The sequence below is a fragment of the Sphingopyxis sp. SCN 67-31 genome, from assembly GCF_001725095.1.
Genome location: NZ_MEFH01000013.1, coordinates 1 through 57236, shown reverse-complemented (window position 1 = coordinate 57236; position 57236 = coordinate 1). Strand labels below are relative to the sequence as shown.

Genomic DNA, 57236 nt, shown 5'->3' with positions numbered 1-57236 from the left:
ACGTTCGAAAGCCTGCAATCGGCACGCCTCCGGCTGCTGATCGTGGTCCCGATCTGCTTCCTCGCCATCTACGGCCTGCTCTACATGGCGCTCGGCGGCCTCCGGCCGGCGGGGATCGTGTTCAGCGCGGTGCCGATGGCGCTGGCGGGCGGGGTGTTCGCGCTCCTCCTTCGCGGCATTCCCTTCTCGATCACCGCTGCGGTGGGCTTCATCGCCCTCTCCGGCGTCGCCGTGCTGAACGGGCTCGTGATGATGAGCGCGATCCGCCAGCGGCGCGAGAATGGCATGAGCGATGACGAGGCGATCGTCGGCGGCGCGATGGAGCGCGTCCGGCCGGTGCTGATGACCGCGCTCGTCGCAAGCCTCGGCTTCGTGCCGATGGCGCTCGCGACGGGCACCGGCGCGGAGGTCCAGAGACCGCTCGCGACCGTGGTCATCGGCGGGCTGATCACCTGTACGGTGCTCACCTTGCTCGTCCTGCCGGCGATCACGGCGTGGATGTACCGCCGCGACACCCGTCCCCGCCCGCAGCACGATCCGGTGCCGCTCGCGCCCGCGACCTGACCGACGAGTCCGGCGGCGCGTGACGCCGCCGGACCTGCCTTTCGTACAGATATGGAGAGACAGATCATGACAAAGCTACAATATGCGCAATTGCGCATCTTCACCGACGAACTGGCACCCAGCGGCGACGTGCCGCTCTGGGAAGACATCCTCGACCATGCGAAATCGCACGGTCTTCTCGGCTTTACGATCGTCCGTGGTTGGGTAGGTTACGGTCCGCGCAAGCTCAATCACGAGCTGCATCTGCCCGATCCCAAATATCCGCTGATCATCGAGATCATCGACGAGGAGAGCCTGCTGCGCGCCTTCGCCGAAGAGATCGGGCCGAAGCACGGTATCGGCCTCGTGACGCTGGGACCGGTCGAAGTGCTGCACGGCATGCGGCGGGCCGAGGGCTGACGGGCCTGCCGGTCTTTTCGGGAGAGGAACATGCTTACGGTCACCAACGAATCCCTGCTGAAGGAGCCTCCGGCACGGGTCTGGACTGCGCTGACCCGCTTCGCCGACTATTCTCGCTGGCATCCCTTTGTGCGGCTCAGCGGCGAGGCTCGGGCCGGCGAGGAAATTCGGGTTCGTTTCATCGGACAAGACGGGAAGCAGATCTTGCGGCCGATGGCGGCGCATATTCTCGTGGCCGAGATGCATTTGCAGCTCGGCATCCGCTTCGGGTTCGGCCGGCTCATATCGTTCGATGAGTGCTATGAACTGGTTCCGCAACCCGCCGGAACTTTCCTCATCCACAGCCTGACCTGCCGCGGCTTTCTGTCGCCGTTCGTACCGAGCCGGGTGCTGCGCGGAAACTTCACGAAGTTTCTCGAGGCGAGTGATCGCAACCTGGCACAGCATCTGTCGGTGGAGCGCCGTGGCGGCGTTCATCCGCCGCAGGCCCGGCGCCCGCGAACGCGGCGCTGAACTTCGAGCTTTGGCGGGGACGTCCCTGGGCCCCGTCACGCCGCGGGCGCAACATCCCCCCGTGCCCGCGGCGACAAATAATGGACGGGCCGCCGATCTCGGCGACCGGACTGAGCAATTCAAGAAGGATTTCGCGATGTTCGCGCCAGAACGGAAATTATCGCTATCCCGGGCCGTCTTCGGCGTTCCGGTCTTCGCCCTGTTTCTGCTGGGTGGCTGCTCGCAGGGGCCGGAGGAAGAGACCTATCGTGACATCAACCGCAAGTCCGAGGTCGTCCGGCGCATCTATGCCTGTCCCGATGACCTGCGCCTGTCCGCCGAATTCTCCGATGGCGGCACGCGCGCGCGCATTCTCTATCGCGACCGGGCGCACGAGATGTCGGCCCCGGCCCCTCAGCTGACCTTCGTGGGCGACAATATCAATGTGCTTTTCAACGAGGATTGGGCAAGTATCGAGGAAGTAGGGCAGCCGGCGCGCCGCTGCCGGCGCCTTTGATCTGCCCCGCTCTGAGCGTTGCGTCTCGATGGGGCGACCATCGAGGTGCACGGCCTGTCCAATAGTCTTGTCCCGCCGACCGCTTCCCAATTGCCGCTCTTCCTCATGCGTCGGCCGGCGACAGCCTGCCGATCATCGTACATCGCGGCCATCCCGGGCATGCCAAAGGAAGCGAAAAGTTCGAACCTGCCCGGACATAACAATTTTATGTCCGGGCAGGTCGCTCCATGGGGTCCTGGGGACGATGCGTCAGAGCATGCGTTTGACGTCGCTATATTCGCCCTTGATGCGCAGCGTAATCGTCACTGGCCCCTCCGAACGATTGCGCCAGAACCAGCCATGCTTGCCGTCGAAGGCGGCGACGAGTTCGCCCTTGTCGCCGGTAGACTCCTTGCCCTTGCCATAGCCATGATAGGATATGCCAGGTGCGTCGGCGTGGGTGTCGAAATTGACGTGGCCGCCCTCGACCGACCAGTCGAACGACAGTTTCGCCCCGCTTGTCATCGTCGCCTTGATCTCGGTGGATTCGCCGGGGGCAAGGGTAAGCTTCATCGTGTCGGATCGCTGACTGGGGGCTGCCGGCGGTGTGGCGGTTTTGGCAACCGCTGCCACCACAGGGGCCGGTGCGGTCGTTTCGGCCGCGACCTCCTTCACGGCTTCCTCGACCGGGGGAGCGACCACGGGCGGCGCAGCGGTATCGGTGGCCGCCACCGCGGCGGGCGCCGGGACGGCCGCTTCGGCGGCGGCGTCGCGTGCAGCCTCCTCGGCAAGCTGCGCCTTGATCTCGCCCATATCGGTGAGGCCGAGCTGGCGGCCGATGCCCGTCGGGTCGATCGCATATTCGCTGGGGAGGACAACCGTGACGAGGATCGCACCGGCGGCGGCGATCGCGAGCGCGGTCGCGCGGAGGAGCTGGCCGGTCGTCGGCAGATCTTCGATTTGGGGACGCTGGGAATTGAACATGATAATTATCCTTTGGATTAGCTGATGGCGAGGCCGGCGAGCTGGTAGCCGACGAGCACGAAGCCCGCGGTCATCAGCAGCACATTGGCGGCGAAGGCGTGGCGCATGAAACTTGGCGTGCGGCGCCAATATCCCATGAGGATGAGGATGGCGCCGAGCGCGAGCAGCTGCCCGATCTCGACCCCAAGATTGAACGCAAGAAGGTTCGGGATCAGCCCCTCATTGGCGATCTCGAACTCGATGATCTTGGTCGCGAGCCCGAAGCCGTGAAAGAAACCGAAGATCAATGTCGCGGCCTTGGTATTCGGCTGGAACCCGAACCAGCGCTGATAGGCGCCGAGATTGTCGAGCGCCTTGTAGACGACCGAGAGGCCGATGATCGCGTCGATGACATAGGCGTTGGCGCTGATGCCGGTGAGCACCCCGAAGAGCATCGTGGTCGAATGGCCGATCGCGAACAATGTCACATAAAGGCCGATGTCCTTCATCCGGTAGAGGAAGAAGATGACGCCGAAGAGGAAGAGCAGATGGTCGTAACCGGTGACCATATGCTTGGCGCCGAGATAGACGAAGGGCCAGAAGAGGATGCCGCTGCTTTCCTGGATATAGCCCTTGTCGCCCTCGGCGACATTATGCGCCCAGGCTTCGGTGCCGGCCGTGAGCAGGACAAGAAGAACGAGGCTTGCGGCGAGCAGCAGCTTTCGACTGGTCGCCCCGGGTGGAGCGATCGTGCGGATAAACATAGGGAGCATCTCCTGAAAACGAAGAAAAGTAGGACGCCCGCACAGCTCGCTGCGTGCGGGGAATGGCAGTCAGGCCGGGGACGGTTCGGGCGTCGCGGCGCGCGGGGGGGTGGGGGCGCGTTCGGACCCGGAATCTGGCCCCGGACAGGCCGCGCGTTGGCAACCGGCCAAGGTGCGCGCTGGATGGGATGCATGGGACAAAGGCCCCGCTGAAAGGTGGAAAACACCCCGCGCGCCGGTAGCCGGCTCAGGCGATCAGCGAGAAACGTCTGGGCGGTCTTTCGGGGCCGACGGGTCGGAGGCCCGTGATCGATCGCTCTTTGCCAACGCCGTAAAGGTCGTCCGCGAGCAAGAGGGAGGAGGGCATAGGGGTTTCGCAAACGAGCATATTGGGGCCGGCATCGCCATGATGATGATGTCCGTCCGCCATCTCGCCGTCCGTCGGCTCGCCGGTATCCGCCCCATCGCCATGATGCGCGGATTGGTGATCGTGGTCGTCATGCACCGCATCGACCGAAAAACCGCCAAGACCATCGTGCGCATGCGAGACCATTAGCGCCGAGGAATGCTGGAGTTGGTCGGCCGCCTTGGCCGGCATCGTTGCCGCATAGAACAGCATCAATGCACCGCATATCGCAGCATGAATTCTTTCACGAGCCGAGAAGATGGTCCGGAGCACAGCCAATTCCTATCGGGCGCGCGGCGACTTGACAACGAACGTCGCGATCTTCCGGCCCCGACTGCGGCCAGGGACCGTCAGCCGCCGGTTCATGCGCGCAGCGCTCTCCTGAATGGCTGCGAAGGACGGTCTCATGCCGATACCCCCTGCCGCTGGCCTTGCGTGAGGCCCGGCAAGCCATGGTCGGGCCGCGCGCCGAACGGCGAGGCGGAATCCGGCGTCGGGGCGACATACTGACGACAGCGAGCAGGCACCTGCTTCAGAACGTCGCAACCTGCGGACGCCCGGCCTGCCCCCGGGGAGAGGGCCGGCCGAACGCCCGCATAGTCACTGCGGCTCTCCGGGGGACTGCTCCGCAGAAGCCGGACGGCGGATACAAATCCGCTTACCAATTGGGATCCATGCTCGACTGGCCCGGGAAGTGGACGACCTTGTCGCCATAGAGCGGGTCATAATAATGCCCGCCGTCCTTATAGTCGGGGTTCCATTTCTTGCTTCCGTCGCTGCCGAGCACATAGAGGAAGGGCGACATGCGCAGCCGCTCGAGGTGCCAGCGTCCTGCGGCGCCCGACGGAATGTCTTCGCCCGAACCGTAGAGCATCAGGCCGCCGTCCGCGAAAATTTCGTGGGCTGGGCTGGTCTCCTTATATTCGTGGCTGACATTCATCACCTTGTGACCGAGTTCGTGCGCGATCGTCCGCCGCTGGCGGCTCGGCGTCGACAGGTTGGTGATGGTGATGACGCCCCGAAACTGGTCGGGGAGGCTCGTGTAGTACGAATAGGTCGGGAAGGAGAGGCCGCCCGTCCGCACCATCTTGACCGTCCAGTTGCGCTTGTCCGACGGATCGAGGAAGGGCATGACCACATCCTGGAGCGCAACGAGGTAGATCGTCCGTTTGTTATTCTTGTCCGGCTCGATGATCGACCCGAAGGCGTCGCGGGCCTGGGCCGTCAGTTCGGTCGGATGCCGCTTCGATGCCTCGTAGGAGTTCACATATTCGGTGTCGGGAATGCGCGGAATCTCGTTTGCCTGGAGTGCCAGGAAACGCGGATCGATCGCGCCCGTCTTGACCCAGAGCAGATTGATCTGGACGCCCGCCGGGCGGTAGATTTCCTTCGCAGCCCGAAGCCCTTCGAGCATTTTCGGCAGGTTCAGCTTGTTGAAGGAAGGGTCGAAGTTGGACGGCATGTAGATGGCGACGTCCATCGTCAGCTTGCCGGGCACGATATCCTTGTTGAACTCGGCAAGATCGACTGACGAAACCTTCTGCCAGGCGACGGGCTTCGGCTTCGCAGGGGCGGCGGGCGCCCCTGCGGATGCCGGAATGGCCTGGTAAAGCGGCAGCGCGAGAAGCGCTGCCGCCAGGGCGAATTTACGGTACATGGGCGGTCCCCCGGTTCAATATTTGATGTTCTTCAGCACCGTGTCGAAGTTGGGGTTGACGCTGCGCGCGAAAACGATCGCAGGGTGATTGGGCGCCAGCGCATTGTAATAGAATGCCGTGCCTTCCTTGCGCTCTTTGTCGACCGCCGCCTGCATCGACAGGATGCCCTTGTTGAAGGTCTCATAGCCGTCGTTGGGCGCCTTGCCCTTGACGACCAGGAGCAGCGCGCCTTCGCCGAATGGGGCTTCCCATCCCGTCGGCATCTGGTCGCCGAAGCGGAAGAGCGAGCCGGCTTCCATGACCTGGCGCTTGCCTTCGCTGGCGAGCACCCACTTGCCGCGCACCGTATAGATAATGCTGCCTGTCGGGTGGGGATGCTCGGCGAGGAACATGCCCGGCTTGAGCTCGATGAAGAAGGCGCGGTTCTGCTCGGCGAACAGGAGCGGCCCGAACAGGCCTTCGTGCGTCAGGAGCGCCGAGGGCGAGGCGACCGCCTTTTCGATGTCGGGGATAATCTCGATGTTCGTCGCGAACTGGACATATTCGGGCGAAATCGATGTGGCGGGGACCGTTTTCTTCGGAAGGACAGGGGCATTTGCTTGCGCATGATTATCGTTTTCGTCGTGCGAATGATCACCATGATGGGCCTGTGCGAACGCGGTTGCCGGCAGCAGCGCGGCGGCCAGAATAATGGCAAGCTTCATCGTCGTCTTCCTTTCAGTTCAGTTGCAGTCGAAATCCTCACAATCGGTAATCGGTCGATGATGGCGGGCGCCAGCCAGCGGTCCGGCTTTCGCCAGCGGACGGGATAGGCAGATGCCGCCTGAGGAGCGGAGGGCGAAGGCATGAAGGCCCGGCAATTCGGCGTGGCAGATCATCATTCGCGCCCCCTGTTGGTCCGAGTCATCGCCCGGATATGACACTACATGTCTATACAAGCAGAAGGCTGTCAATAGGCAAATCGCTTCCTCCATGCGGCGACGGCGTCAAATATGCATAAACGTATATACAGGTATTGACGTTTGCGCGAATCATGTCACAAAAACGCTGCACATGGCCGGGCGCCGCCGAGGCTCTCCGGCCGCAACTACAAATGAAAAGGTGCGCAGGAGCGAGACAGTCCTATCGAGCCGCAACAAGGGGGCCATTATGAAACCGTCGAATTTCATCAATCTTTTCGCTGGCACGGCTATGCTGAGCCTTATGAGCACGACGGCGTTCGCGCAGTCAGCCGAAGAGAGCGCTAGCGCGCCGAAAGATGGTGGCGATATCATCGTCACCGGCAGCCGCATCCCCCGCGCGAACGTCGCCGCCGCCAACCCGATCTCGGTCGTTGGCGCCGAGGAAATCGAGAACACCGGCGCGGTTAACCTCGACTCCATTCTTCAGCGCCTTCCCGCTTCGGCCGGTTTCGCCGGGAACCAGGGCAATGCCTACTGGACCGGCCGGGGTTGGGGCACGTCGCAGGTCAACCTTCGCGGGCTCGGGATCAATCGCACCCTGACCCTTCTCAATGGCCGCCGGCTCGTTTCGGGCGGCACGGGCGCGAACACGTCGCCCGACCTCAACATGATCCCGACGCAGGCGCTCGAAAGGGTCGACGTGCTCAAGGATGGCGCATCGGCCATCTACGGGACCGATGCGGTCGCAGGCGTCGTCAATCTCATCACCAAGCGCAATTTCGAAGGACTCGGACTCGCGGCCCGGCAGGGGATTACCGAGCGCGGAGACGGGCGTAGCACGACGATCGACCTGTCGCTCGGGCTCCGCAACGATCGCGGCGGGATATCCTTCTACGCGACCTTCCAGGACACCTCGCCGATCAACATGGCGAGCCGGGCGCCCTGCGGGCTCGGCGAAGTGGGCGGCGCGCTCGTTTGCGTGGACAGCGCATCGACGGCGGGCGGACGCGCGGCGCTGCCCGACGGTAGCCAGATCAACTTCAACAATGATCCGAACGGCAACGGAAATTTCTACGAGCCCTATGTGGCGTCGAAGCATAACTTCAACGGCAATCCCTATATCAACGCGGTGAGCCCGATCCAGAGGATCAGCACGGCGATGTTCGCCGACTATGAAATCAGCGACGACATCGATTTCTTCGCTGAATTTCTCTACACGCACCGCGAGTCGAAGCAGATTGCGACGCCAGGCACCATCCGCAACCTAGCGGTCTCGGCTGCGAATCCGACCAATCCCACCGGCCAGAACATCACGCTCATCCAGCGCCGTCTTGCCGAAGCGGGGCCCCGCGTCGCCTTCCAGGATACCAATACGCTCCAGGCGACGGCAGGGTTCAAGGGCGGCATCGCCGGCGACTGGCGCTATGAAGTGTCGGCCGGCTACGGCCGCAACACCGGCATCGACGGTTTCACGAATATCGCAAACCTCGAGCGGGTGCGCAATTCGCTGAACCCCGCCGTTTGCAGCTTCGCGACGGGCGCGGCGATCCCGTGCGGCGACTATCTCGGCGCCAATCTCACGCCCGAGGTGCTCAAATATATCCTCTTCACGTCGCGCGACACTGGCGGCAATGAATTGCTGACGGCGAGCGCCGATGTTCACGGCTCGCTGTTCGAATTGCCCGGCGGGCCGCTCGGAATCGCCGCCGGCGTCACCTACCGGCAGGACAAGGGCTGGCGCGATCCCGATCCGCTGACCGTGCTTGGCATTGCCAACACCAACCAGCAGGATCCCATTTCCGGCAAGCTCGTCAGCCGCGAGGCCTATCTGGAAGTCTCGGCTCCCATTCTGGCCGACCTTCCGTTCATCGAGGAGCTGACGCTCAACGGCGCAGTTCGCTACTCCAAATATGACCTGTTCGGCGGAAGCTGGAACTACAAGTTCGGCGGCGACTGGCTCTTCGGCGCAGGTCTGCGCATTCGCGGCACCTACGGCACGGCCTTCCGCGCGCCGACCGTGCCGGAGCTCTTCGCCGGCGTCGTCCAGGGCAACCTCACGACCACCGACCCGTGCAGCAATTATTCGACCAGCAGCAATGCGGTGCTCGTCGCCAATTGCCGCGCAGCCGGCGTCCCGGCTGGCTATGTCCAGCTTGGCAACTCGATCCTCACCAACACCGGTGGCAATCGGAACCTGAAGCCCGAAACCGCGAAGACGCTGACAGCCGGTGTCGTTTACGAGCCGACCTTCGCGCCGGGCCTGACGCTCACCGCAGACTATTATGACATCAAGATCCGCGGCGGAATCCGGTCGCTCGCGGGCTCGACCAAGCTCGCGCTCTGCTATAACACGCCGGGCCTCGGCCTGTCTTTCTGCGGGCCTTCGGATATCGCGCGCAGCACGGTCACCGGCGAGGTTTCGCTCTTGTCGTCGCAACTGATCAATGTCGGCCGTGAGGATATGCGCGGTATCGACTTCGGCGCGCTTTACGCGGGCCGGATCGGGTCGCTCGATGCATCGCTCAATATGAATATCACCTATCTCGATAAATATGAGATCACGCCTTATGAAAGCGCTCCGCCGATCATCTACGATGGTCGTATTGGCGGCGGCAACGGAGGCTTTCCGCATTGGCGCGGCTATGGTGTCTTGAGCCTCGGCAAGGGAGGCTTCACCGGCACCTATTCGGTCCAGTGGACGGGCAAGGCGCAGGACTTCAACGCCGCTCCGGCCAACATCGGCTACAAGACCAAGGATATTCTCTACAATAATCTTCAGCTGGCCTATGAATTCGACAACGAAGCGCGGATCGCATTCGGTGTCGATAATCTGTTCGACACAAAGGCGCCGTACATTCGCAGCTATACCGACGGTAATACCGATACGATGACATATGATCTGTCGTATCGGCGCTACTATGTAAGCATGAGCTACAAGTTCAAATGATCCTGTGAACACGTCGCATTTCTTTCGACCCGGTTTGCAGATATGCAGGCCGGGCCTTTCTTCTCTGAGGCCGGAAACCTTGTGCCCTATTGCCGCCCCGCGGCCAGCCACTATCTATGGTGCAGGGAGAGCATCACGCTATGAACATGACGTTTGATCTGAAACCGCGCGCCTCAATGCGAGATGGCAGGCCGGGCCTTGGGGCCGATCCGCTCTATGCGGTGATTAAACAGTCGGTGACTGAAGGAATACAGAGTGGGGCGCTCAAGCCCGGCGACCGGCTTCCCTCGGAAGCCGAACTCGTCGACCGGTTCGGTGTCTCGAGAATGACTGCCAACCGCGCATTGCGCGAGTTGCAGAAGGAAGGCGTGATCATTCGCCACGCGGGCGTCGGATCCTTCATCGCCGAGCAACAGCCGATCGGCCACATGATCGAGATCCGCAATATCGCCGACGAAATCCGTGGGCGCGGTCATGAATATCACGCCGAGGTGGTCGAGAATGCAGCGCTCAAGAGCGATGCCGATTCGGCGCCGCTTCTGGGCGTAGCGATCGGAACCTCGGTCTTTCATTCGATCATCGTTCATTATGAGGCTGGCGAGCCGCTCCAGCTCGAAGACCGCTATGTTTTGGCCGCGATCGCGCCCGGCTACTGCAATCTGGACTTCTCCGAACATACGCCCAACGAATATCTGACGCAGGTCGCACCGATCGAACGCTTCGAGCATCGGGTACGTTCGGTCATGCCTGAGCCGCGTGTTCGCAAGCTCCTTCATATGCGCGCGGGAGAGCCCGCGCTCGTCATGACACGCCGAACCTGGAGCCAGGGAAGAGTCGCTTCCTTTGCGACGCTGACGCATCCGGGGAACCGCTTCGAGCTTACCGCCGCCTTGTAGGACGTATTTCCAGATCCGCTGCTTGCGACGGCGGCCTGCATTTCCTTGACGAGTTCGGTCTTGGGTTTGCGCGGATCGGGCCAGTCCTTGCGGTCCTTCCGCTTGCCGGTCACGACATCCGGGCCACGATATGATTCCGGATGTAGCTTTCTCGCGGATATCTTTTTATTTGCCGTGCGACAAGCGAAGCGTTCACGGTCCGGCATCGGTTCGCTCGCCTTGGTCGCGGCTCCCCGGCATTTGCCGATTCCTGCCCCAAACTGGATTGCGCGGATCGCCTGCCGGACAAGTGCAGGCATGTTGTCGAACACGGCTTTGGACTGCTCCGCCCGCAACCATTGCAAGCAGAGCGATCACATCGCCGAGAAGGCGGGCGGCAAGGGTATGCGGCGTCAGTTGGCCCGTTCGAGTTCCATCTCGACAGCCTGGTGCCATCTCTGCATTGGCTTTTCCGGGACCGGCATACAGGAGAGCGAGCCGACCTGGACGCTCCTCAATGCAGAATCTGGCTAAGAAAGGCTCTCGTGCGCTCGTGCTCCGGATCGGCAAAGAATTTCTCTGGCGTCGCGGACTCCAGAATACGGCCCTCGTCCATGAAGATGATTCGATCCGCCGCCTGACGGGCGAATCCCATTTCATGGGTCACCACGAGCATGGTCATTCCATCCTCGGCGAGGCCCAGCATCACGTCCAGAACTTCCTTGACCATTTCGGGATCGAGCGCGGAAGTGGGCTCGTCGAACAACATGATGCTCGGTTCCATGCACAGGGCGCGTGCGATCGCAACGCGTTGCTGCTGGCCACCGGAAAGCTGGCCCGGCTTCTTGTGGGCCTGATCGGGTATACGAACGCGCTCCAGCAGCGCCATCGCCTTTTCGTCGGCCTCTCTCTTGGAAAGCTTTCTGACCCATATCGGTGCCAATGTGCAATTCTCGAGAATGGTCAGATGGGGGAAAAGGTTGAAGCTCTGAAAGACCATCCCGACTTCCCGGCGGATGGCTTCAAGCTGCTTGGGTTCGGAGCCCACCTTGCGCCCGTTGACCAAAATGTCCCCGGCTTCATGCCGTTCGAGCTGGTTGATGCAACGGATCAGCGTTGATTTGCCAGATCCCGACGGGCCGCAGATCACGATCCGTTCGCCGCGTGCAACCTCGAGATTCACCGAACGGAGAGCCTGAAAGGCTCCAAAATGCTTTTCCACATTCGACAGGGTGACGACGGGAACCTGATTGGACTCATTCATTTTGTGGGGACTTTCGTTCGTCGCTCGAGCCGGTCAGCAAAGCGGCTGAATCCGAAACAGAGCAGGAAATAGATCAGCGTGATGAACAGATAGGTTTCGATCGACGGCGAACTCCACGCCGGATCGGCGAGGGCGGCCTTGCCCGAACTGATCAGGTCGAACAGGCCAACGACCAGCACGAGACTCGTATTTTTGATCATCACGATGACGGTATTGGTCAGCGCCGGAATCACGACGACGATCGCCTGGGGCAGGATGATTTTGAGATGCAGCTGCCAATAGGGGAGCCCGAGCGCTTCGCCCGCTTCATATTGCCCCCTCGGGATAGCCTGCAGGCCGCCTCTGACCACTTCGGCGAGATAAGCCGATGCAAAGAGGTATAGCGCAATGAGCGCCCGAAAGAATTTGTCCGGGAGAATTTCTTCGGGGAGCAGCAGAGGAAGCATGATCGATGCGATGAAGAGAATGCTCAACAGGGGGAGCGCGCGCGTCGTCTCGATGAACAAGGTCGCTAGTAGCCTTATAACCGGCAGGGTCGATCGCCGCGCAAGCGCGAGAAGGACGCCGGTCGGGAAGCCGAGGCCGATCGCGACGACAGTGAGGATGAGGGTCACGGGCAAACCGCCCCAGAGATCCGATCCGACGGGAACCAGGCCCGCGCCTCCAGCCATCAACCACCACGAGAGGCCCAGGGCGGCGAACCACGCAATGGCTAGCCGGGGTTGCCAGGCGCGAGGCCTCACCGAAAAGACCAGCAGGCCGAGAAGGATGACGCAAACGACAAGCGGACGCCACCGCTGTGCATCGGGATAGATGCCGAACAGAATCTGGCTGTGCTTGGCGACGATGAAGCTCCAGCATGCGCCGGAAACGGCCCGGCAACTTTCCGGCACCGCCGGAAAAAGCGCGGCGTCGGTGATCGCCCAGCGAACGAGCGGAGGCAGTATCACGACCATCGATGCCGCGAGCAACAGTGTGATGAGAGCGTTGCCGGGAGACCCGACCAGACGCCGCGCGAGGGATGGCGTTCCGGCCATCGTTACGATGCGTGCCCTGGCCATCATCGTTCCGCCACCTGTACGAGACGATTGACCCGGCTCATCAGCGCTGACAGCGACAGGTTGATCAGCAGATAGGTCGCGATGATGATCAGCGTCCCCTCGATCGCATGGCTCGTCTTGTTGATCATCGTTCCCATCACCACCATGAAGTCGGCGTAGCCGATAGCAATGACCAGCGTGCTGTTCTTGACGATGTTGATATACTGGCTCGTCATTGGCGGAATGATCACGCGCAACATTTGCGGAATGACCACCAGCCGGAGTGTGCGCCACCGCGAGAGTCCAATCGAATATCCCGCTTCCCACTGGCCTCGGGGAACGGAGAGAAGCCCCGTGCGGATGATTTCCGCGACAAAACCGGTGGTGTAAAATGTCAGGCCGACAATCAGGGAAAAGAACTCCGGCGACACCACGATCCCGCCGCTGATGTCCGGACCGTTCGCAACGGGCAGATCCGCTTTGATATCCTGCCATGTGAACAGTACCAGCGCCAGGAAGATGCTACCAAGCGCAAGCGAAACGAATTTCAGCCAGGGAGGCCTCCGCCCGGTTCGCTGCTGGGCCCGCGTTACGGCCCGGTTCGTCCAAAGGAGCAGTGCGATAGCCGCCGCGGCACCGAGTGCCATCGACAGAGCGGATCCCGGATGTGAAAACCAGGGGAGCGCGAACCCGCGCTGCGAAACGAGGATATGCGGCATTAATGTTACCGCGTCGACGATGGGAAGCACCTTACCGATCGCGCTGTAGAGGAAGAGCAGGATCAGGATCGGCGGAGAATTGCGCGCGACTTCGACCCATGCCTTCGACAGGCCGGCGGCAAGCGGGTTGTCACTGATCCTGGCGATGCCGAGAAACAGGCCAAGGATCGTCGAGTAGAGCGAGACGAGACCCGCGACCACCAGCGTGTTGCCGATACCGACGAGAATAGCCCACAGATTGCTGTCGTCAGGCGAATAGGGAAGCGAGGTCTCGGAAAGGCTGAATCCTGCCCGATCACCAAGAAATTCCGTTCCCGCCTCGATTCCGCGCTCGGCGAGATTATTCGACGCGGTCGCAACGATGAGCGTCGCGAAACCGAATACCGCCAGCAGCGACAATGTCTGATAGGCGAGGTCGCGCCGACGCCGCGTCCAAAAGACGCTGCTCGCCCTTTCCACTGCGGTCACGCTCCTCACTCCCAAGGCAAGGGAAACATGAGGCCGCCGTCCGAGTACAGCTTGTTCAAGCGGCGGTCGGCCTTGATCGGCGTGTCGGCACCAAGATTCCGGTCCCAGATTTCCTGATAATTTCCGACCTGTTTGATGACGTTATAGGCCCATTTGGGATCGAGTCCCATGGCTCGGCCGAAACTGGGGTCGCCGCCAAGTATCCTTTTGGTGAGTTCGTCGCCGTTGCGTGCCATTTCGTCGACATTGGCCTGGGTGATACCGTTTTTCTCTGCCCAGATCAGGGCGTTGACGGTCCATCGGGCAACGTCGAACAGCTTGTCGTCGCCGCGCCGGATCGCAACGCCATTCGGCTCGATCGCGTCGCCGGTGTACATGGTGTTGTGATCCGCGGGATTTTTCGCGACGGTTGCGATCTGGCTCTGCGCCGCAAGACCATCGGTGACATAAGCGTCGCAGCGACCCGCGAAATAGGTGTCACGGGCGGTAATGGTGGAATCGAAATAGACCCGCTTCATCTGGAACTTGTATTTTTCTTCCAGCTCATTGAGCGCACCTTCGACCAGACTTCCGCCGCCTTGCATGCAAACCGTCCGCCCGGCCAGTTTCCCGGGTTCGTCGATGCCATCGGCCTTGCGGGTGATGATTACGTCGCCATCGTAGAGGGTTGTCGACACGAACCGGATCGTCATGTCGCGAGTGAAAGTCAGTGTCGACGTACGCGACAGCACATCGATTTCGCCGGTCTGCACCGCAGGCAGCCGCTGGGCGGCATTTAGCGGAACGAAGCGAACCTTTTTGGAATCGCCGAGGATCGCCGCCGCTATGGCCCGGCAGATATCGCTGTCGAAACCGCGCCAGACGCCTTTTTCGTCCGGCCGGGAGAGCCCGGGGACACCCTGGCTGCCGCTGCAATAGAGTTCGTTTCTGGCCTTGATCTTGTCGACGAGGCTCGTGCGCTTTTCTTTGCCCGAACAGCCGGCAAGCGCCAGGGCTGCGGCCGAGACGATAAGAAGGTTTTTCGAGATCATATTCATTGTGCGGCCCCATTTTTTTGTGATGGCGAAGAGGTGGGCAGTTTGCTGTCTGCCGCGATCATATCCAGTGCCGGCAACAGCGACGCGAGGAGGTCCTCGACGTTTTCGAGACCGATGCTCAGCCGTACGAGCGGTCCGTCATGAGGGGTGGCCGTTGCGGTCCGTAGCGGTGGGCGATCCAGCACGGCAACGATGCTCTTGGTCCCGCCCCAACTCGCCCCGATGGCAAACTGATCCATGGATTCGATTGCCGCCGCGAGCACATTGGCTGCCACGGGCTTCAGAAAGAGCGTGATCAGTCCGGTGGAGCCACAAAAGTCACGCTTCCAATATTCGTGTCCGGGATTTGTTGCGAGCGCCGGATGGCGGACTTCTTCTATGGCGGGGTGGCCGGCGATCGCATCGAGAACTCGCAATGTCGTCAATTCGGTGCGATCCAGTCGAACGGCCATCGTCTCCATGCCGCGAAGCACGAGGCTCGCGTCGTCCGCGGACACCCCCATTCCCATGAAGCGGGCATAATCCTTCAACCGCCGGAATAGCTGTTCGTCATCGACTGCGATCGAACCCATAACGACGTCGGAATGTCCCGAGACATATTTCGACACGGCACAAATCGAGACATCGACGCCGAGCGCCAACGGTTTGCAGCGAAGTGGCGTTGCATAGGTGTTGTCGGCTGCCACCTTGATACCGCGATCCCGGCAGGCATTGGCGATTGCCGGAACATCTTGAACCTCCAGCGTCATGGAGCCGGGAGACTCAACCCAGACCAGGCCGATATCGGGTTTGAGCATCGAACCGATCGCCGCTCCAGCCATGGGATCATAGTAGGTCGACTTGATTCCCATTCCGCCGAGGAAGCGCTCGGCGAAAGGACGCACCGTATCATAAGCGGTATCCGGAAACAGCACGCGCCGCCCCGCGGCGGTGCAGGCGAGCGTGGTAACGACGATTGCTGCGAATCCCGACGGTAGCACCATGGCGCGGGTCGCATCCTCAATCGCCGCGATTGCATTTTCGAGCGTGCGCGAGGTGGGCGTACCATAGAGGCCGTAGGAATATCCGTCATACATCGCAGCACGGCGATTTTGATAATCCTCGACGCTTTCGAATGCGATCGTCGATGCGCGGTGAACGGGGACGACCAGGCTTGCGAAGGAACCTTCCGCCGGAGGAGGTCTGAGACATTTCGTATCGTCGTGCATGCGAGAATTACTCCTTGGCCACAAGGCTAAGCGGTAGGAATTCTTCGTTCAAATCGAAGTATGGCGCATCATTATGCGTTCATGTAATAGTAGGACGATGAACCTCAGTCTGATCGAAGCATTCAATGCCGTCATGCGCACGGGATCGACGACGCGCGGGGCGGAGTTGATCGGCGTCTCCCAACCTGCCATCAGTCGCTCGCTCAAGAGGCTGGAGGATGTCACGCGTCTCAGGCTGTTCGAACGGTCGGGACCCCGGCTGATTCCGACGTCCGAGGCGCATTTGCTTCACCAGGAGATCATCGACACATATGTGGGCCTCGACCGGCTGAAGCAGGCCGTCGCGAGAATTCGGGCCGTCGGCGCCGGGTCACTCAGAATTGCGACTTCCGCGGCAATCGGCCTGTCGATGATGCCGCGTGTTATCAAGCGATTCCTCGAGGATCAGCCCGGTGTCACGGTTACATTCGAAATCGCCAATTCCAGTATCGTCCGAAATCTGGTCGCGAGCGGATCGCACGATATCGGTCTTTGCGCCGACGAGATCGACACCGCGAACCTGATTGCGGAACCCTTCCTCACCACGCAGGGCATCTGTGTCATGCGGGCCGAGCATCCCCTTGCGAGCCAGGAGGTCATCGGACCGGCGGATCTTCACGATATTCCATTGGTGTCACTCTCGCCGGACGACACGGCCCGAAAGCAGCTCGACGCCGCCCTCGCCTCCGCGGGAGCAGAACCCAACGTTGTGGTGGAAACCCAGTTTGCGGCCTCTGTGTGCCAGTTGGTCGCAGACGGCGTCGGTGTCGGCCTCACCAATGCGATGGCATTTGTGTCGAGCGAATTCGAAGCAAGCGGTCTGGTCGCGCGAAAATTCGAACCCGCCATTTGCTTCAGGACATTGCTTATTCTGCCGCCTCAGCGATCGCGTTCACGTCTTCTCGACGACTTGATCGTCATTCTGAAACGGGAGCGCGATGAAGTAGCGCGAATTTGCGAGGACCGCTTCGGCATCATCCAGGCCGTCGTACCCGACTAGTTTTTGATCCGGAAATTGGCGGCGACCTCGACTGCCGCGCCTAAGGGGAGGCTTGCCACGCCCACGGCTACCCGCGCATGGCATCCCCGGTCGCCGAATATTTCCACCATGAGATCGGATGCGCCGTTGATCACGGTGGAATGGTCTTGAAAATCGGGGCGGCAGGCGACGTAACCGTCGATCCGGATACAGGCTTCGACGCGGTCGAGATTGCCTTCCAATGCGTCGCGCAAAGCGGCGAGCAAGGCAAGACCGCATTGACGTGCCGCTCCGGCCGCCATGCTGACGTCGAGCGTCTCTCCGGCTAGACCGGCGATTATGCCACTATTTCCCCGAGCTAATTGCCCCGACAGATGGACGACGTTCCCGACAATAATATGGGGGAGGTAGTTGGCGACAGGAAGGGCGAGGACGGGAAGCTTGATGCCCAGCGCGTCGAGCCGGGAATCTACGAGGCCAGACATCATATTCTCCATTGATGAAGGATGGCCTTGCCCATCCGGTCGTGCCGGACGGGCAAGGCTTCAGGGAGACCGAACTCAGAACTTCATCGTGCCGCGGGCGTACCAGAAGCCGCCACTGAAGCCGAAAGGCGAGAACTGCGGATAGACAATGCCGTTGAGCGTCTGCCCCGGACGCAGGTCCTTGTCGGGATAGACGTCGAAGAGATTGTCGGCGCCGACCGCCAAGCGGAAATTTTCGGTGAGGTCGTAGCTCACTTCCAGATCGACGAGCCACTGGGCATCGAAGGTCTGATCGAAAGCATTGGGCGTAGGCACCGCGTTCGGGACGGCATCGGTCCATTTGCCATAATAGCTGGCGCGAAGCTGCGCGGAAAAGGGACCGCTTTCGGCGCTGGCCGTTATGTTGCCGCGCCATTTGGGGTTGAAGGCGCTGATCTCGATCCGGCGTTCGCGATCGACGGCCCGCGGATCGCGGACATTGGTTATCCGGTTCTTCGTGTAGTTCAGCGAGGCCGTCAGCCCGAGATTGAGACCACTGTCGAGCCGCCAGTTCTTGGAAAAAACAGCGTCCACACCTTCGGTCTTGGTATCGAAGAAATTACCGAAAAAACGAACGCTTTGTACATCGCCCGGATCGATCCCCTGGGACAGCATAGCAGCCCGATCCGCTGCAGTGATCGGAATGCGCGAGGTCAGGGCAATGCGATCTTCGACCTTGATATTGAAATAATCGACCGTGAACACCCATCCACCGGGCAGGTCGAACACAACGCCGGCCGCTATATTCTTCGATTTTTCCCGATCGAGTGGCCGAGCGCCATAGAATTGGGCGACCGGGTCGGTCGGAGGACGAGTAGCGGTCAGGAGAAGGCCGCCGGAATTGAGATCGACGTTCGTGGCAACATCGGAGATATTCGATTGGCCGGGCGTGGGAGCCCGGAATCCCGTGCTCACCGAGCCTCGCAATGCGAACCAGTCGGTAATCTCGTATCGCCCCGATGCCTTCCAGTTGAAGGTGCTCCCAAAGTCCGAGAAATCCTCGAACCGGCCGGCCAGGCCCAAGGTCAAGCCTCGCGCAACATCGCCTTCGAGGTCGACATAGGCGGCCCAATTGCTCCGTGAAAAGGTGCCGGCGGTCGATGGATCGTAACCGGGAAAGCCCGACGAACCGACGGCTAATCCGATGGGCTGGCCTGTGTCGGGATCGATAACGCGGGCATAGGGTCCGGCTATATAGGATGCGACGTCACCGGCGGTGATTTCGAAGGTTTCGCGGCGAAATTCGGCGCCGAAGGCAATGTTCAGCGGTTCGGCAAAAACTCCGGTTTCCCAGGGGTAGGAGAAATCCGCGTGAAATTGCGTTTCGCGCTGCGCCACCTTGCCGGGCCGGAAACTGGTCGGCGAATCGGGACCGAGCGACGGGTTTATCGTATTCGAGAGCTTATACTGGATTGAGTTCTGCGCAATGATGGCGCTGAAGTCATAGTTAAGTCCGCGCGTTTCGCCCTTCAGTCCGCCGGCGAGGCTGAGATCTTTGATCTCTGTTCCGAACACGGGCGTAAAGCCGCCCGGGAACTGCGTTGCGAAGGAGAAGCGTGGACCTCCCGGCACATTGGTAAGCGGAACACTTCCGAAGACGTCAGGTCGTGCCGCGGGATTGCGATAGAAAAATTCTGTATCGCCGGTGCTCCAGCTATAATTCCCGAACAAATAGGCCGTGGCATCATCGCCGGTTGCGACTTCGGCATTGATGAAAAGTCGCGCGGCTTCGCTGTTCACATTGCCCCACCGCTGCGCAGGAACCGGAACTGCTGTATTGCCGGCATCGATCAGCGCCTGGGCATCCGGCCGCTGGGCTCCCCGGGAGGTGGGTTTCGAGCGAACATATTCTCCGCTGATGTTGAAGAAGCCGTCGGCAGTCAGTGGCAGTCCCGCGTTGGCCTGTACGGTGTAATCCTCCCCGTCCCCCTCATAATATTGGCCGTAGCGAGCGACGAGTTCGAGACCTTCGCTCGCATCCTTGAGGCGGAAATTGATCACCCCGGCGATGGCATCCGATCCGTATTGCGCTGCGGCGCCGTCGCGCAACACCTCGATGCTCTTGATAGCGATCGATGGAATGACGGACAGATCTGCTCCCTGTGCGCCAGCAGCGAGCGGCTGGTTGGTGATCTGGACGAGAGCCGACCGGTGCCGTCGCTTGTTGTTGACGAGGACGAGTGTCTGGTCGGGCGGCAATCCGCGCAGGCTGAAGGGGCGAACAAAGGCTGACCCATCCTGCGCGACGAATTTTTGTACGTTGAGTGAAGGTACCGCGGTTTTCAACGCATCGTTGATGTTCGAAGACCCCTGCCTGGAAAGCGTGTCGGAGGAAACGATATCGACGGGTCTCGCTGATTCGACAGCTGTGATGCCTGCGCGGCGCGTACCGGTGACAATGATTTCAGCCTGATTGTCCCTGGCTCCGTCTTCACTCGCCTCTTGCGCGCTGGCCGTTCCACCGAGCAGCATGAACGTGAAGGCGCCCATCGACACGCCGCACAGACATCTGCGTCCCAACTGGAATAAACCCATCGCCGTTCCCCTAGAAATATCTCGAGCCAACAAGCGCCGATACTTCGGCACTCCACCATGGAACGGCGATTTGCGGAGCCGACCCTTTTGGTGACACCTTGATGACAGCGGTTCATTCTAACTTCAAATGCGAGTTTGGCCCGGTATCATGCACATTGGTAATAATAAGTCAGAAGATCAGGACATGCCGGGAGGCGGGAAATCATCAGGAATTCATGCAGTTGGTTGGATCATCTTTGCGCGCAGCGACTGGGGCTTGGCGACAAATCCATGGAGTGCGTTATTGGCGCGTGTCACCGAACCCCATGGCAACGGACTGCACTTTCATTTCGCGTCTCGACTCACGAGCAATCGGAGATGGTCCGGCCGTCGCCGCAGGCGACTCTGGGCCACGTCGAACCGACATCCAGGGACAGGCGGCTCGAATCGTCGCCGCCTTGAGCTAGTTCGAGAAATGTCCGTAGAGGATCAGAAGGGCCAGATACCGACCGGCTTTGGCGATTGTCACCAGAAGGAGGAAACGCGCGAGCGAGGTGCGCAGAACCCCGGCGACAAAAGTCAGAGGATCCCCGACAACAGGCAGCCACGACAATAGAAGCGAGGCGACCCCAAAGCGCTGATACCAGGTCTCGGCGCGGGCCATCGCGGGCTCGGACACCGGGAACCATCGGGCGCCGCGATGGTGCGCAAGATGGCGTCCTATCGCCCAGTTGATCGTCGATCCCGTGATGTTGCCGGCAGAGGCGACGATGAGAAGCAGGGCCGGATCGAAGCGGCCCGTCCCGAGCATGGCGACGAAGACGAGTTCGGACTGCGCCGGAAGCAGCGTCGCGGCAACCAGCGCGATGAGGAACATCCCGGGATAACCCGCCGCCGCGAGCGATGCGTCGATTGCGTCCACCCTCTATTCTTTCACATTCCTTGTCCAGCTGTGGCGCGCCGCCGGCGCGGTATTGCTATCCCGGCTGCTTTGGATCGCGGCGGAGCGCCATCAGGACGATATCGATCCACTGGCCGTCGATGAATTGGGCCTCGCGCAAGATGCCTTCTTCCTGAAAACCCAGCGCTTCATACATGCGCAGCGCGGCATGATTATGTGCGAACACTTCGAGGCTGAGACGGCGCAGATTGAGCTGGCGCCAGCAATAATCGATCGCGAGCCTGAGGGAGTCGCGTCCATAGCCGCGCCCGCGGTCGCCGGCTTCGCCGAGCCAGATGCCGATCTTCGCCGATCGATGCACCGGGGCGATATCTCGAATTTGCACATAGCCCGCGATTTCCGGGCTTGGCTGGATACGGATCGCGAAGAAGATGCTGGCCGGATCCTCGGTTCGCAGCCAGAAATTCTCCTGGCTCTCCCAATTGGGTGGCCGATAGGTGCCGTTGAGGTGCGCATTTTCCGCGCTGTCGGTCCACTGGAACAGGCGACCAAGATCCGATGGGATGATCGGGCCGATCGTCACCCGCGTGCCGAAGATCATGGTCGTTTCTTTCGTTCGAACTGCGGGACGTTCGCGGGCGCGCGCAGCTGTGGTTCGGCATTCCCGCGGCTGAAGCGGGGCGGGTTCGTGGCGCCTCCACGCTTCGGTCCGGTTGCCCCCAATGGTTTGCCCCACGCGGCACTGAAGCTGGCTCCCGCCATGCCGATCGACAGCCCGAAGGGCCTGAGCAGGCGTCCGAGCATCTGCGCGACCCTGAGTTTCGTCGCCGATTGACCCATCGCCGCCCGCGCGGCGCACCAGCGCACGCCGCGATCGGCGAGATCGAGATTTGCATAGCCGCGAAATGCACGGAGGATTGGAAGCGGGTTGACGCCGCGCTGTAGCGGCTTCGCCAGCCCCAACAGCGACCGGTCGAGCGCGCGCGGCCAATAGTTGACGAGCCAGCGCCCGGAATGGACTTCGCGCGGCGCGAGGCGGCTTGCGGTCCCCGACACGATCACCAGCCCGCCAGGCTTCAGGACGCGATCGATTTCCGCGAGGACGGCGGGCAGATGGTCGGGCTCGACATATTCGAGAACGCTGATGCACAGGATGATGTCGAACGACGCATCCTCATAAGGGAGTGTGCGGGTATCGGTCACGAGCGCGAGCCTGATCCGGTCCGCAATGCCGTGCCGTTCCGCATTGAGCTGGGCGAGCGCGATTGCAGCCGGATCGACGTCGACGCCAGTTACGCGCGCGCCGAGCGTGGCGGCGACGATCGAGCTTGCCGCATAGTTGCAGCCGAATTCGAGCAATGCCTTGCCCTCAATGTTCCCGGCATAAGCCGAGAGAAGATAGCGCACGCCTTCCCATTCGACCGCCACATATCCGCCGACCCATTGATCGTCGGGGTCGAGTCCCATGGCCTCTGCAGCCGAACGGAACCTGCGATTCGTCTCCCAGTCGACGATCATGGGTTGGGCTGTGGGGGGATGAGCTGGCTTCGGATCGGTCATCACAAACACATGGTCTGATTTGGAGGCGGATAGGCTCCCACGCGCCGTGGCGGAGACGGCGCGTGGGAGTGGGGCGTCAGGCCGGTAAGGGGGAGGCCTGGGCGCCCGAAGGCGGGGTTTCGTCCTTGGCCTTCCTGCCATGAACCATGCGGTAGAGTGCCGGCAGCACGAGCAAGGTCAGGATCGTCGACGAGACGATCCCGCCGATGACCACCGTCGCCAGCGGACGCTGGACTTCGGCGCCGGCGCCGACGTTGAACGCCATCGGCACGAACCCGAGGCTCGCGACGAGCGCGGTCATCAGCACCGGACGAAGACGCGTGAGGGCGCCTTCACGGATCGCTTCTTCCAGATCGCTGCCGTTTTCGCGCAGCTGCTTGATGAAGCTCAGCATCACGACGCCGTTAAGCACCGCGACCCCGGAGAGAGCGATGAACCCCACCCCGGCCGAGATCGACAGCGGCATCCCGCGGATGAGGAGCGCTGCGACGCCCCCGGTGAGCGCGAGCGGCACGCCGGAGAAGACGACCGCCGCATCCTTGCCCGAGCGGAACAGCATATAGAGCAGCCCGAAGATCAGCAGCAGCGCCGCGGGCACCACGAGCTGGAGCCGCTTCGCCGCCGAGATCAGCTGCTCGAACGTGCCGCCATAGGTGATCCAGTAGCCATCGGGCACCTCGACTTCCGTCCCGACCTTGGCCTGCAACTCCTCGATGAAGGAGCCGAGGTCACGGCCGCGGACGTTAGCAGTCACCACGACGCGGCGCTTGCCATCCTCGCGGCTGATCTGGTTCGGACCGATTGCGACTTCGACCTTCGCCACGTCAGCGAGGGGAACGAACCCGCGCAGGCCCGTGTCCATCGCCATGCCCGTCGCCGGATCGACCGAGGGACCGCTTCCCGGCAGCGGGATGCGCAGGCGTCCGATCTCGTCGACCCGCTCGCGGATAGTCTCGGGCAGGCGGACGATGATCGGGAAACGGCGATCACCCTCGAACATCTGCCCCGCCTGGACGCCGCCGATCGATACGGCGACGGCCTGCTGGACGTCGTTCACATTGAGACCGAAGCGTGCGAGCGCGCCGCGGTCGGGGGTGATCTGTAGCATCGGCAGGCCGGTGACCTGTTCGACGCTGACGTCCTGCGCCCCTTCGATCCCGGCGGCGATGCCCTCGATCGACTTGCCCACTTCGAGCAAGGTATCGAGATCGTCGCCGAATACTTTCACCGCCACATCGGCGCGAACCCCCGAGAGGAGCTCGTTGAACCGCATCTGGATCGGCTGGGTGAACTCGTAATTGTTCCCCGGAATCTGCGCGACCGCAGCCTGCATTTCCTTGACGAGCTCGGTCTTGGGTTTGCGTGGATCGGGCCAGTCCTTCCGATCCTTCAAGATGATGAAGGTATCGGCGACCGAAGGCGGCATCGGATCGGTCGCGACTTCGGCCGTACCGATCTTCGCGACCACCCGGTCGACCTCGGGGAACTGCTTGATCCGTGCTTCGAGCGCGGTCTGCATGCTCACCGCCTGGCTGAGACTCGTGCCGGGAATGCGCAGCGCATGGAGCGCAATGTCCCCTTCGTCGAGGTTGGGCACGAACTCCGAACCCATCCGCGTCGCGGCGAGCCCCGCGATCGCGACCAGCGCGACCGCGCCGGCCACGAACCCGACGCGCATCTTGAGCGCCGCCGCAAGCGCCGGGGCATACGCGCGGCGCGCCCAGCCCATCAGCCGGCTTTCCTTCTCCTCGACCTTGCCCTTCACGAACAGCGCCATGGCGGCGGGGACGAAGGTCAGCGACAGGATGAGCGCCGCCGTCAGCGCCATCACCACGGTGATCGCCATCGGGTGGAACATCTTACCCTCGACGCCTGTGAGCGCGAAGATCGGCACATAGACGAGCGCGATGATCAAAACTCCGAACAGCGACGGACGGATGACCTCCGAACTTGCCGAAGCGGCGAGCGCGAAGCGTTCGTCGCGGGTGAGCAGGCGCCCGAGTTTGTGCTGCGCTTCGCCGAACCGGCGGAGACAGTTTTCGACGATGATGACAGCGCCATCGACGATCAGGCCGAAGTCGAGCGCGCCGAGGCTCATCAAATTCCCCGATACCCCGGCTCGCACCATGCCGGTGATTGTCATGAGCATCGAGATCGGGATGACCGCCGCGGTGATCAGCGCCGCCCTGATATTGCCGAGCAGCAGGAACAGCACCGCGATGACGAGAAGCGCGCCCTCGAGAAGGTTCTTCTCGACCGTCCAGATCGCGCGCTCGACCAGATTGGTGCGGTCGTAGATCGGGACCGCTTTCACCCCTGCCGGCAAAGCCTTCGCGGCGACCTCGAGCCGTTCGGCCGCCGCGCGTGCGACGATCCGGCTATTCTCGCCGGCGAGCATGAAGACGGTGCCGAGCACGACCTCCTTGCCATTTTCGGTCGCGGCACCCGTGCGCAGTTCCTCGCCGAGGCTGATATCGGCGACGTCGGCGACGCGGATCGGAATGCCGTTCCGGTTGCTAACGATGATGGCCTTGAGATCGTCGATGCCATTGGCCTGGCCGGGCGTGCGGACGAGATATTGCTCACCGTATCGCTCGACATAGCCCGCACCGACATTGTCGTTGTTGAGTTCGAGCGCTTGCACGACATCGCTGAGGGTCAGCCCATAGGCCGAGAGACGGGCAGGGATCGGGGTCACATGATATTGGCGCTCGTAACCGCCGATGCTGTTGACCTCGGTAACCCCCGGTGTGTTGCGTAGCTGCGGGCGGATGACCCAGTCCTGCAGCGTGCGCAAATCCTCGGGAGTGTAGGCGCTCCCATCGGGCTTCCTGGCACCCGGACTGGCTTCGAGCGTGTACATGAAGATTTCGCCGAGGCCCGTCGCGATCGGCCCCATTTCCGGGGCGACGCCTGCGGGGAGTTGCTCGCGGGCCGATTGCAGCCGTTCGTTGACGAGCTGACGCGCGAAGTAGATGTCGGTCCCGTCTTCGAACACGGCGGTGACCTGGCTCAGGCCATAGCGCGAGATCGAGCGCGTATATTGAAGGCCCGGCAGACCGGCGATGGCCGTCTCGACCGGAAAGGTCACCCGTTGTTCGGCTTCAAGCGGCGAGAAGCCCGGCGCTTCGCTGTTGATCTGGACCTGGACGTTGGTGATGTCCGGGGTGGCATCGATCGGCAGCTTCTGGAAGCTCCAGACGCCGATGGCGCACAGGAGCAGGACGACGCCGAGGACGGCCCAACGAAAGCGGATCGAGCCGGCGATCAGGCGTTCGAGAATTGGCCGATGTTTGTGAGTGGAAGCCTCAGTGGTCATGGCTCGCTCCCGACTTGTCGATGTCGGCCCGGATCAGGAACGCGCCATCGGTGACATATTGGGTGCCGGGTTCGAGCCCGCCGAGGACCTCGGTCCATTCGGGCGTGCGCCGGCCGATCTCGAGCATGCGGACCTCATAGGTGTTGCCGACCTTGGCGAAGACCACTTCGAAATCGCGGAAGCGCTGGATCGCCTTGGTTCGGACCGCCAGCGGCACATTGGCCTGCGCGACCGCGAAGCTCCCTTCGACCGCCATTCCGGGGCGGAAGGCGTTTGCGGCCGATGTCGGCAGATGGACATGCGCGAGAAGCGTCTGGCTGGCGACATCGGCGGTCGGGACGACGGCTTCGACGACGCTCTGAATCGTGCCTTCGCCCGACAAGCTCTTGAGCGTGACCGGCTGACCGACACGCACGCGTTCGGCGTCGCGCGGATAGACGAAGAACTCGGCGTGCAGGTTCGTCGGATCGGCGATAGCGAACAGTGCGCGATCGCCCGTCGTGTCGCCGACATTTACATTCTTCTCGACGATGGTGCCGCTGATCGGCGCGGTGATCGTGTAGGTCTGAAGCGAGTGGCTGGACTCGACGCGGGCCAACACCTGACCGCGGGTAACCCGCTGACCGATCTTGCCATTGAGCGACACGATCAATCCGGGCAGGCGAGCGCGGACTTCGGCACGGCCTTCGGGGGTGACCTCGACGCGGCCGCCCATGTCGATGAGGTCGCTGACCGTGGCCGCGCCTGCGGTCTCGACCTTCAGCCCGCCGGCCCTCGCAGCCTCGGGGGTGATCGTCGTGCGGCCTTCGTAGGACTGATAGGCCCATTTATGATTGCGGCCGCCTTCGGAGGCCTGGACGCGGACGTCGAAGCTATGCGGCTCGGCGACGACGCCATTGCCGCGCAGGAAATCTTCCTGCGGTGCGAAAGCGAACTTGTCGATCTTGTTGCCCAGCCGGACAAGTTCCATCGACAACTGAACTTCGCCGGGCTTGATCGGCTTGTCGTCGCGATAGACATAGACGCGGAACTCGGGCTCGACACCATCCTCGAAGATGGTGATTTCGAGTGCGAAATTGCCGTCGCGCAGCATCCGGCCGCGGTGCGGCCCGCGCTCATATTCGCCAGCGGCGGCCTTCGCGCCTTCCTTTTCAGGTGTAGCGGTGTCGCCGCAGGCGGCGAGCAGGGTGAGGGCAATGACCGATGCCGCCCCCAGCAGATATTTGGTCATCGGATCGTCTCCATCGTAGCAAGAAGGGGCGCGTGGCGGCCGGTCAACCGGTCAAGCCTGACGCCAAGCAAGTGGAAGCGCCGCAGCAGCTCGACGCGGCGCGTCTGCGCTTCGTTCACGGCGGTCTGCGCCTGCGCATATTCGAGGAAGGTGAAGGCGGTGCCGCCGCGGGCAAGCCCGTCGCGGATCAGGCGCGTCGCGCGGTTGGCGCTAGGCAGCACCTCGGCATCGATGCGCTTGACCTCGGCAGCGATCAGCCGGCGATCGGCGATGAGCTTGTCGATCTCGCGTTCGATCTCGATCCGGGCGACCGCCACATCGGCCTCGATGGCGCGCTGATCGGCCTCGGCGCGGATCACATTGCCGCGGTTCGCCGCCTTTGTTCCCAGCGGGATCGAGCCGCCGACCATGACCGCGAAGTCGTTGCCTTCGCCGAAATGACGAAGACCGACGCGCCCGCTCGGATCGGCGATATTGCCGCTCTCCGCGAGTTTCACCTTCGCACCGGCCGCCGCGAGCTCGGCATTGAGCACCGCGACATCGACCGACTCGCCTCCTGCAGGAACGGTGACCTCGACATTCTGAAAGAGCGTGGGATCGAGCTTGAAATCGCCCGTTCCGCCCCACCAGGCCGCCAAGGCGGTGCGGGCGATACGAGCATTTTCGCGCGCCTGCTCGACCGCGATCTCCGCCTGGGTGACATTGGTCCGCGCGCGTTCGGCGGCGAACCACGGATCGAGTGCACCGGTAACGCGCTTCACGACGTCGAGCTCGACACGCTTCAGATCGGCGAGCCGCGCTTCGGCGACCGGGATCGCCGCTTCGGCGGCGAGCGCCTCGACCCACGCCGCCTGCACGCGGGCGAGCCGGTCGAGCAGGCGAACGCGGTTCTGGGCGCCCACGACGGCGACGTCGGCGCGTGCTGCGCCGATCCGTGCCTCGCGCTTGCCGCCGCGCTCCCATGTCCGCTCATACCAGCCCGTCGTCTGCGACCGGTTCAGCGGCGAATAGGGACCAGTGCCCGCGAAATCCTCGAAGTCGGCACCGACGACATCGCGTGGGCGGACGTCGGCCTGCAAGATGGCAGCGTCAGCGGCTTCAAGGCGCGCCGCGCCCGCGGCAACGGCGGGATCGCTCGTCGCGACGCGCGACAGCGCCTCGTCGAGACCTAGGTTTTGCGCCCAGGCAGGCGGCGTGCTCGCAGCCAGCAGGACGCCGCCGCAGAGCAAGGCCCTGCGGATGGCATGCGCGCCGAGGCGCGCTCGAGATAAGGAAAACATGAGATATCGGCCTCGCTGAAAGGCGGGGAAACATCCCGCGCGCAGTCAGCCGGCGCGGGAACTCAGACGTTCAGCGAGAAGAGCCGGGGCGGACGTTCGGGCCCGATAGATCGGAGCCCCGCAATCTGACGGTCCGTGCCGATGACATGCAAGTCGGCAGACGGCGTCAAGGACAAGGCCGCCATCACATTGGGCACGATCAGGTTCGGGCCGGTATCGCCATGATGGTGGTGGCCGGCGCCGAGCGGATCGTCGGGCTGGCTGTCTCCGACGGGCTCCTGACCATGGTGATCGAGAAACGTGCCGTCGCTGCCATGGTCCGAATAGATCGGGAAACTGCCGATATTGTCATGCGCGTGCAGCGCGATCAGCGCGGGCATATGCTGAATCTGGTCGGCAGCTTTCACCGGAGCGGTTGCCGCATAAAACGCCATCAGCGCGACGCACAGCGACGCGACGAAGCGATAGTAAAAAGAGGCGAGCCCTGTCCGCACGCCCTCGCGTGTAATTGCGGGCAGAGCGCTTGACAAGTCGAAGTGGTCCGAAGTCGATCTTCGCAGCGAAGCTCGTCGCGGGCGAATGGCTCCGGGCTGATCCGATCCGAGCGTTTCGCGCCAAGCGGCGGGTCAGCGCCGAGGCCGTTCTCGCCTTCCAATATATCCAGTCTGCGGGCGCGCCGATGCGCCGGCGATCAGGCCGAAAAGAGGGCAGCGTCTCTCCTGCCGGGCCCGCGTGGACGTGCGGCAGCTTACGGCCGCCTGCGGCGGCCGGAGAGGCAGAGGAAAGGGCGGGCGGGTGACGGATTGGTTCGGGAGAGAGTCGCCCGGGTCCGTCACGGAGATCCAGCTATGACCCTTGCACCCCCTGCCCCTGCCCACAAAACCTCCGCGGGCTACAAAGTCGATATCTCGCGCGGACAGCGTATCGGCCGCGTCTCTTCCGAATGGTTCTCGCGGCCCGACGACGAGCGCTATCTGTCGCTCACGGAACTCTATGAAGCCGTGCGGCTCAGGTCGGAGACCGCGACCGCGCGGACCGTCGAAACGCGTTCCATTCGCGTCGTCGCAGCGGCCGACGACCCGGAACGGCTCCACCTGCTCCTTCCGGATCGGGATGCGCCGGTGGCTCCTACCCACTGGTCCTTCGGCCAAATGTGCAGTCTTGTCGGAGCGCCTTCTGCTTATCTTCGGCAGCTGCCCGCGGCGCTCGCGGGTATCAACATGCAGCACGGCCTGCTCGCGCACCGCCGGGAGCTTGTGAAGACCCTCGAGACCGGCGACGGCCGCACCGAATTGCGTGCCGTGACGGGGCCCGATTATGGTCGCATCTGGGATCATGAGCTCGTGGCTGCGGTGATGAAGATCGCGGGCAACGGCACCGGCGACACGCGCTGGAAAGTTCCGGGGCTCCTCGACTGGTCCACGATGCGGCACAATCCGTTCGTCGAGGTCACCAAGGATACCACGACCCTCTATGCGAGCGACCGCGACATATTCCTCTTCCTGGTCGACGACGCCAATCCGATCGAGGCGGGCCGGCTGCCCAATGGCGATCCCGACCTCTTCTTTCGGGGTTTCTATTGCTGGAACAGCGAGGTCGGCTCGAAGGCGCTTGGCATGGCGACCTTCTATCTTCGCGCCGTCTGCATGAATCGCAACATCTGGGGCGCGGAGGGCTTCGAGGAAATCAGCATCCGCCACAGCAAGTTCGCGGCCGGGCGCTTCGCGCAGGAAGCGGCGCCCGCGCTCGAGCGTTTCGCATCCTCCTCGCCCGGATCCTTCGTGAACGGGATCAGCGCGGCGCGCGCCGCGATCGTCGCCCGCGATGACGCCGACCGGCAGACATTCCTGCGAAAGCGCGGCTTTTCGAAGGGAGAAAGCGAGCGGATCATCCGCAGCGTCCTTCAGGAAGAGGGGCATCCGCCCGCGTCGATCTTCGACTTCGTGCAGGGGATCACCGCACTCGCGCGCGAACGTCCGCATCAGGACGGGCGGCTCGAACTGGAAGCGAAGGGCGCCAAGCTTCTGGCTTCGGTCCACTGACCTCTCCCGCCGTTCGGCATGCCGGCGCGGCTCTTTCCCTTCAGAGGGAGAGGGCTGCGCCGGAGCCATGACGGGCCAGGAGCCGGGAGAGAGTCTCGCGGCGGCTCGTCATGGAGAAGCATCATGACGAAACAGGCAAAGATCAGCCTCAGCGGCGCCAAGGAAATCCCTTTCAGTGCCCTCGTGCTGAGCCAGGCCAATGTGCGGCGCGTGAAGGCGGGAGTGTCGATCGACAGCCTCGCGGCGGACATTGCGCGGCGCGGTCTGCTGCAGAGCCTCACTGTCCGCGCGCAGCGCGACGAGGAGGGCCAGGAAACCGGCCGCTACGAAGTGCCCGCCGGCGGGCGCCGTTTCCGCGCGCTCCAGCAGTTGGTCAAGCAGCGGCGCATGTCGAAAACCGAGCCGGTCCCGTGCATCGTTCGCGAGGATGACGCCGTGTCGGCCGAAGAGGATTCGCTCGCCGAGAACGTCCACCGCGAACCGCTGCATCCGCTCGACCAGTTCCGCTCGATGCAGAAGCTCGTCGAGCAGGGAACCGACGTCGAGACGATCGCGGCTACATTCATGGTCACGCCGGCGGTCGTGAAGCAGCGTCTCAAGCTTGCTGCTGTCTCACCGAAGCTCCACGACATCTACGCCGAGGACGGGATGACGCTCGAACAGCTGATGGCCTTCTCGGTCTCTAGCGACCATGCGCGCCAGGAACAGGTATGGGAGATGCTCTCCACGAGCCACTCGCAGCAGCCTTGGTACATCCGCGCGCGCCTTACTGAGGACAAGGTGCGGGCATCCGACAAGCGCGTCCTGTTCGTGACGCTCGACGCCTATCTCGCCGCTGGCGGCCATGTCCTTCGCGACCTGTTCGAGAGTGACGACGGCGGTTGGCTCGAGGACGTATCGCTGCTCGATCGGCTGCAGGCCGAGAAGCTCGATTCCGAAGTGGCCGTGATCGTCGCGGAAGGCTGGAAATGGGTCGAGACCGCGGTGGACTTCCCCTATGGTCACACCTTCGGGTTCCGGCCGCTTGATGGCATCGCGCCCGAAAATAGTGCCGAGGATGAAGCTCGGATCGAGGCTTTGCGCGAGGAAGCCGACCGGCTCGAAGATGAATGGGCGGGCTGCGAGGAAATCCCCGACGAGATCAGCGCCCGGATCGATGCGATCGACGAAGAGATCGCGCCGCTCGTCTCGAGGCCGCTGGTCTATGAGCCGGAGGAAGTCGCGATCGCCGGCACCTTTGTCAGCATCGATGTCGACGGCTCGCTGCACATCGAGCGCGGCTTTGTTCGTCCCGAGGACGAACCGCAACAGGCGGCCGATGAGGATGGCGAAAGCGGCGATGGCATTGACGGTGATGCGACCGGCGACGGAGCGCAGGAAACCGCGCCCCCCGAACCGGATACGGGCGGCGGCGATTCCCGTGAAGAGGAGGACCCCGACGATCTCGTCCGTCCGCTTCCCGACAAGCTCGTGACCGACCTGACGGCGCACCGCACCCTCGCGCTGCGCGACGCGCTCGCGTCGAGTCCGCTGGTGGCTTTCGCTGCGATGCTCCATGCGCTCGTTCTGGAATGCTTCTACACCTGCGCCTCTTCGGCGAGCTGCGTCGGCATTTCGCTGCGCAACCATTCGATGATCGGCTATGATGCAGCGCTGAACGACACGCCGTCGGCCCGGGCCATTCGCGAGCGACACGAAGGTTGGTCGGCGCGGTTGCCCGATGCGACCGTCGATCTTTGGGACACGCTTGCGGGTCTCGACGCCGACGACCAGGCCGCGCTGTTCGCGCATTGCGTCTCGTTCGGCGTCAATGCAGTGTGGGAACCGGCGACCCGCTATAACGAGGGCCGCGTCTCGGCGCGCGCGGTCGCGTGCCGGATCGAGCATTCGCATATCCTGGCGCGCGCATCGGGGCTCGACATGGTCAAGGCCGGCTGGATCGCCACCACCGCCAATTATCTCGGGCGGGTGACGAAGCCGGGCATTCTCGACGCGGTCGAGGAGGCTTGCGGCGCCGAAGCCGCCGGCCGCATCGCGGGCCTGAAGAAGCCGGAAATGGCGAGCGCCGCCGAGGATCTGCTCAAAGCGACCGGCTGGCTTGCGCACCCCTTGCGCACGCCCGTCCTTGACGCCGCCGCGGGCGATGACGAGTCCGCCGCAGCCAATGACGACGAGTGTGTCGGCGAGCAGGGTGATCAAGAGCTGGCCGGCGACGACATCGACGCGATCGCGGCCGAATAGCGCCGTCGGGTCCGCATCCGGGGAGCTCGGCCTCGCGCCGGGCTCCCCGATTTTTTGCCGCCCCCTTGAAATCGGACCGCCGGGCGCGAACATCGGTGGCGTCCGGCAGGGGCTGCCAGACCGGTGAGCGATACCTCCGTCGGATCGAACGGCGGGAGGACGCGCACCCTGATGCGAAGGAGCCCCCATGCCTAGCCCCGCTGCAGACGTTGCACGCCGCCTCGCCGACGATGCCGAGGCCGTGTGCCGCCGCTATCTTTCGCACGGACGACGCGAGGGCCATTATTGGATGGTCGGCGACGTTCGGAATACGCCGGGACGGAGCCTCTACGTCCGTCTGTCGGGCACTGCCGACGGTCTCCGCGCGGCGGGGAAATGGACCGACGCCGCGAGCGGCGATCATGGCGATCTCCTCGACATCATCTCGGCGTCCTGCGGCCACGCCTCCTTCCGTGAAACACTCGACGAGGCGCGCCGTTTTCTCAGTCTCCCGCGGTCATCGCCGCCCGCGCGAAATGCCGCGCCGCGCAAGGCGAAGCGCGGGACGCCGGAAGCCGCAAGGCGCCTATGGGCAGGATCGAAGCCGCTTGGCGGCACTACTGCTCAGTCCTATCTTGCGGCCCGCGCGATCACCGAGCTTCGCGACGCCGAATGGCTTCGTTGCCATCCTCACTGCTTTTACCACCCGTCCGACGAGGATGCTCCCGACGTTCGCCGGGCCTGGCCTGCACTCATCGCAGGTGTCACGGACGAAGCAGGGCGTATCACTGGTGTCCATCGAACCTGGCTGGATAGTGCGGGCAGCACCAAGGCTCCCGTCGCCTTTCCCCGCCGGGCCATGGGACAGCTTCTCGGTCACGGCGTTCGTTTCGGCGCTCCGGCGGCCGTGATGGCGGCGGGCGAAGGACTCGAAACGATCCTGTCGCTTCGCCAGGTCGCCCCTGCAATGCCGATGATCGCTGCGCTTTCCGCAGCGCATCTCGGCGCGCTTGCCTTCCCCCGCGGTCTGGAACGTCTCTATATCGCGCGCGATGACGACCCCGCGGGCGAGGCGGCCATTTCGCTCCTGTCCGACCGAGCCCGTCCGCACGGGATCAAGGTCGTTGCGCTCGAGGCGGAGCGGGGCGATTTCAACGCCGATCTCATGATGCTCGGCCGGTCCCGGATGGTCTCTTCGCTCCGGTCGCAACTTTTGTTGGCGGACTGCTCGCAGCTTCTGTGAGCGTTTGCAAGCGGCCGGCAGGAGGCGGGTGGAGCGGGTTGCAGTCGCGCGCATCCGCGTGTCCGCGCTCCGGCCTTCGCAAGAGGGCGACTGCAGCGACCCGCCGCGACCCCGCAATGGCGGCCGCGCGGCTCTTTTCCGCCGGGCCGCTTCGCGTCCCTTTGCATCGCGAAGCAAAATAGCCTTCGTCCGCCATCCTCCGCCTTCGGCTCCGGCCGTGGCCCGAAGGGCCGCGGTGCAGCTCGCCGCGGGACGCTGCGGGTCGTCGCCGCGAAGGCCGTGCGAGCGCGGCGAAACCCGAATGGAGACGATCATGGCCAGTCACGCCCATCCCGCCGACGATCCTGCCGAAACCGGCGCCACGCATTTACTGCTCCAGGAGATGCAGCTCTTTGGATATCGCCCTTATGACGACGAACCCGACCCACGGCCGCTTCCCGATGCGCGCCTCGCGTCCGGCGCGGTCGCCGACATCTTCGACGCGCTCGCGAGCTGCCTCGAGGAGACACGGATCGAGCCCGATCTCGAAGACCTGCTCTGGAATATGGTCAATATCTTTCATCGCGCCGGCGAGCGGGTCGAGCGCGGTCTCGACGACAATGAGCAATTGCAACGGCGCGCCCAGCGCGAGCAGGACGGAAGCGAAATCCGATCGGTCGAGCTCGAACGCCTCGTTCAACAAGGGATCAGCCTCATCGAACGGCGCGACGCGATGGAATTCTTTCGCGAGCATGCCGCCGAGCAATTCCGGCTTCATTGCCGCAAGGCCTGGACTCCGCGAGCGGGATCGCGGGCGCAGCACCGCTCGATGACCGCGGCGATGATCGACAGCCGCGATTTTCTCGATGCGCGGCTTCGGCAGAAGGCCGCCGCGCTTCTCCCCGAGGGGACCCGCATCCTGTTCACGGGCGGCGCGGATGTCGACGATCATCGGACGATATGGGACGCGCTCGATCGGACGAAGGAACGCCATCCCGACATGATCCTGCTTCACGGCGCGACGCCGACGGGCGCCGAACGCATTGCGGCCTGCTGGGCCGACACGCGCGGCGTGACCCAGGTGGCCTTCCGCCCCGATTGGAATCGCCATGGCAAGGCAGCGCCGTTCAAGCGCAACGACCGCATGCTGGAAGCCCTTCCGGTCGGCATCATCCTCTTCCCCGGCACCGGCATTCAGGACAATCTTGCGGACAAAGCGGCCGAGTTGGGCCTTCCCATCTGGGACTTCCGCAGGCGCAAACCCTGAGTTTGGCTGGGCCTTGCGCGCATTCCGGCGAAATAGCCTCAATCTGGGGCTATTTCGCGAATATGTTTGAAATATTTTTGTAACATCCGCAAATTTGCAGAATATTCGATCGCTCCGACCAGCGGCGATCACCCGTCGCCGGCGAGACGCCCATTGAGAGGGCAGCGTTCGCGGGCCATGACGAGGAGCAGCGACGGTCGGCCGACTTGGCGACGACCACCGGCCGCTGCCAAGGGTCGCAATGCCGACGATGGACGCTGCGCATGCCTTTGCGCTCGACGTCACGCGCGTGAAGGATGCAGCCGGTCTCGCGGACCTGTTGCACGAAGCCTGCGTTCGCATGGGCTGTTCCTGGTTCGCGCTCAGCCATCATATCGATTTTTTGGCGGCGCCCGATCGCGGCGTCAGGGTCCACAATTATCCCGAGGACTGGGCACGATGGTTCGACGACCGCGGCCTCGGTCTGACCGACCCGGTGCATCGTGCAAGCCATCGCAGCCTCGAAGGCTTCCTCTGGCGCAACATGAAGCCGCTCGCCGGCGAACGGCCCGAAGACGAGCTGATCCTGAGCGAAGCGCAGCGCCATGGCATCGGGGATGGCCTTACCATCCCGGCGCACGTCCCCGGCGAGATCCATGGTTCGGTATCGTTCGCCTGGAGGCCAGGGATGCCGGCAAACGACCGGGCGCTGCTCTTTGCCCGCATGATCGGGGGCCCCGCCTTCGAGGCCGCGCGCCTGCTCGCCAATCCCGAACTCGCGCAGGTCGGGCCGCGGTTGACCGACCGACAGCGCGAATGCCTGATCCTGGCGGCCAAGGGCAACAGCGGGCCGAAGATCGGGCGCATCCTCGATCTCAGCCCCGACACGGTTCGCGAGCATCTTCGTAACGCGCGGCAGCGCTATGAGGCGAATGGCGGCATCACGCTGACGGTCCGGGCGCTCTATGCCGGCGACCTCAGCTACGAGGATATCGCCAAGCGCTGAACTTTTTTAACCGGCACCCCCCGATCATGCTATGGTGCGGGGGCAAAAAGCCGTTCAATTGGATGGCCTCTTTTCAAAGGAGGCATCCATGTTGTTCGTTATCGACCATTCCAATCGCGCCCATGAGCATCAATTGCTTCGCGCGATGTTCGAGGCGCGCAAGCGCGTCTTCATCGATCTTCTCAAATGGGACCTGCCGGTGCTCGCCGACCGGTTCGAGATCGATCATTTCGACGATCCCCACGCAACCTATCTGATTGTCGGCGATCCCGCGGGCCGGCATCTCGCTTCGGCGCGCCTGCTTCCGACCACGCGGCCGGCGCTTCTCGACGGCATCTTCCCGACCCTGGTCGACGGCGCCGTGCCGTCGGGGCCCGACATCTTCGAGATCACCCGCTTCTGCCTGTCGCCCGGGATCGGCGCACGGCAGCGCCGCATGGCGCGAGATACGCTTCTCGTCGGTCTCGTGGACTTCGCGCTCGCCAACGGCATCCGCTCCTACACCGGCGTCGCGGAAATCGACTGGTTCGCACAAATCCGGACCTTCGGATGGGATTGCCGGGCGCTCGGCGAGCCGGCTCTGCATGACGGCCGCGCGCTGACGTCGCTGCGGATCGAGATCGATGCGGGCACACCGGCGAAGCTCGAAGCGTCAGGCATCATCGCCGATCGAGCGGGTGAGCCCGTCGCAGCCAACGCAGCCTGAAGGGAGCCGGATCATGATGACCAACCCCGATCTGGCCGCTGCCGGCCAACCATGCTCGCCGGCAATGCAGGCCCTGCGGGACGATGGCTATGCGATCGTTCGCTCGGCAGCACCCGCCGATCTCGTCGCGGCGATCGGTCGCGACCTCGATCCGCGCTATGCTGCCACCCCCTTTTGCGAAGGCGGCTTCTACGGCGAACGGACCAAGCGCTTCGGCCGCTTGCTTATCCGCTCACCCCATGTCGGGGCGCTGGTGATGAACCCTTCGATCCTGGCGCTGGCCGAGGCCGCGCTCGGCGACTGGTGCGATCGCATCCAGCTCAATCTCGCCCAGGCGATCGAACTCCATCCCGGGGCCCTCGCTCAATTTCCGCACCGCGATCAGGATATGTGGCAGGGCGCGCTCGGCGAGGTCGAGTATCTCGTGAACGTGATGTGGCCGCTCACATCCTTCACTGCGGAAAATGGTGCCACGCTCATCTGGCCGCGCAGCCATGGGATCGAGGCGCTTGTCGAAGAACCGGCGGAAGAGGCGATCATCGCCGAGGCGGAGCCGGGGGATGCGATCGTCTTCCTCGGATCCACGCTGCACGGGGCCGGCGGCAATCGCAGTTCATCGGTGCGACGCGGGATCATCATCAGCTACTGCCTCGGCTGGCTCAAGCCATACGAAAATCAATGGCTCGCCTATCCGCCCGAGATCGCGAAGGACTTTCCACCCGAGCTCGCCGCCCTGACCGGCTATGTCCAGCATCGGCCCAATCTCGGCAATTTCGAGGGCCAATGTCCTTCGATCCTGTTTCGCGGCTATCCTCCCGACCCGATCGCGGCGGTGGATGCCCTTCGCCCCGATCAACAAGCGCTTCTCGCCGACTATATCAGCGATCAACGGTCGGCGGGCGAGGGCGGGACGCTGGCGGCATGAGCCCCGGGGCCACAATGGAGCGAGTCTATCTCGACCTGAAGGCGCGTATCCTGGCGGGGACCTACCCGCCGGGGACGCGGCTCGAGGCAGCGCAGCTCGCCAAGTCACTGGCATCCAGCGCCACGCCGGTCCGCGACGCCCTGTACCGCCTTTCGGGCGAGCGGATCATCGAGAGCTGGCACCAGGAGGGCTTCCGGCAGCCGCTGCTCAGCGAGGCAGACCTCGTCGACCTCTATTGGTGGACCGGGGCGCTTCTTTTGTTGGCGCTCAAAGGAAGGACGCCAAGATCCGACTTGCCTGGCGGACTCGTAGATCTTGCGACTCACCCATCTTATCCGGAGGGTATTGAAAGCCTGTTCCGGACCATCGCAATAGGCAGCAGCAATGGCGAACTTCGCGCTTCGATCATCAATTGTGTCGAGCGAAGCATGACAATTCGCACGTTGGAGGCGCGCGTCGACGGGGTCGCGAGCGATGCGCTTACGTCAATGGCGGATGATTACCGGTTCGGTCGGTGGAGCGCTTTGCGCAGCAAAATCACACGCTTCCATCGCCGCCGTGCGTCGCATGCGGGCCGTGTCGCCGCCGAAATCCGGCGCCGCTCCGAGCCGCTGGATAATATTCGGAGAATATGAGTCGTATTAAATTCCTATACGGCGCGTCCTCCCTAGCTTCGAAAGCGCCGCAATTCCGCGGCTTCATGGAGGTAGCGATCATGGAACGCGCAACCAATGAACTGATCGAACTCGGCAGCGTCTCGACGGACACCGCCGGCGACGTGCCGCTCGGCATCGAGCAGGGCGGCAAGTTCGAGGTGACCGGTCTCCGCCAGGACTGACCGTGATCCCCGGGGGTCGGCATTGCCGGCTCCCGGTCTGCGCTTCTTGCTCGCCACGGAAAGGAATGGTCAATGGAACGCGATACCAACGATCTCGTCGAACTCGGCAATGTCACCGCCGACACCGCCGGCGACATCGGCCTGCCCATCGAAATGGGCGGCCGCGAGCATTGGGCCGGTCTGCAGCAGGACTGACCGGGCAGCCGGGAGCCGCGCTTCCGGCGCGGCTCCCATGCTTCCAGAGGTGTCTATGGGTTGGCAACTCGCGCCGGGAACGGGATTTTGCGAAACAGGCGGCGAGCTCGTCTTTCTCGATCTCGCCCGCGATAAATATCTAGCCCTGCGCGGTGAGGACCGCGCGGCCTTCGATCGGTTGCGCAGCGGCGAGGCGAACGACAGCGAGGCGATGACGCGGCTCGTCGATACAGGGTTCCTCGCAAGGTGCGAGGGGCCCCGGTCGATCGAAATGACGCGGGTCGAGGTGCCGGCGCGCGATCTGGCTGCAGTTTCGGATGAAGGGTTCAGTCCGTCCATGGCGCTTGCCGCCGCCCGGTCGCTTCGCTGGGCGAAGGCCGCCATGCGTCCGGAACGCATTGCCGCGACCGTCGCCAACTTGGGCCGCGCGAAAGCGGGCGCCCGCAAAGACCCCGCGACCGCTGCGAATCTTGCCGCGCGCTATGCCTCCTGTCGCTGGATCATTCCCGTTGCTCCGCGCTGCCTGATCGATGCGCTCGCGCTCGACCGGATCCTGCTGGCGCAAGGGCTTCGCGCCACCCTCGTGTTCGGTGTGCGGCTCGGACCGTTTGCGGCGCATTGCTGGCTCCAGTCGGAAGAGTGCGTTCTGACCGGCACAGCGGCGGACGCCGGCAACTATACGCCGATCCTCGCGGTCCGATGACACGAGGAATTCTCGCCATTCTCGGCGCAGCGCAGCGCGATTGCGACCTCGCCGGGCTGGCCGAGCGCCAAGGTCTTCTGGCGATCGGCGCCGTACCGCAGCTGCAGGTCTTTGCGGGTGGTGATGTCTCCTGGCGGACCTTGGCCGACGGAAGGTTGGTCATTGGCGATCTGTTCGTCGGCGGCGGAGCCGATGACAAGGGAGGCGACCCGGCGCCGGGCTGGGGCAATTTCCTGTCGTTCACTGTCCGTCCGACCGAGGTGGAGGTCGAGAGAGCTCCCCTGACCGGAAATCCGCTCTACTGGGTTCGCGTCGGCGGCTCGATCCTGTGCGCGTCCCGTCCCCAACTCCTGAACGAGCTCGCGCCGCCCCGGCTCGTCGACTGGGTTTTCGCAGCCGAAACGCTGGCCTATGTCAATCTGCGCTCCGCCCGAACCGGCATCGCCGGCGTATCCGAGCTGTTGCCGGGGTCGCGGCTCATTTGGAACGGGCGGGAGGCGTTCGTCGAATCCACCTGGTCGCCGTGGGACCATGTGGCTCGACAGCGCCGCGGCTCCGCGCGCCAGCTGGCTCCCGAACTGCGGCGGCGCATCATCGCCTGTGTAGGTGATTGGACGAGGTCGCGGCCAAAGACCGTTCTCGAATTGTCTGGCGGTCTCGATTCCTCCATCGTCGCTGCTGCTCTCGCGGCCGCAAAGGCAGACTTCAGAGCCATCACGCTGGCGACGCCGGGGGCCGACGGCGATGAACGTCGCTTCGCGCGCGCTGTAGCAGATCGATGCCGCATCGAGCTGGTCGAAAAGCTGCACGACGCGAGCGCCGTCGACCTCGTGTCTCCACTGACTGATCCCGGCTTCAGGCCTGCGGCCTATAGCGTCCTGGGCGGCATCGACCGGGCCTTTGCGGAAGCACTCCCCGAGCGTGACGAGGCAATCTTCAGCGGCGTGGGCGGCGACAATATCTTCGCCTTCGACGGAACGGTGGCGCCGATCGTCGATGCCTTTGGCACGCTCGGTCCCGGTCCCGCCGCCATCCGGGCACTTCGCGATCGCGCCCGGGCTGCGGATACCACGATCTGGAATGCGGCGCGCCTCGCGTGGCGCGCCTGGCGACAGGGGCCGCGGTCTGGCTGGCGCCGTGACACCAGCTTTCTGAACGAAGCGAATGTGCCCGTGCGGCCGCCGGCCCATCCGTGGGACGAGGGGATGGTCGACGCGTCGCAGGCGAAGCGCAATCATGTGGAATCGATCCGGCGCATCATCGACTTTCTCGATCGGCCGATGCGCTGGCGAGGACGCGACGTCGTCGCGCCTTTACTCTCGCAACCCGTCGTCGAATTTTGTCTCTCGGTTCCAAGCTGGACCTGGTTCGAGCGAGGGCGCGACCGGATGGTCGCACGAACGGCCTTCGCCGACAATCTGCCTCCCGAGATCGTCTGGCGGCGAGGAAAAGGGCGCCTCGAGTCTCTCGTCGCCGCAGCCTATTCGAGACAGCGACGGGAAATTGGAGAGCTGCTTCTTGAAGGGCGGCTCGCCCAACACGGGCTCCTCGACCGATCGGCGATCGAGGCATATCTCGGGCGGGATCTCGCCGACGGCAATTTCGACTATTTCCGGTTGATCGAGATCGCCGACGTCGAGCGTTGGGTGAGGGCGGTCGAGGCCGGAACGGGCTGACCCAATTGCCGCCATCGGCGATATTGTTCTCGCTTGGCGGGGTCGGGATCAATCTCTCCTTTCAGCCAGAAACGAAACCAGTCGAGATTTCGCTGATAGGCCGCAAGCTTCTGCCGCGGCTCGACCTTGATGTGCGGCGCCATCGGAAAGATGTGCATTTCGCCCATGCGCCTCGTCGCGAGTTTGCTCAACAGCTCGACCGAAAGACGCGCCTCCTGCTCGGGGAGCTGCATGAGCACAGGCGCGTCGATCTTGTCCGCGTTCAGCGCAGCCGATACCTTGCTCCATTCCGACGGGCTTTCATCGGGCGAGCCCAGCCCCCAGACCTTGCGAACATTGTCCGAGAATGTCTCGCGGCCCGGGCGCGCGTTGAACCAATAATATCCCGGTTCCATCTGGACCGATGCGATCGATACCGCCTTCAGAAGCTTGCTGTGCGTTGCGGCCCACATGGTCACCTCGCTTCCGAAGCTCAAGCCGCCCATCCCGACCTCGTCGGGATCGATGAGGCCGCGTGCCGCCAGCATATCGACGGCGCTCTTCACGACGTCGAGGCCGGCTTGGTATCGTCGTGTACCGCCCTCGGCGCTTGGCAGGCCGTTGATACACAGCGCCGCGATCCCGTTCGCGGCCAACGCCCGCAGCGGCCATTCATCGCCGACGCCGCCCCGCAGATAGCCGTTACAACGATAGTAGGTGACGAAGAGCGGCAGCCGCCCGGGGATCTTCGGGCGGATCAAAATGCCCGACGCACGGCTGCCGCTCACCTGCCAAGCGAGCGTTTCGGCAAGGAGCCCGTCGCTGTCAGGATTGGGATTGGGACTGTCGACCACGCGGCGTTTGCCGGCGCTGTCGATACGGACGAGGCGGGGAGGCACGGCGGGTGCCGCCTCCACGCAGAACAGGGCCGGGCCGGCGGCGGCGCACGGCTGAAAATAATAACGCCCGCCCGAAAGCTGGCCGTCCGACGAAGCCATGCGGACGAGGCGATTCTGGCCCGGTGCGAGGCGATAGATTGTCTGCCGAAACGACGCATCGTGGACTGCGAGATAATGAGACCCGTTGCGGTCGCTCGTCGACCAGGACAGACGCAGGCTCTCCACCGCGCAGCCGATACGCTCCAGACAGATGTCCTGTTGCGCCGCGGCCCGCGCCAATCCTTCGGGCAGGTCGCCTTTGCCGAGCAGGGCGGGGTGCTTCTCCGGAACAAGCAGAGCTATTTCGGCTTCGGTCGCCGGGCGCGTGTCGCCGTCGGATCCTGCGGAGGAAAATGCGCGCGGCGCGCCCGCCAACAGCGGCGCGCGATCGAACCAGTCATTCGAGAAGCGCTGCGTGGCTTGGCGGCCGTTGATGAGAGCGCCGCGATAGAGCGGCTGTCCGAGGTCGACGGTCCCGTCGACATAGATGCCGTCCAGACGTTCCCCATCCTCGGCCTTTGCGATCAGGTCGCGCGAAGGCCCTTCCTTGACGATGAGCCGTGCGTCGGGCGCGAAGGCGAAGGCCTCGACGTCGCCCGCACCGCCTGCTGTCTCGCGGAATCCCGAACCTTCGGGCGAAGTCGACCAAAGTGATATCCGCCCGTCGACGAGCGCGCGCACCACCAGCCGCTTGCTATCGGAGGACCATTTGGCTTCACCGCCGACGACCACGCCGGCATCATCCCACCATGCCTCGCCGGTGCGACCGAGCGCACGCGGCGCTGCGTGACCGTGGGCCGCAACCACATACCAGTCTACATCGATCCGGTTGGTCGTCGTCGACGGCCGCTCGACGCGATACGCCAGCCATTGTCCATCGGGCGATGCAGTGAGCCCCGACAGATCGGCGGTCTCGGCAATCCCGCGCGACGTCGTCTGACTGGCCGCCCCTAAAGGAACGGCCAGCAACGAAAGTGCGAGTGCGACGCGGCTTACCATCGAATCAGCGCCTGGACCGAAATCATCCGGCCAAGCGGATTGGCTTTCTCCGGATCATAGCCGAGCGCCGAGGTGTTGCTGCGGTTGTTCACATAGGGCGGGTCGCGGTCGAACAGGTTCTGGATGCTGAGGCCCAGCTGGAGGCCGCGGCCGTCTTCGCCCCCGGCACCGCCGATCCTCTGCGATACGCTGAGATCGATCGTCGTCCAGGAGGACACATGCTCGATCGGCGTCACGACCTGATTGATATAGCCGTCGATAAAGTTGGCGAAGGCATTGGCGGAGAAGCCGCCCTTCGACCATCCCATCCGACCGCGCAGCCGCCATTCGACGGGGCTCGCGAAGAGGCCGACGAAGTCGCTGCTGGTCGCGCCCGGCGTAAGTTGCCGCTTGATCGAGAAGATGTGTGTCCCGCCGATCCCGAGGTCGAGAACGCCGCCCACGAATTCGGGGGTAAAGCCGAGATCGAAGTCAATCCCGCGCTGGCGTTCGCGCGCGAGGTTACGCGTCCGCCCGTCGAGGATCGCGACCACTTGGTTCGGTGTGATGTTGATCAGATTATTGAACGTCGGCTTGTTGAAATAGAACTGGACGAGATCTAGCGGCGGATTGTCGGTGACGACGCCGCCGAACAGATCACGCCGGGTCAGGAAGCGAAGATAATCCTCGGTCACCGTGCCGATACGATCGCGATAGTCGACGTCATAATAGGTGAGTGACGCCTTGAGCCCCGGGATCGACGTCGGCGCAATGTCGAACCCGGCAGTCCAGGTGGTTGCCTTCTCGGGCCGGATGTTCGGTGCATAGCCGAACAGCGCGAGGACGTTCGACGTTCCCGTCGATGATGCCGGGTTGGCGACCGTCGTCGTCGTGAACAGCGACAGATTCTCGCCGAGCTGCTCATCGAACAGCGGCGCGCGGAACGAGGTCCCGTACGAAGCGCGCAAGGCGATGCCGTCGATCGGCTCCCAGCGGATACCCGCCTTCGGATTCTCGGTGCGGCCGAACTGGTTGTAATCCTCGATCCGTCCGGCGAGCGTCAGATCGAGCTTGCGGAAGCCGGGGATCGCATTGTCGGCGCCAAAGATCGGGACGAGCAGCTCTGCGTAAACGGACTTCACCTTCCGCGGGCCGGGGAGGCCGGGGTAGGGCGCCGCATTGGACGTCAGCGTGCTGAGGTCGTTGTCGACGAAATAGTCATAGGCCTCGCGGCGATACTCGGCGCCTGCGGCCAGCCGGACGTCCCCGGCAGGGAGCGCGAACAGCGGGCCGTCGGCGCGCAGGGCCGCGGACCATGTCCGGAAGTCGTCGATCGTATTATAATGACCACGGATGGCCGCGATCGTGGCCGGATTGTTGGCGCTTCCGTCGCCGAACACGTTGAAGGCGGTGGCCCGGTTGGTGTCGGCGAGGGCTGCTGCTAGCCGCGCGCTGTTGAAGACATTGTCGGTATAGGCCTTGCCCTTCTGCGCGCCATAGGCCCCGCCGAGTGAGACGCGCCACGGACCGATTTCCTGCTCGAGACTGCTCGACAGCGAAATGGCGCGAACCTGCCCCGAATTGATCTGTGGGCCGAGGTCGTTGACGAAGCTGTAGAGAACGGTGACGGGCTGGTTGGTGCCGATCGGGTCGACGTAGAACGGGTTGGTAATCGGAACGCGGACGGTGCGGAGGAAGTTGCTGTTGTTGACCTTTCGATAGCGGCGCTCGGCGGCCAGTGCGCTCGCCCGGAAGGTCAGCGTGTCCGTGAGGTCGAGTTCCCCCGAGGCATAAAGGCTGTGCACGCGCTGGCGGGGCAAAATGTCGCTGGGTGCCCGCTGGTCGCGCCGGTTCTGCACTCCGGGCAAAAGCTGGGCTGCCGTCAGATTGCGCCCGTCCTGGCCGGCGGGAATGCCGAATATCTGGTTGTTGGCGGCGCGGATCGTGCCGGGGACGCCATAGAGCGAACGATAGTCCGGCCCGCCGAAGGGCCGCAGATCTTCGCGGGCGAAATCGCGCGTCGCTGCCGCCAGCGATCCGCGCTCCGAGAATTGATAGGCGAGGACAATCCGCCCGCCGCTCCAAGCCTTGCCCAGAAGCTGACTAAACTGGACCTCTGTCATGTCTCCGTCAGCCGTCCCGGCGCGCAGCATGGTCTCGGCGCCTTCGAAACGATTGCGGAGCCGGACATTGACGACCCCCGCAACGGCATCGGCGCCGTAGATGGCCGATGCGCCGTCGGTCAGCACCTCCAGTCGCTCGACGGCGCTCATCGGTATGAGCGAGATGTCGGTGAACAGGCCGCCGACGCCGCCGAGGGCGGGCCGGCTCCCATCGATCAGCACCAGCGTCGACGATGTGCCGAGACCGCGCAAATTGATGCTGGAGCCGAGCGTTGCGTCGTTGCCGGTGCCGTTGCGGGTCGTCGCGCCGGTGGTGGTTTCGTTCGAACCCCCTCCGAAATTCTGGGGAAGCGACTGCAGAATTTGCTGAACGGTGGAAAGGCCGCTCTTTTCGATCGCATCGCGATCGATGCTGACAACGGGAGAGCCCACCGGTCCGGCGCCGCGAATGCGCGAACCGGTGACGACGATCGCTTCGCGGGCCTCGTCAGTCGATCCAGTCGGCTCGGCAGCGACGTTTCCCGAGCGAAGCACCCAGGCACCCTCGACGAGTTCGATGGTCAGGCCCGTGCCGGTCAGGAGACGCGAAAGGGCAGCGTCGGCTGAGAGACGTCCGCGGACACGGGTGCTTCGGCGCCCTTCGAGCAGGCTGGACGCCGCGACGACCTCGCGGCCGGAAATGTCCGAATATTTTCGGAGCGCGTCGCTGAGGCGCTGAGCCTCGATATCATAGCTCTGCTGGCTGGCTTGCGCACAAGCGCTCGGCGCATAAAGTGCCGTCGCCGAAACGCCCGATGCCAAAACGGCGGCGAAAAATTTCATCGTCATCTATCCCTCCCGTGCGGCCGATTTTGGCCGTCTGAAGGGAAAAAATGACGGGGTGTCCGAACACCCTATGGGTTTTTCGTGCGCTTCCTATTGCGTTTTGGAAGCGAGGATGGGGCCGTCTGCTGCCAGTTCGACACTGAGATCGAGCGCAGCCCCGAGCTTCAGGGCGAGCGTTCGGGCATCGGTCATGTCCAAGCGTCCCGTCACCTGCAGCGATGCGAGCGCCGGATCGGCAAGCCTGATCGTGACGCCATGCTCCCGGCCCGCCCGGTCAAGGATAGCGCCGAGCGGGAGATTGTCGGCCCAAAGCGATTTAGCGGGAGCGCCAGCCGCCTCGCTTGCAACCGGCTGGGGACCGGTCGAGCGGACTTCGGCGCTTTCGCCCGGACGCAGGCGAAGGGCCTTCCCGCCTTCAAGGCGCCGCACTTCAACCGATCCTTCGACGAGCGCGATGCGTGGAACATCGGCGCGCAGATCGACCTCGAATATTGTGCCGAGCGCCCGCGTCACGGAATCGCCAGCCTCGACGAGGAAGGGACGCGATGCGTCATGGGCTACTTCGAACCGCGCACGGCCACCGTGCAGGATGACCCGGCGTTCGCCTTCGGTGAAGCGCGTCTCGATGCGGGCGCCGTCCATGAGCGTGACCCGCGTTCCGTCGGCAAGCCTGTCTTCTCCCGGTGTGGAGTTGGTCGCGACGATTGGCTGATCCCGGCCGCCGCCGACCAGATACCAGGCGAAACCGAGCGCAATGACCGCGGCCAATATTGTCGCAAAGGCCCATCGCCGCCCGCCGGGCTCGCCGGATCGCGCGTCCTCGCGCGCATCGGCCTCGATCCTGGCTGGCGACATGTCGCCGGCCCAGGTCCAGTTGTCGCGGGCTTCCTGATAGGCCTTGGCGTTGCCCGGCTTCGCGAGCCAGTCCTCGAACGCCGCCCGATATTGGTCAGCGTCGGGGCCCATCATCTTGTCGAGCCAGGCGGTGGCGTCGCTTTCGGCGCGGCTCACTGCTTGCCCCGCGCGCGCTTGATGGCGGCAAGGGCTTTGGTCATGTGGCTTTCGACCGTCTTCACACTGATTCCCTTGATTCGAGCGATCTCGGGATAGCGGAGTCCTTCGAAGCGATGCATCAGGAAAATCTCGCGCGTGAGCGGAGATAGCCTCGAAATGGCTCTTTCTGCCCGCCGGAGGACGTCGCGCGCTTCGAGCGCGTCATGGGGGTCGCTGGCGCCCTCATGTTCGTCCCCGAAACTGTCGTGCTGCGAGCGATGACGCCGTCCGTCGGCGCGGGCATATTCCGCGAGCAACATGCGCGCGCTTTTCACCAGATAGGCGCCGGGCCCTTCGACCAGTGACGCGAGACCGCCGCGCGCGCTTGCGAACCGGCTGAACACTTCTTGCACCAGGTCGCCGACATCCTGCGTCGGCGCTCGGCTCCTGAAAAAGCGGGTAATCTGGGGACGGTGCTCGGCATAAATGGCTTCGATCCGGGCCGCGCGGCCGTTCCGTTCCCAGTCGTCGGGCGGCAAGGGATCGCTTCCGGCAATGCCCGGCCGATCGCTGTCCTTGTCCTCGAAGTCCATTCCTGCCGCCTCCCGTCGCGAACGAAGGCGGCAAGCCGGGCGTTGAGAACTTGCTTAGCGAACAAGCGCCGCCGCCTTTAGCCCGGAGGCTTGGACATGCGCAGCGGCCACCCGGCAGGATGGAAAAGATCAATAATTCTAAGCAGGTTCTCACGCCTGGCACCGTGCGCCTTGCCCGATGCACTTCAAAGCATAGCCTTGCCGCAGCGGCATGCAAGCCGACTGCACCGAGATAGATCCAGATCGAGTCCATTATCCGGAAACGACGATAGAACAGCCTCGGTGCTGGAGGACTGCGACTATTTCGTCTCGGCGGTTTCGCCCGAGGCTCTTGCAAGCGCGACCCGCTCACGTCGGCGCCGCGCCCAGATATTGAGTCCTTCCACCCCGGCCGAGAATGCCATGGCAGTATAGATATAGCCCTTCGGCACCTTGGCGCCGAAGCCGTCGGCGATCAGAACGACGCCGATCATCAGCAGGAAGCCGAGTGCCAGCATCACGACCGTTGGATTGTCGCGGATGAAGTTGGCCAACGGGTCGGCCGCGAGCAGCATGACGAGGACCGCCGATACTACCGCGATCACCATGATCGGCAGATGTTCGGTCATGCCGACAGCGGTCAGGATCGAATCCACCGAGAAAACGAGATCGAGCAGCAGGATCTGGACGATTGCCGATCCGAAGGTCAGCGCTTTCTTGCCCGCATTGAAGACGTCGTCGTTGGGGTTGGGATCGACATTGTGGTGGATTTCCGAGGTCGCCTTCCAGATCAGGAAGAGGCCACCCGCGATCAGGATGATGTCGCGCCAGGAAAAGGCGGTCTCGAAGCTCGGTTTTCCATAGGCATCCGGCGCGCCCTGCAAGCCGAAGTCGACGACGATGGCGGTGAGCCCGACGAGCCAGGCAATGACGGACAGCAGGGCTAGGCGCATGACCAGCGCGAGCGAGATGCCGATGCGCCTCGCCTTCTGGCGCTGGGCTTCGGGCAATTTGTTCGAGATGATCGAGATGAAGATGAGGTTGTCGATCCCGAGAACGATCTCCATCACCACGAGAGTGAGCAGTGCTGCCCAGACCGCGGGATCCTGAAACAGGGTGACCAAGCCTTCCATGTCCAATGCCCTTCCTCAGCGATGCTGCCACTGAACCGGTCGCGCGAAGGTGCAGATCGATGAGAACGCAGACAATTGCACCGAGCGTCGCTCGATGCGGTCCGACATCACGGTCGTCGCTGTACGACCGTCAGAGGGGCCCGGCCCGCGCTTCGCGAGTTACGGCAAAATCGTCCTTCTCACAAGGGCTTCGCGCCGGGTCGCCAGTCCTCGGCTCAATGGTGATAGAGCGGGAATTGCCGTGCGGCGGTCGGGCATTCGCACGGGGCGAGCACCGATATCGCTCGAGGCAGAATCCGGAAGTGCGCCGGCGTCGCGGTGACGATCTCACCGTCGGTGTTCACCGGCATCGGCCGCCGCGTCTCGATATCGAACTCGACGCATTTGGCGGTGCGCACTTCCTTCCACGCGCCATGCGTGCCGGAGCGGAAGGCGCGAAGCATGAGGGCGAGCTTCCAGAGGTTTTTGACCTCGAGACTGTAAAGATCGAGCGTGCCGTCATCGATCGCGGCATTTTCCTCGACGACATTGCCTCCGCCATAGAGACGCCCGTTACCGATCGCGACCTGGTAGGTGCTCACGGTCCTCGACTCGCCCTTCTCGCGGATTCTCGCCCGGAACCGCTGGGCAGCCAGGATGACGCGCAACGCGGCGACAGCATAGCCGAGGCGGCCCAACCTCTTCTTGATCGCCGGATCGAGCTTCTGCGCAAGCTCGCTGCTGATCCCGATGCTCGCGACATTGAAGAAGGCATGGCCATTGACCGTGCCGACATCGATCCGGCGGCTGTGACCCTCGACAATGACGTCGGCCGCCGCCGCGAAATCGAGCGGGATCGACAGGGTGCGCGCCAGATCGTTCGCGGTGCCGGCGGGAATGATCCCAAGCGGCAGGCCGCTCTCGATCACTGCCGGCGCAGCGGATGAGATCGAGCCGTCGCCGCCGCACACGACGATGATATCGGCGGTCTGATGCAGGCGTGTCACGTCGCGGGCTATTTCGGGCAGGCTCTCGAACGGTTCGACCGTCACCAGCAGGCCGCCGGCAGCTAGGCGCTCGCGAACGGGAACCAGCGCCTGCTCGCCCTGGCGCGCCTTCGCATTGTGCAGCACGAGGGCGCGCGTATCTTTGGGCCACGGCATCGACACGATCCTGTTCAGCAGAGTTGCGACCTTCGAGCGCGGGCCTTCAGAAGCACCGCGTCCGATAGAGCTGGCCTATACGTTGCCGCGATGAGGCCGGGAAGCATCTGCATCGATGCCGCCCTCTTTCCCGCTTCGACACATCCTGGGCATCGTCGCTCGCCCTGATCGCAGTTCCATTCTCGATGTTCGTCCGGTCCCACCCAAGAGCGCTCCGCCAATCTGGTCGGCGGCGGCGCCTGCGCAAGCGAGGCCAAGCCTCGCTCCTCCGCTGCGCTTCGGCCCTTCGGATGCGCACCCGCCTCCAGCCGCCGACCTGCCCGGCTGCACGCCAGGGATGGTCCCGGGCAAATCAGCAGGAGTATCGACATGGCGAGCATCGGCATCGTCAGCGGCAGCATCGAGAAGGGCTTTGTGGGCCAGCTCATCACGCTGTCGATCAAGGCACCGATCGAGATACGCCCCAACCGCGGCAAGGCGAGCGATGTGCAGCCAGACTATCGCGTCTGGTCCGATGGCGTCGAAATCGGTGCCGGCTGGATCCGCGTCGCCGAGCAATCCGGGCGTCCCTATGTCTCGCTGTCGCTCGCGACCCCCGAGTTCGGGCCGCGGCGCATCTACGCCAATCTCGGGCGGGCCGCGGGGCAGGATCGCGACGATGTGTTCGCGATCATCTGGACACCCGCCGACTGACCGGCAGCCATCTTGCGGCATCCTTGCGCATCGGAACAATCTTCCGGGTGCAAGGGTGCCGCCACCTTGTTAGGGTGACCCTAATGCAGAGCAGCCTCGAACATCTTCCCCCGCACAAGCAACGCGAGATCGAGCGCGTCGTCGAGATCATCTTTGAGGAATTCGAGGATGCGCTGGCGCTCGCGACGCAGGATTGGAAGCGCAAGGGCCGGATTTCCAAGATCATCCTCTATGGCAGCTATGCGCGGGGTGGCTGGGTCGACGAGCCGCACACGGCGAAGGGCTATCAATCGGACTATGACCTGCTGATCATCGTCAACGACAAGCGGCTGACCGATCGGGCGGACTATTGGTCGAAGCTCGACGACCGGCTTATTCGCGAATTGTCGGTGACGAAGAGGCTAAGGACGCCGGTGAACTTCATCGTTCACAGTCTCGACGAGGTGAATGCCGGACTGACGCAGGGACGCTATTTCTTCATCGACGTCGCTCGTGACGGGATCGCGCTGTACGAGGCCGATGGCAGGGAGCTTGCGGAACCCAAGCCGATGACGCCGCATGCGGCGCTCGACATGGCGCAGGAATATTTTGACGAGTGGTACTCTGGCGCGACGGAATTCATCGAGGGTTACAAGTTCTACCTGGATCGAAAGAGCTTCAAGAAAGCGGCGTTTCTCCTTCATCAGGCTGTCGAGAGCTACTATCACTGTGTATTGCTTGTTGGCACGCTGCACACACCGCACATTCATAATCTTGCCTTCCTGCGCACGCAGGCTGAACGGATTGACGCGCGCTTGTTCGAGGCATGGCCTCGAGAGGTGAAGGCCGACCGCTCTCGTTTCGAGAAATTGAAGGAAGCGTACATCAAGGCGCGCTACTCAAAGCATTACAGCATATCAGCAGAGGAGCTTGAATGGCTCGGCGCGCGCGTAAAGCGGCTCGCGGAGATCGTTGATGGAATCTGCCGCGATCGTATCGCCGAGCTCGAGACCACAGCGCGCCGCGCAGGCTGATCTCGTTCTTCAAAGTTGCGCGACGCGCATCAGGTCGGTCGGTGATCTTCTTCGGTACTGTTCGCTAGCTGGTTTAGCTCCTCCTCTCCAGCGACGTGCTTGTACCAGTCGTTGTCAAACTGCGCCGCAGTTACCTTGATTGCCTCTACCCGATAAGGGGCGCAGCTGATCACATCGACCGCCGATGGATCGAACACCGCAATATTGTAGCCCTCATCGTCACCGAACTGGCTCTTGTACGCGATTGCATCATAACCTTGCGCGCGGAAAAGCTCCGCGAGAATTTGGGTCGGAACATAGTCGGCTGAATCGTCAGACAGGGTGACAGGTCGTGAGAACGCGTTGTCGATATCGGTCCAAACGGCGCTCTTCTTCTCCGGCGCTGATATAGGCGTAGTTCCCATAATCTGGCCCATGTTTAGACCGCCGAACGAACTATGTCCGTGGCCGAGCGACAGATCCAGCGTCCTGAGATCGCGCAGGATTCTGCACTTTGCCACAGAGACTTCTGCGCCGACCCAAGGTCGAACTTCTGAAATGGATGTCTCCGCCGTGCTCCCGAGATAGAGGACCGGGATGCCTGCCGGGTTGGCTCGGCCCTCTTTCGCGCGGCGTTCCAGCGGCTTCATCCGCTTTGCACCGAAACCTGAAGTATACTCGCCGATCCAGTTTCCTTGTTCATCATGCCGGTCGAAGACCTCGACTCCCTGCTGCGCGCGAAAGAGGATGCGGCCAGTGTGCAGCGTCTGATCACGCTGCTCGATCGTTGCGATGACTGTTGCCAGAAAGGCTTGGATTGCGGGGTCCCAAACGTACCGGCTTGTATGGCGCACTCGATCGGCATAGATGTCGTAACTGCGCCAAGACGCAAACTCCTTGCCGTCGGGATTGTCGAGTTCCATCACGAGCTCCGATGTCGGGCGGATTTGGCCTTTTGCCGCCGCTCGGCGAGATAAGCGGCCGCTTTTCCGCTTTCAACGAAATCAAAGGCTCTGATCTTTGCCTCCAGCATCGTCTGATGATCGACCTTGCCGCGCACTTCGTCGAGGTGAAACCGAAACTGCCCAGGAGCCGTCGAAACAATCAGGATCGCAATGCCGCTACGTCGGATGGACAGGCTCCCGTCGCTTTCAGCCTGCCATTTGTTCGAACCGACGAAGCGCTTTCTTCGATCGAGAAAGTTCAGGAACTCGGCATGGCTCTCGGTTCCTACGGTACCCTCGGTAAGGTCATCGCAACATTTTTCGCCAACGACCATTGCCCACCATTTGGGATGGAACACCATGTGGGCGTAGCGCAGCGCCTGACCACATTGCTCGCATTCGCCGTCTAAACCGCCGAGATCGTCATGTCCGATAAGGACCCAGTCCTTCGATGGCTTGATAACGCCGTGCTCCTTTGCATGGCATCCTCTGCAAAGAACTTCACATTCCTCGTAGGGATACTCCCAAGGGAGGCGTCCCGCGACATAGTCGCGATGATGGACTTGAAGCACGACCTCGTTGCCGGAGCGAAGGCAGTGGGCACATACTCCACCGTGCAGCCTGATTTGCTCTGCACGATAGGCTGCCCATTCCTTGTGCCGGTATAAGTTCATCTCGCCCCAAGATCGCTCCGTCCGATACATAGCATATTGGAGCGGAGATTACTTCTTTCCGCGAAAGCGTTCGAAACGGGCCTTGCCCGCCGCTGTCTCGACCGCGACATTGGCATTGCTGCATTCATCGCCGCCCATATCGCCCGCCTTACAGCGTTTGACGATATCTCGTGGCGGCACATATTCGCGGCGATCTGGATTACGATAAGATGATGCGCCTGACGTCGATTGTGTCGCGCTGTTATGCCGGAGATCTCGAATTGCTGCGTAACTTCAGCAATGGCGTTCAGCGCGAGAAGACGCCGATCGCCGAAAGTTTGCTCGCGGCGGGCCTTTTGTCCAATGGCGGCACCGATGGCGGGGATTTTTCGGATCCGCTGGCGGGCGGCATCATTTTCAATCTCAATGAGTATGGCGATTTGCTTAAGCGTTTTGGGCTTTAGACTTAAATCGGGCAATCCGGCGGAAAGCGCCCTGCCGAGATTTTTCTCATTTTTTTAATGCAAATTTTCTGCGCAGCAAATATCAACGTTTTTCCGAATATTCACTTTTATGCTGATTTTTGCTGGACACAAAATATGGCCGAATTTGAAAATTCCGAGCGCGAATTGATCGATGCGCTTCTCGAGGCGCTTTTGGCGCTGCCTCAGTCGCATGCGCAGATCGAGCGATATGAGGTCGAAATCGGGCCTCGCGGCCGCGCTGACGCCCTGATCGGCGCATTTATCGGCCGCCAGCCGCTCCTATTGCTCGTCGAAATCAAGGCGCAGCTTTTCCCGCGCGATGTCCGCGAAGCAATCTGGCAGCTTAGGAATAATCAGGCCCATCTCAGCAATTCCGGCGACGATCGGGAAATTATTCCCTTTTTTGTCGCCCGTGCGATCTCTCCGGGCGCTCGCGAGATTTTTCGGGAAGAGCGCGTCGGATATTTCGACCTTGGAGGCTCGCTTTATATTCCGGGCAAAAAGGCATTTATATTTCTCGATAAACCGGCTCCGAAAAAAGGGGCGAAGAAATTCGATTCCATTTTTCAGGGGCAAAAAGCGCGCGCACTCCATGAAATCTATGAGAGGCGGCAGGACTGGCTGGGCGTGAAGGATCTCGCCGATGCGAGCGGTGTTTCGCCAGCCACGGCTTCCGAGACCCTCACGGAACTCGAACGGCGCGAATGGGTCGATGTGCAGGGCGCGGGCCCGTCGAAACAGCGTCGCCTGCGCGCCGCACGGCCCCTTCTCGAAGCCTGGACCAGCTATGCGAGCGATCAGAAGGCACCGACGGTGCGGCGCTACTATGTTCCGAGAGGGAGTGACGCACTGGAGCTGGCGCTGCGCCTCGATCAGGCGTGCGACGAGGCGAAGGCCGCCTATGCGGTCACCGGCGAAGTCGCCGCTCAAATCTATGCGCCCTATCTCTCGTCGATTTCGCAGCTCCGTTGCCGGATCGAGCCCGGGCAGAAGCTGATCGAGGCGCTGCTGAATCTCGACGCCCGGCCCGTGGCGGAGGGGTGGAATCTCGGCATCATCGAAACGAAGAGCCGGCGCGATGTCGCGGTGGGCCAACGGATCGACGGCGTCTGCTACGCGCCGCCGCTGCAGGTCTATCTCGACCTGCTCCAGGCGTCCGGCCGTTCCCGTGAAATGGCGATGCATCTTCGTAGCGAATGTCTGGATAAATAATGCCCAAGCCACAGACGATCAGCGGCTATGAGGACATGGTCACCGACGCGTGCGAGCGCGTGCTGGTCACGCTCTTGCGCGGGCTCGGGCCATGGAAGGACTCGGTATTCCTCGTCGGCGGACTCGCACCGCGCTACCTTGTGACAGCAAGGCCGCCAAAGGTCCCGAAACATGCGGGTACGGGCGACGTCGATATCGTCGTCGATGTCGGCATCCTCACGACGACCGAAGCCTACAGCACGCTAGAAGAAAATCTGAAGGCGATGAACTTCGAGCGCGCCGAGAATGACAAGGGCGCGAAGCAATCCTGGCGGTGGCGCGCCGAGATCGAAGACGGCACGACGATGATCCTCGAGTTTCTGGCGGACTCGCCGGAACTTGGAGGCGGCAAGGTCAAGGAACTGCCTTCGGACGGAAATGTCTCGGCTTTGAATATCCCCCACGCTTCCATGGTGTTCGACCATCACGGGACCGTCGAAATCACGGCAGACCTGCTGAACGGCAAAGGCCGCGCCACCGAGGTCGTGCGCTACGCCGATATCGTCACCTTCACCTGCCTCAAGGCCTTTGCCTTCGACCAGAGGTTCGAGCGGAAGGACGCGCACGACCTGATCTACTGCATCGAGAATCTGGAAGGTGGCGTCGGTGCGGCGCAATCCGCATTCGGGGCGGCACTGACCGGTCCGCACGCCGAGGCGATCCGCGAGGCGCTTACCCGCTTGGCGGTTCGCTTCCGCGATCCCAATCCCGACGAGAGCTATTTGCGCGACGGGCCCGTCGCAGTCGCAAGCTTCGAAGACGATGAGGCCGACGTGTCCGCAGACCCGGAACTGCTGAACGCCCGTATATTGCGGCAGCGACATGCCGCGGAGGTGATGGCTGACTTCCTTGGAGCATTTGAAATCTGATGTCAGATGCCCTGCTAACATCTGCTCTCTGGACTTGCCCACAGTTCTTGAGCTGCGTCCGCTATTCGAATGTAAGACGAGGCAGTTAGAGATGGCGCATCCTCCCAGCCGTTCCCGTAGTCGAGATATCTCCGGTGTTGGTGCAGGTGCCGCCCTGGATGGCTACACATATCAACTGAACGTCTCGATCCTCGCCGCGATCGACCTGATGCTCGCGAAAAAATTCGCGGATCGCATCACTCTTGAACCTGCCAATGAGGAAGACCTCGCCGCTGACCTTGATCCGGCGGTGCCAGGGCGCGTGCAGCCCGGCGCATCCAATGGACGCTACGAACTCGTCATTCAGGTCAAGCTCCGCAACACCGGGCCGTGGAACCTGACAGCCTTCAAGAATTTGCTCAATCACGGCGCCTCGCGACGGCCAGCAAGAGAGCTACTCGACGATCCGATGAAGCGCTTTCTGCTTATCACCAGCGCCGATGTCAGTGGGACGCTGCGCGGAATCATCGCATCCGACTTTGACGATTGGCCAAACGAGACAGACTTTCCCGGGGGCCTCAACTCGACGCTTCCCAATGCCCCCGAAGGACGAGTCCCGATTTGGGCCGGTCTATCCGAGCGGCAGGTCGAGTTCGAGATCGACCTGCTGCTTGGCGACCTGCTCCATGTGCCAAGTAGTGCATATGCGCAGTGCCGGGAGAGCCTGCATCGCGAAGCAAAGCTGCGCATGCGCGGTAGCAGCCCTGGCGTGTGGACCCGCGAGGATCTCGTCGCCACTATACGGGCTCATGGCGGCTATCTGGCAAGTGCCCCCGAAGTGGATGCCTTCGTTAAGCCCGCCAACTGGGCAGCAATCGTCAAGCGCCTCAGGGCGGTGAACGCCATCGTCATCACCGGCCCGTCCGGCACCGGCAAGACGTGGGCGGCAATCGCGCTGTGCGAACGGATGGGGTCTCGAGTCTGCAGCGCGCATTCTCGTGCTGATCAAACGCGGACGCGAGGACGATGTCTACGTCGACCCCGGTACGCGCCAAGCCATCGATGCCTGGATCGATGAAACCCTGATGAGCGGGAGCAAGGAGTTCGGAAAGATACTCGAACTCGCAGCCGACGTCGGAAGCACCGAGAGCATCCCCTCGGAAGTCGCTCGCTGGATATTGCACGGCACACAGCGCGGCGGACAGATTTTCAACGAGACGTGGAAGGCGCCCCTCTTTGAGGACAGCTGGTACGCTCGGGTCGGGGCGCCGCGGACATGGCTCATACCGTTGGCACCGATCCATTGGGCCAGCTCCTCGGCGATGTAGCTCGGACCATTATCGCTGAGCAGCCTGGGCT

Annotated in this window: 52 protein-coding genes and 1 pseudogene (1 of these 53 running past the window's edge); 25 read left to right on the top strand and 28 right to left on the bottom strand. The window is 63.0% G+C overall.

The genetic code is table 11. The features are described from left to right. From ABS88_RS01640 to ABS88_RS01625, 4 genes are all read left to right on the top strand, one after another. On the top strand, positions 1–564 hold the final stretch of the coding sequence (locus ABS88_RS01640) for an efflux RND transporter permease subunit (protein WP_286748816.1). The gene continues 2673 nt to the left of window position 1, outside the view; only the last 564 of its 3237 coding nucleotides appear in the window; its start codon lies off the left edge, out of view; it ends in the stop codon at positions 562–564. Positions 565–630: 66 nt separating this feature from the next. Beyond that, positions 631–963, top strand: coding sequence for a DUF190 domain-containing protein (locus tag ABS88_RS01635; RefSeq protein ID WP_286748814.1), 333 nt, complete (start codon positions 631–633; stop codon positions 961–963). 30 nt (positions 964–993) lie between these two features. After that, the gene (locus tag ABS88_RS01630) at positions 994–1476 is read left to right on the top strand and encodes an SRPBCC family protein (RefSeq protein WP_286748812.1); all 483 of its coding nucleotides are present in this window, start codon (positions 994–996) and stop codon (positions 1474–1476) included. After that, on the top strand, positions 1427–1972 hold the full coding sequence (locus ABS88_RS01625) for a hypothetical protein (RefSeq protein WP_286748810.1): 546 nt from the start codon (positions 1427–1429) through the stop codon (positions 1970–1972). The genes ABS88_RS01630 and ABS88_RS01625 overlap by 50 nt, the downstream gene beginning before the upstream one ends. A 249-nt stretch (positions 1973–2221) precedes the next feature. Here ABS88_RS01625 and ABS88_RS01620 read toward each other — a convergent pair whose 3' ends face one another. From ABS88_RS01620 to ABS88_RS01600, 5 genes are all read right to left on the bottom strand, one after another. Beyond that, complete coding sequence (locus tag ABS88_RS01620; RefSeq protein ID WP_286748808.1) at positions 2222–2935, bottom strand: transmembrane anchor protein; 714 nt, start codon at positions 2933–2935, stop codon at positions 2222–2224. A gap of 17 nt (positions 2936–2952) precedes the next feature. Then, positions 2953–3678: a HupE/UreJ family protein gene (locus ABS88_RS01615; RefSeq protein ID WP_286748806.1), complete on the bottom strand. Its 726-nt coding sequence runs from the start codon at positions 3676–3678 to the stop codon at positions 2953–2955. Between the two features lie 247 nt (positions 3679–3925). Further along, positions 3926–4357, bottom strand: coding sequence for a hypothetical protein (locus ABS88_RS01610; RefSeq protein ID WP_286748804.1), 432 nt, complete (start codon positions 4355–4357; stop codon positions 3926–3928). Between the two features lie 385 nt (positions 4358–4742). After that, on the bottom strand, positions 4743–5741 hold the full coding sequence (locus ABS88_RS01605) for an ImmA/IrrE family metallo-endopeptidase (RefSeq protein ID WP_286748803.1): 999 nt from the start codon (positions 5739–5741) through the stop codon (positions 4743–4745). Between the two features lie 15 nt (positions 5742–5756). After that, complete coding sequence (locus tag ABS88_RS01600; RefSeq protein ID WP_286748801.1) at positions 5757–6446, bottom strand: cupin domain-containing protein; 690 nt, start codon at positions 6444–6446, stop codon at positions 5757–5759. A gap of 445 nt (positions 6447–6891) precedes the next feature. On the opposite strand from ABS88_RS01600, the gene ABS88_RS01595 reads away from it, so the two are divergent. Beyond that, positions 6892–9591, top strand: coding sequence for a TonB-dependent receptor (locus ABS88_RS01595; RefSeq protein WP_286748799.1), 2700 nt, complete (start codon positions 6892–6894; stop codon positions 9589–9591). Between the two features lie 140 nt (positions 9592–9731). Next, the gene (gene hutC / locus ABS88_RS01590) at positions 9732–10487 is read left to right on the top strand and encodes a histidine utilization transcriptional repressor HutC (protein ID WP_286748797.1); all 756 of its coding nucleotides are present in this window, start codon (positions 9732–9734) and stop codon (positions 10485–10487) included. A gap of 493 nt (positions 10488–10980) precedes the next feature. Here hutC and ABS88_RS01585 read toward each other — a convergent pair whose 3' ends face one another. From ABS88_RS01585 to ABS88_RS01565, 5 genes are read right to left on the bottom strand one after another with little or no spacing between them, the layout of a single operon-like run. Further along, on the bottom strand, positions 10981–11730 hold the full coding sequence (locus tag ABS88_RS01585; RefSeq protein ID WP_286748795.1) for an amino acid ABC transporter ATP-binding protein: 750 nt from the start codon (positions 11728–11730) through the stop codon (positions 10981–10983). Further along, positions 11727–12794 carry an amino acid ABC transporter permease gene (locus tag ABS88_RS01580; protein WP_286748793.1) on the bottom strand — a complete coding sequence of 356 codons (1068 nt, stop codon included), beginning with the start codon at positions 12792–12794 and terminating at the stop codon, positions 11727–11729. The genes ABS88_RS01585 and ABS88_RS01580 overlap by 4 nt, the downstream gene beginning before the upstream one ends. Next, positions 12791–13957, bottom strand: a complete 1167-nt coding sequence (locus ABS88_RS01575) for an amino acid ABC transporter permease (protein ID WP_286748791.1) — start codon at positions 13955–13957, stop codon at positions 12791–12793. Before ABS88_RS01575 ends, ABS88_RS01580 begins: the two co-directional genes overlap by 4 nt. Positions 13958–13962: 5 nt before the next feature. Continuing rightward, positions 13963–14994 (bottom strand): transporter substrate-binding domain-containing protein, encoded by a 1032-nt coding sequence (locus ABS88_RS01570; protein WP_286748790.1) that lies wholly within the window; start codon positions 14992–14994, stop codon positions 13963–13965. Continuing rightward, positions 14991–16202, bottom strand: coding sequence for a trans-sulfuration enzyme family protein (locus ABS88_RS01565; protein WP_286748788.1), 1212 nt, complete (start codon positions 16200–16202; stop codon positions 14991–14993). The genes ABS88_RS01570 and ABS88_RS01565 overlap by 4 nt, the downstream gene beginning before the upstream one ends. 97 nt (positions 16203–16299) lie before the next feature. Here ABS88_RS01565 and ABS88_RS01560 point away from each other — a divergent pair, with 97 nt between their 5' ends. Next, positions 16300–17241, top strand: coding sequence for a LysR substrate-binding domain-containing protein (locus tag ABS88_RS01560; protein WP_286748786.1), 942 nt, complete (start codon positions 16300–16302; stop codon positions 17239–17241). Here ABS88_RS01560 and ABS88_RS01555 read toward each other — a convergent pair. From ABS88_RS01555 to ABS88_RS01515, 9 genes are all read right to left on the bottom strand, one after another. Further along, entirely contained in the window at positions 17238–17705 is a 468-nt protein-coding gene (locus ABS88_RS01555; protein WP_286748784.1) for a RidA family protein, read from the bottom strand. The two genes, ABS88_RS01560 and ABS88_RS01555, sit on opposite strands and share 4 nt — an antisense overlap. 75 nt (positions 17706–17780) lie before the next feature. Beyond that, a complete protein-coding gene (locus ABS88_RS01550; RefSeq protein WP_286748782.1) occupies positions 17781–20279 on the bottom strand; it encodes a TonB-dependent receptor plug domain-containing protein in 2499 nt (832 codons plus the stop codon). Positions 20280–20721: 442 nt separating this feature from the next. Continuing rightward, positions 20722–21180: a YqaA family protein gene (locus ABS88_RS01545; protein WP_286748780.1), complete on the bottom strand. Its 459-nt coding sequence runs from the start codon at positions 21178–21180 to the stop codon at positions 20722–20724. 55 nt (positions 21181–21235) lie between these two features. Further along, the gene (locus ABS88_RS01540; protein ID WP_286748777.1) at positions 21236–21760 is read right to left on the bottom strand and encodes a GNAT family N-acetyltransferase; all 525 of its coding nucleotides are present in this window, start codon (positions 21758–21760) and stop codon (positions 21236–21238) included. Further along, positions 21757–22626, bottom strand: a complete 870-nt coding sequence (locus tag ABS88_RS01535) for a class I SAM-dependent methyltransferase (RefSeq protein WP_286748774.1) — start codon at positions 22624–22626, stop codon at positions 21757–21759. Before ABS88_RS01535 ends, ABS88_RS01540 begins: the two co-directional genes overlap by 4 nt. Positions 22627–22795: 169 nt before the next feature. After that, entirely contained in the window at positions 22796–26038 is a 3243-nt protein-coding gene (locus ABS88_RS01530) for an efflux RND transporter permease subunit (RefSeq protein ID WP_286748772.1), read from the bottom strand. Then, positions 26028–27269, bottom strand: a complete 1242-nt coding sequence (locus ABS88_RS01525) for an efflux RND transporter periplasmic adaptor subunit (protein WP_286748771.1) — start codon at positions 27267–27269, stop codon at positions 26028–26030. Before ABS88_RS01525 ends, ABS88_RS01530 begins: the two co-directional genes overlap by 11 nt. Further along, on the bottom strand, positions 27266–28549 hold the full coding sequence (locus tag ABS88_RS01520) for a TolC family protein (protein ID WP_286748770.1): 1284 nt from the start codon (positions 28547–28549) through the stop codon (positions 27266–27268). The genes ABS88_RS01525 and ABS88_RS01520 overlap by 4 nt, the downstream gene beginning before the upstream one ends. A gap of 62 nt (positions 28550–28611) precedes the next feature. Then, positions 28612–28929: a hypothetical protein gene (locus tag ABS88_RS01515; RefSeq protein WP_286748769.1), complete on the bottom strand. Its 318-nt coding sequence runs from the start codon at positions 28927–28929 to the stop codon at positions 28612–28614. A gap of 468 nt (positions 28930–29397) precedes the next feature. Here ABS88_RS01515 and ABS88_RS01510 point away from each other — a divergent pair, with 468 nt between their 5' ends. The 12 genes from ABS88_RS01510 (at position 29398) to ABS88_RS01455 (ending at position 41328) form a co-directional block, all read left to right on the top strand. Further along, the gene (locus ABS88_RS01510) at positions 29398–30591 is read left to right on the top strand and encodes a DUF932 domain-containing protein (RefSeq protein ID WP_286748768.1); all 1194 of its coding nucleotides are present in this window, start codon (positions 29398–29400) and stop codon (positions 30589–30591) included. Positions 30592–30714: 123 nt separating this feature from the next. Further along, positions 30715–32832 (top strand): ParB/RepB/Spo0J family partition protein, encoded by a 2118-nt coding sequence (locus ABS88_RS01505; RefSeq protein WP_286748765.1) that lies wholly within the window; start codon positions 30715–30717, stop codon positions 32830–32832. 187 nt (positions 32833–33019) lie between these two features. Further along, positions 33020–34054: a DUF7146 domain-containing protein gene (locus ABS88_RS01500; RefSeq protein WP_286748763.1), complete on the top strand. Its 1035-nt coding sequence runs from the start codon at positions 33020–33022 to the stop codon at positions 34052–34054. Positions 34055–34367: 313 nt separating this feature from the next. Next, the gene (locus tag ABS88_RS01495; RefSeq protein ID WP_286748761.1) at positions 34368–35300 is read left to right on the top strand and encodes a DUF2493 domain-containing protein; all 933 of its coding nucleotides are present in this window, start codon (positions 34368–34370) and stop codon (positions 35298–35300) included. A 241-nt stretch (positions 35301–35541) separates the two neighbouring features. Then, positions 35542–36285, top strand: a complete 744-nt coding sequence (locus tag ABS88_RS01490) for a helix-turn-helix transcriptional regulator (RefSeq protein WP_286748760.1) — start codon at positions 35542–35544, stop codon at positions 36283–36285. Positions 36286–36373: 88 nt separating this feature from the next. Next, positions 36374–36991, top strand: a complete 618-nt coding sequence (locus ABS88_RS01485; RefSeq protein WP_286748759.1) for an acyl-homoserine-lactone synthase — start codon at positions 36374–36376, stop codon at positions 36989–36991. A gap of 16 nt (positions 36992–37007) precedes the next feature. Then, complete coding sequence (locus ABS88_RS01480) at positions 37008–37916, top strand: phytanoyl-CoA dioxygenase family protein (protein ID WP_286748842.1); 909 nt, start codon at positions 37008–37010, stop codon at positions 37914–37916. 14 nt (positions 37917–37930) lie between these two features. Beyond that, positions 37931–38551 carry a GntR family transcriptional regulator gene (locus ABS88_RS01475; RefSeq protein ID WP_286748757.1) on the top strand — a complete coding sequence of 207 codons (621 nt, stop codon included), beginning with the start codon at positions 37931–37933 and terminating at the stop codon, positions 38549–38551. 80 nt (positions 38552–38631) lie between these two features. Then, a complete protein-coding gene (locus tag ABS88_RS01470) occupies positions 38632–38754 on the top strand; it encodes a hypothetical protein (RefSeq protein WP_286748756.1) in 123 nt (40 codons plus the stop codon). Between the two features lie 72 nt (positions 38755–38826). Next, complete coding sequence (locus ABS88_RS01465) at positions 38827–38949, top strand: hypothetical protein (protein ID WP_286748755.1); 123 nt, start codon at positions 38827–38829, stop codon at positions 38947–38949. 211 nt (positions 38950–39160) lie between these two features. After that, positions 39161–39652, top strand: coding sequence for a lasso peptide biosynthesis B2 protein (locus ABS88_RS01460; RefSeq protein WP_286748754.1), 492 nt, complete (start codon positions 39161–39163; stop codon positions 39650–39652). After that, the gene (locus ABS88_RS01455; protein WP_286748753.1) at positions 39649–41328 is read left to right on the top strand and encodes an asparagine synthase-related protein; all 1680 of its coding nucleotides are present in this window, start codon (positions 39649–39651) and stop codon (positions 41326–41328) included. Before ABS88_RS01460 ends, ABS88_RS01455 begins: the two co-directional genes overlap by 4 nt. Here the strand turns inward: ABS88_RS01455 and ABS88_RS01450 are convergent. The 6 genes from ABS88_RS01450 to ABS88_RS01425 form a co-directional block, all read right to left on the bottom strand. Further along, positions 41259–43244 carry an Atxe2 family lasso peptide isopeptidase gene (locus ABS88_RS01450; RefSeq protein WP_286748751.1) on the bottom strand — a complete coding sequence of 662 codons (1986 nt, stop codon included), beginning with the start codon at positions 43242–43244 and terminating at the stop codon, positions 41259–41261. The two genes, ABS88_RS01455 and ABS88_RS01450, sit on opposite strands and share 70 nt — an antisense overlap. Next, positions 43238–46174: a TonB-dependent receptor gene (locus ABS88_RS01445; RefSeq protein WP_286748749.1), complete on the bottom strand. Its 2937-nt coding sequence runs from the start codon at positions 46172–46174 to the stop codon at positions 43238–43240. Before ABS88_RS01445 ends, ABS88_RS01450 begins: the two co-directional genes overlap by 7 nt. An 87-nt stretch (positions 46175–46261) precedes the next feature. After that, the gene (locus ABS88_RS01440; RefSeq protein ID WP_286748748.1) at positions 46262–47182 is read right to left on the bottom strand and encodes a FecR family protein; all 921 of its coding nucleotides are present in this window, start codon (positions 47180–47182) and stop codon (positions 46262–46264) included. Then, positions 47179–47757, bottom strand: coding sequence for an RNA polymerase sigma factor (locus tag ABS88_RS01435; protein ID WP_286748747.1), 579 nt, complete (start codon positions 47755–47757; stop codon positions 47179–47181). Before ABS88_RS01435 ends, ABS88_RS01440 begins: the two co-directional genes overlap by 4 nt. A 299-nt stretch (positions 47758–48056) precedes the next feature. Next, positions 48057–48869: a TerC family protein gene (locus ABS88_RS01430; protein ID WP_286748745.1), complete on the bottom strand. Its 813-nt coding sequence runs from the start codon at positions 48867–48869 to the stop codon at positions 48057–48059. 215 nt (positions 48870–49084) lie between these two features. Beyond that, on the bottom strand, positions 49085–50011 hold the full coding sequence (locus tag ABS88_RS01425; protein ID WP_286748744.1) for a lipid kinase: 927 nt from the start codon (positions 50009–50011) through the stop codon (positions 49085–49087). Between the two features lie 369 nt (positions 50012–50380). Between ABS88_RS01425 and ABS88_RS01420 the strand changes: the two genes are divergently transcribed. Together ABS88_RS01420 and ABS88_RS01415 are read left to right on the top strand one after the other, a co-directional pair. Continuing rightward, positions 50381–50704 (top strand): DUF736 domain-containing protein, encoded by a 324-nt coding sequence (locus ABS88_RS01420; protein ID WP_037553318.1) that lies wholly within the window; start codon positions 50381–50383, stop codon positions 50702–50704. Between the two features lie 83 nt (positions 50705–50787). Beyond that, positions 50788–51717: a HEPN domain-containing protein gene (locus tag ABS88_RS01415; RefSeq protein WP_286748743.1), complete on the top strand. Its 930-nt coding sequence runs from the start codon at positions 50788–50790 to the stop codon at positions 51715–51717. Positions 51718–51746: 29 nt separating this feature from the next. Here ABS88_RS01415 and ABS88_RS01410 read toward each other — a convergent pair whose 3' ends face one another. Further along, a complete protein-coding gene (locus ABS88_RS01410; RefSeq protein WP_286748742.1) occupies positions 51747–52619 on the bottom strand; it encodes an RES family NAD+ phosphorylase in 873 nt (290 codons plus the stop codon). After that, positions 52619–53314: an HNH endonuclease gene (locus tag ABS88_RS01405; protein ID WP_286748740.1), complete on the bottom strand. Its 696-nt coding sequence runs from the start codon at positions 53312–53314 to the stop codon at positions 52619–52621. The genes ABS88_RS01410 and ABS88_RS01405 overlap by 1 nt, the downstream gene beginning before the upstream one ends. Positions 53315–53484: 170 nt before the next feature. Here ABS88_RS01405 and ABS88_RS01400 point away from each other — a divergent pair, with 170 nt between their 5' ends. The 4 genes from ABS88_RS01400 (at position 53485) to ABS88_RS01385 (ending at position 56955) form a co-directional block, all read left to right on the top strand. Further along, positions 53485–53757: a hypothetical protein gene (locus ABS88_RS01400; protein WP_286748738.1), complete on the top strand. Its 273-nt coding sequence runs from the start codon at positions 53485–53487 to the stop codon at positions 53755–53757. 135 nt (positions 53758–53892) lie between these two features. Continuing rightward, positions 53893–54990 (top strand): MarR family transcriptional regulator, encoded by a 1098-nt coding sequence (locus ABS88_RS01395; protein WP_286748736.1) that lies wholly within the window; start codon positions 53893–53895, stop codon positions 54988–54990. A gap of 35 nt (positions 54991–55025) precedes the next feature. Further along, positions 55026–55898, top strand: coding sequence for an antitoxin (locus ABS88_RS01390; protein WP_286748734.1), 873 nt, complete (start codon positions 55026–55028; stop codon positions 55896–55898). Between the two features lie 91 nt (positions 55899–55989). Next, positions 55990–56955, top strand: a complete 966-nt coding sequence (locus ABS88_RS01385) for a P-loop NTPase family protein (RefSeq protein ID WP_286748733.1) — start codon at positions 55990–55992, stop codon at positions 56953–56955. Between the two features lie 129 nt (positions 56956–57084). Here the strand turns inward: ABS88_RS01385 and ABS88_RS25110 are convergent. Further along, positions 57085–57236 (bottom strand): annotated as a pseudogene (locus ABS88_RS25110) (IS3 family transposase); the annotation flags it as partial.

What these genes read in the sequence shown, in the direction of transcription:
- ABS88_RS01635 (WP_286748814.1), top strand. Translation starts at nt 631, where the DNA reads ATGACAAAGCTACAATATGCGCAATTGCGCATCTTCACCGACGAACTG.
- ABS88_RS01630 (WP_286748812.1), top strand. Translation starts at nt 994, where the DNA reads ATGCTTACGGTCACCAACGAATCCCTGCTGAAGGAGCCTCCGGCACGG.
- ABS88_RS01620 (WP_286748808.1), bottom strand. Translation starts at nt 2,935, where the DNA reads ATGTTCAATTCCCAGCGTCCCCAAATCGAAGATCTGCCGACGACCGGC.
- ABS88_RS01615 (WP_286748806.1), bottom strand. Translation starts at nt 3,678, where the DNA reads ATGTTTATCCGCACGATCGCTCCACCCGGGGCGACCAGTCGAAAGCTG.
- ABS88_RS01605 (WP_286748803.1), bottom strand. Translation starts at nt 5,741, where the DNA reads ATGTACCGTAAATTCGCCCTGGCGGCAGCGCTTCTCGCGCTGCCGCTT.
- ABS88_RS01600 (WP_286748801.1), bottom strand. Translation starts at nt 6,446, where the DNA reads ATGAAGCTTGCCATTATTCTGGCCGCCGCGCTGCTGCCGGCAACCGCG.
- ABS88_RS01595 (WP_286748799.1), top strand. Translation starts at nt 6,892, where the DNA reads ATGAAACCGTCGAATTTCATCAATCTTTTCGCTGGCACGGCTATGCTG.
- hutC (WP_286748797.1), top strand. Translation starts at nt 9,732, where the DNA reads ATGAACATGACGTTTGATCTGAAACCGCGCGCCTCAATGCGAGATGGC.
- ABS88_RS01585 (WP_286748795.1), bottom strand. Translation starts at nt 11,730, where the DNA reads ATGAATGAGTCCAATCAGGTTCCCGTCGTCACCCTGTCGAATGTGGAA.
- ABS88_RS01580 (WP_286748793.1), bottom strand. Translation starts at nt 12,794, where the DNA reads ATGATGGCCAGGGCACGCATCGTAACGATGGCCGGAACGCCATCCCTC.
- ABS88_RS01570 (WP_286748790.1), bottom strand. Translation starts at nt 14,994, where the DNA reads ATGAATATGATCTCGAAAAACCTTCTTATCGTCTCGGCCGCAGCCCTG.
- ABS88_RS01565 (WP_286748788.1), bottom strand. Translation starts at nt 16,202, where the DNA reads ATGCACGACGATACGAAATGTCTCAGACCTCCTCCGGCGGAAGGTTCC.
- ABS88_RS01560 (WP_286748786.1), top strand. Translation starts at nt 16,300, where the DNA reads ATGAACCTCAGTCTGATCGAAGCATTCAATGCCGTCATGCGCACGGGA.
- ABS88_RS01555 (WP_286748784.1), bottom strand. Translation starts at nt 17,705, where the DNA reads ATGTCTGGCCTCGTAGATTCCCGGCTCGACGCGCTGGGCATCAAGCTT.
- ABS88_RS01550 (WP_286748782.1), bottom strand. Translation starts at nt 20,279, where the DNA reads ATGGGTTTATTCCAGTTGGGACGCAGATGTCTGTGCGGCGTGTCGATG.
- ABS88_RS01540 (WP_286748777.1), bottom strand. Translation starts at nt 21,760, where the DNA reads ATGATCTTCGGCACGCGGGTGACGATCGGCCCGATCATCCCATCGGAT.
- ABS88_RS01535 (WP_286748774.1), bottom strand. Translation starts at nt 22,626, where the DNA reads ATGGGACTCGACCCCGACGATCAATGGGTCGGCGGATATGTGGCGGTC.
- ABS88_RS01530 (WP_286748772.1), bottom strand. Translation starts at nt 26,038, where the DNA reads ATGACCACTGAGGCTTCCACTCACAAACATCGGCCAATTCTCGAACGC.
- ABS88_RS01525 (WP_286748771.1), bottom strand. Translation starts at nt 27,269, where the DNA reads ATGACCAAATATCTGCTGGGGGCGGCATCGGTCATTGCCCTCACCCTG.
- ABS88_RS01520 (WP_286748770.1), bottom strand. Translation starts at nt 28,549, where the DNA reads ATGTTTTCCTTATCTCGAGCGCGCCTCGGCGCGCATGCCATCCGCAGG.
- ABS88_RS01515 (WP_286748769.1), bottom strand. Translation starts at nt 28,929, where the DNA reads ATGCCCGCGCTGATCGCGCTGCACGCGCATGACAATATCGGCAGTTTC.
- ABS88_RS01510 (WP_286748768.1), top strand. Translation starts at nt 29,398, where the DNA reads ATGACCCTTGCACCCCCTGCCCCTGCCCACAAAACCTCCGCGGGCTAC.
- ABS88_RS01505 (WP_286748765.1), top strand. Translation starts at nt 30,715, where the DNA reads ATGACGAAACAGGCAAAGATCAGCCTCAGCGGCGCCAAGGAAATCCCT.
- ABS88_RS01500 (WP_286748763.1), top strand. Translation starts at nt 33,020, where the DNA reads ATGCCTAGCCCCGCTGCAGACGTTGCACGCCGCCTCGCCGACGATGCC.
- ABS88_RS01495 (WP_286748761.1), top strand. Translation starts at nt 34,368, where the DNA reads ATGGCCAGTCACGCCCATCCCGCCGACGATCCTGCCGAAACCGGCGCC.
- ABS88_RS01490 (WP_286748760.1), top strand. Translation starts at nt 35,542, where the DNA reads ATGCCGACGATGGACGCTGCGCATGCCTTTGCGCTCGACGTCACGCGC.
- ABS88_RS01485 (WP_286748759.1), top strand. Translation starts at nt 36,374, where the DNA reads ATGTTGTTCGTTATCGACCATTCCAATCGCGCCCATGAGCATCAATTG.
- ABS88_RS01480 (WP_286748842.1), top strand. Translation starts at nt 37,008, where the DNA reads ATGACCAACCCCGATCTGGCCGCTGCCGGCCAACCATGCTCGCCGGCA.
- ABS88_RS01475 (WP_286748757.1), top strand. Translation starts at nt 37,931, where the DNA reads ATGGAGCGAGTCTATCTCGACCTGAAGGCGCGTATCCTGGCGGGGACC.
- ABS88_RS01470 (WP_286748756.1), top strand. Translation starts at nt 38,632, where the DNA reads ATGGAACGCGCAACCAATGAACTGATCGAACTCGGCAGCGTCTCGACG.
- ABS88_RS01465 (WP_286748755.1), top strand. Translation starts at nt 38,827, where the DNA reads ATGGAACGCGATACCAACGATCTCGTCGAACTCGGCAATGTCACCGCC.
- ABS88_RS01460 (WP_286748754.1), top strand. Translation starts at nt 39,161, where the DNA reads ATGACGCGGCTCGTCGATACAGGGTTCCTCGCAAGGTGCGAGGGGCCC.
- ABS88_RS01455 (WP_286748753.1), top strand. Translation starts at nt 39,649, where the DNA reads ATGACACGAGGAATTCTCGCCATTCTCGGCGCAGCGCAGCGCGATTGC.
- ABS88_RS01450 (WP_286748751.1), bottom strand. Translation starts at nt 43,244, where the DNA reads ATGGTAAGCCGCGTCGCACTCGCACTTTCGTTGCTGGCCGTTCCTTTA.
- ABS88_RS01445 (WP_286748749.1), bottom strand. Translation starts at nt 46,174, where the DNA reads ATGACGATGAAATTTTTCGCCGCCGTTTTGGCATCGGGCGTTTCGGCG.
- ABS88_RS01435 (WP_286748747.1), bottom strand. Translation starts at nt 47,757, where the DNA reads ATGGACTTCGAGGACAAGGACAGCGATCGGCCGGGCATTGCCGGAAGC.
- ABS88_RS01430 (WP_286748745.1), bottom strand. Translation starts at nt 48,869, where the DNA reads ATGGAAGGCTTGGTCACCCTGTTTCAGGATCCCGCGGTCTGGGCAGCA.
- ABS88_RS01425 (WP_286748744.1), bottom strand. Translation starts at nt 50,011, where the DNA reads ATGCCGTGGCCCAAAGATACGCGCGCCCTCGTGCTGCACAATGCGAAG.
- ABS88_RS01420 (WP_037553318.1), top strand. Translation starts at nt 50,381, where the DNA reads ATGGCGAGCATCGGCATCGTCAGCGGCAGCATCGAGAAGGGCTTTGTG.
- ABS88_RS01415 (WP_286748743.1), top strand. Translation starts at nt 50,788, where the DNA reads ATGCAGAGCAGCCTCGAACATCTTCCCCCGCACAAGCAACGCGAGATC.
- ABS88_RS01410 (WP_286748742.1), bottom strand. Translation starts at nt 52,619, where the DNA reads ATGGAACTCGACAATCCCGACGGCAAGGAGTTTGCGTCTTGGCGCAGT.
- ABS88_RS01405 (WP_286748740.1), bottom strand. Translation starts at nt 53,314, where the DNA reads ATGAACTTATACCGGCACAAGGAATGGGCAGCCTATCGTGCAGAGCAA.
- ABS88_RS01395 (WP_286748736.1), top strand. Translation starts at nt 53,893, where the DNA reads ATGGCCGAATTTGAAAATTCCGAGCGCGAATTGATCGATGCGCTTCTC.
- ABS88_RS01390 (WP_286748734.1), top strand. Translation starts at nt 55,026, where the DNA reads ATGGTCACCGACGCGTGCGAGCGCGTGCTGGTCACGCTCTTGCGCGGG.
- ABS88_RS01385 (WP_286748733.1), top strand. Translation starts at nt 55,990, where the DNA reads ATGGCGCATCCTCCCAGCCGTTCCCGTAGTCGAGATATCTCCGGTGTT.